Origin of the sequence: Staphylococcus sp. GDY8P72P (genome assembly GCF_016890655.1) — a bacterium.
GTDB classification, from domain to species: domain Bacteria; phylum Bacillota; class Bacilli; order Staphylococcales; family Staphylococcaceae; genus Staphylococcus; species Staphylococcus arlettae.
The window spans coordinates 1-48164 of sequence record NZ_JAFEQJ010000015.1 but is presented as its reverse complement, the minus strand read 5'-3'; the positions used below and the strand labels follow the sequence as shown (position 1 = coordinate 48164).

Here is a 48164-nt window from a genome sequence, read left to right as displayed (position 1 = left end):
ACGATAACTCAATGCATATCTTAGATAGTAGCCAACGGCTACAGTGATAACATCCTTGTTAAATTGTTTATATCTGAAATAGTTCATACAGAAGACTCCTTTTTGTTAAAATTATACTATACATTCAACTTTGCAACAGAACCCTACGCAAGCGTAATGACGAATAGGCGACTAGTCACACCAAAAAACCCCCTTACTACGGCCATAGTAAGGGGGTTTGGTGCATACATGCCTGATAATCTTTGTTGATTGCATTATAACACTATAATTGGTAGGAATGCAAAGTAGTTTTATCTGTTTAGGTTATGTGAATCCAATATATTTAAAAATAGGAGTGATTATGATCAATAAAGTTAATTTACATCACAGGATTAAAATCTTTTAAAACAAATTAATGGAGTAAATCAATAATAGAATCAGATAATGAAATTTCTATTATTTTATTGATTGTAATAGCTTCAGTACATTTTTATCAACTTTAGCTTTGTATTGTGCTTTTTTCGTTCTATTCAGTAGGATTGTGGATATGTTTACTAGTAACATAATTAGATATTAAACACTATATTATTGTGTCATTTCAATTAATAATGCTTAGTTATAATAAATTCTGAAATACAGTTTCTACTTTTTTAGGACTGTCTTTGGGAGCAAGTTTTTTTACTACATTACCATCTTTAGCAATAATAAATTTTGTGAAATTCCATTTGATTTTCTTTCCATATTTCAGCTATTTGGTCATCAGTACCAGGTTTTTGTTTAGAAAATTGATTACAAGGAAATCCAAGTATAATTAGCCCTTGCTCTTTATATTTTTGGTAATATTCTTCTAATTCTTCAAATTGACCACTTAAGCCACATTTTGTGGCAGTATTAACTAATATAATAACTTTACCTTTGTAGTCATTTAAATAATACTTAATACCTACTACCATCTTTGTTAACAACTTGTATATCATAAATATTACTAGTTATTTTATAGCACTCCTTTTATAACATTGCTAATTTTAATTGATCTATAACGCCACTTGATGATCCAGGAAAAGCAAAAATCATTTGATTTAAATCTTGAGCCGTTAATTTTTGGTTTACAATGAAAGTTAATAAATTAACTAAATCTGGTGCATCATCAGCATATATAGCAGCTCCCACTAATTGTTTATCATTATTTAATACAATTGTCATTTCAGCTTCAGTTTCATTTTTATATTCAAACACCATTTGTTTACCAAAAGGAATATCTTTCACTTTATAATCATTGCTATTGTTCGCTTCATCTATAGAAACCCCAATATTACTCAATCTTGGTAGTGTATATAAGACTGAAGGTATTGCGGGATAACTAATAGGATTGTCATTCATACCTAAAATATGTGCAGCGATATAGTTAGATTCAAATGTTGCAGTAGGTGTTAATTTAGGAATTGCTTTATCTAATACATCACCACTAGCATAAATATTAGGGATATTTGTACGTAAATATTCATCTACCTGTACGCCTCGATTAGTAAAATTAACGCCAGCCTCTTCAAGTCCAATACCGTGTACATTTGGTCTACGTCCAGTAGCGTCTAGCACATAGTCAGTGGTAATCTCTAATCCTGATTCTGTTGCTACTGTATAACGATCACCTTGCTCTTTAATCGCAGTAGTATTTTCATTCATATGGAATTGAACGCCTTCTGCAGCCAATTTATCCATTAATTTAGCAACATGTGCTGAATAAAAACCTTTGAGCGGCTCATCGTCAACATGAATCATATGCGTTTCTACGCCAGATTTAATAGTTATACTAGCAAATTCAATACTAATAATGCCTACGCCTATAAATGTGATACTATTTGGCATTTGATCTAATGATAAGAAATCTCTACTATCATGCGTATATTCAGATCCTTCAATATCTAACTTATTGCTGTGTTGGCCTGTCGCAATAACTATGTTTTCCCCGTAATATTGTTCACCGTTTACTACGAGATGATGCTCATCTACTAATCTTCCTGCCCCTTCAATAATATCTATACCTTGTTGTTCAAATAAACCTTTCAAAGTATTTGCCATAGGGTCAATGATTTTATGTTTATAAGACATAAGGTTTTCCCAATTCACTGATAATGCTTCAGTATTAATTATGTTGGGATAGTGTGAAGCTTGCTCTAACACTTCATACGGATTTTCTAATAAAATTTTGGCATTACAACCATAATTCGTACATGTACCTGCTATACGATCTTTTTCAACGATAGCTACTGATTTACCTGCTTGGTTTAAAGTTAATGCGCTATGCCAAGCAGCATGTCCACTACCTAAAAATACGACATCATATTGTTTCATTTGAATCATCCTTTGTAATAGTTTTCAACGTTTCTTCTAAATTATCCATAATACTTTTGGCTTTCATATATTCATCTACATCAAATTGTGAAGAAACACATTTAGCAATAGCTTCATGTACTGCTTCTTGCTCATTTAGACCTTTTATCGTTAAAGTTATGATAAGGTTACGTTTATCGCTTTCATCTCTATTTCTTCGAACCCAGCCAGCTTGCTCAAGTCTTTTTAGTAATGGGCTTAGGGTATTACTTGCTAGATTCAACTTTTTACCAATGGATAATAAAGTTTGAGGGTTTTCTTCCCATAAGGTTAATAGCACTAGATATTGAGAAAAAGTTAAACCGAATTGACTTAATTGCTTTTCATAAAATTTGTTGAATAATTTGTTAACATTATAAGCAGAAAAGCATAGCTGATGTGTCAATTTCATTTCATCATCAATCAATTTAATCACTCCTATTCTCATTAAAGAATAATCAATCGCAAACGATTAATCAATTAAAAAAACTTGCAGTGATCAACTACAAAACGCACCCTGATTGGGAAAAAGAAGTGCAAAAATTAACAAATGGTAAAGGTGTAGAACATATTGTAGAAGTGGTCGGTGGGTCAAGTATTGCTAAATCTATAGATGCTTTAGCTTCTCAGGGGCATATATATGTTATTGGATTTCTTGAAAATATGGAAGCAAATGTTAATTTATTCGCATTACTTGCTAAACAAGCAAGAATCCAAGGTATCAATCTAGGACACCATAGAGCATTTGAAGATTTCAATAAAGATTTAGATCAAATAAATATAGATCCTGTAATTGATACGGTTTATTCATTTGACCAAGCAAAAGAAGCATATGAACATCAAATGGAAGGCGCGTTTGGTAAAATTGTTATAGATTTTAATAAATAGCCCCTATTTTCTATATTAATAATTATTTTATGTAATACTACCTTTATATAAAAGAAGGATTTTTTAATATTAAAATTGTCTAATTTATCAGGTAATATAATTCTCATAGAGCAATTAAAATGAGATAATTAATTGAGAAATTGTGTTTATGTATTTTTAAGGTACACCCTAATCATACGTATATAGCTGTTGAATTTATAGCAACTTGCCATTGCTATATGAGAATGTTTTAACTTTATAAATAAGAAAGAGAAGTACAAAAATTAGTTGTACTTCTCTTTCTTATTTATAAAGCAATTTGAATAATTGCAATAATAATTAAAATACTGATGATCCACTTTTGTACAAAACTAGGGACCTTTTTACCTAATTTTAAACCTAACGGAGCGAAAATAATACTCCCTATTATTAAAAATAACGCATCTTCTAAAGGAATGTAACCTTGTATAAGTTTAATGATAAAGGCGCCAATTGAAGATATAAAAGCAATTACTATACTATTAGCAACTACCGTATTCATTGGTAATTTGAATAAAACTAGCAATATAGGAATAATAATAAAAGCGCCGCCTGCTCCAACTATACCTGAAATAATACCAACGAAAAGACCAACCATAACTAATAATGGTTTGTTAAAGGAAGACTGATTTAAATTCGGTTTTACGTTAATAAACATTAAAATTAATGCGATTAAAGCAATGATAATATATATTGCATTTACAAATTCAGCATTAAATAAATTTGCTAGGAGTGCGCCTAACATGCTCCCTGTAATCATACCTCCACTCATATAAATAACTAATGGTGGGGAGAATTCGGTTTTTTTTCGCGCTTTTAATGACCCAGTTAAAGTACTGAAAAAGACTTGACTGGAAGTAAGTCCTGAAGCGATGTATGCACTGTATGCAGGAACACCAAATAGTGGTGGTAATAATAAAATAGCTGGATAAATAATGATAGAACCACCGATACCTACTAGACCCGAAATAAATCCTCCGAATACCCCAATAAGTAACATCATAATAACAGTTGAAATATCCATTATTTACTTTTTACCAATAAGTTAACGGCTTCATTAATCAATTCTTCAGAATTTTCACCATTATCCTCTGCTGTCTTTACACATTCTATTAAATTTTCACTAATGATAATCCCCATCAAACGTTGGATTGAACTTTTTGATGCACTGATTTGAGTAATGACATCTTTACAATCTTTTTCTTCTTCCATCATTTTAATAACTCCATTGAGTTGACCTTGTATTCTATTAATACGATTAATCATTTTTTTATCATAATGCATAGTTATTTCCTCCACTTTTAATTGAATAAAGTCATAATAATAGATAGAACCAAAAATGTCAAATACCCCATTGGGTATTTGACACGCTATAAACAATCAGTTAATATACCCCTATAGGTATTTATTAGGAGGATATTATAAAACAATATAACGAAAAGCATATCAACAAATTCAGTAAACAAGAATTAGAAAAATTAGGTGCACAAGGTCAACTGATTGACGTAAGAACAGAAGAAGAATATGAGCTAGCACACATAAATGGTGCGACATTACATCCTGTAGATAAGATTGAATCGTTTAATAAAGATAAAAACACAACCTATTTTGTACACTGTAAAAGTGGTGCCAGAAGTACTAAAGCGAGCGAGTATTTAGCTGAACAAGGCTACGATATCGTTAATTTAGACGGTGGCTATAAAGCATATGAAGCAAAAAACGAAGATAATAATACATTAGAAGAAAATACAAATGTAGAAATTAAAGCAGAGCGTAAACAACTTAACTATAGTGGTCTTCAATGTCCAGGTCCAATTGTAAACATCAGTAAAGAAATGAAAAATATTGAAGTAGGCGAGCAAATTGAAGTTACAGTGACTGACCCTGGTTTCCTTAGCGACATTAAAAGCTGGGTGAAACAAACAGGACATACGTTAGTTGAATTGGATGAAAGTAACAATGGAATTAATGCTATCATTCAAAAAGAAAAACCAAAAGACTTACAAGTGAATCATACTGCTAAAGGTACGACAATTGTACTATTTAGTGGAGAGTTAGACAAAGCAGTGGCAGCAATGATTATTGCTAATGGCGCTAGAGCTGCAGGAAGAGATGTAACTATCTTCTTTACTTTTTGGGGACTTAACGCGTTGAAAAAAGAGCAAACAGTTAACGTTAAAAAGAAAGGCATTGCAAAAATGTTTGATTTGATGTTGCCGAAAACACCTTTACGCATGCCACTTTCTAAAATGAATATGTTTGGTTTAGGTAATATCATGATGCGCTATGTAATGAAGAAGAAAAATGTTGATTCATTACCATCGCTTATCAATCAAGCTATCGAACAAGATATCAAATTAATTGCTTGCACGATGAGCATGGATGTTATGGGCATTCAGAAAGAAGAGCTCAGAGACGAAGTTGAGTACGGGGGCGTAGGTACTTATATTGGTGATACAGAAAATGCGAATCATAATTTATTCATCTAATTAAATCTATTAAAAAAGGAGTTTCAACATGTTTTTTAAACAATTTTACGATAATCATTTATCTCAAGCATCTTATTTAGTTGGCTGTCAACGTACAGGAGAGGCGATAGTAATTGATCCTGTTCGTGATTTAACAAAATATATGGAAGTTTCAGATAACGAAGGGTTTAAAATTACACAAGCTGCAGAAACACATATTCACGCTGATTTTGCTTCTGGAATTCGGGACGTGCAAGAACGTTTAAACGCCAATATATATGTATCTGGCGAAGGTGATGATCAATTCAGTTATAAAAATATGCCGGAACATACAAATTTTGTTAAAAATCAAGATATTATTCAAGTAGGTAATATTAAATTAGAAGTCTTGCATACACCTGGTCATACCCCGGAGAGTATTAGTTTCTTACTCACGGATGAAGGTGGCGGCTCAAGTGTTCCAATGGGTTTATTTAGTGGTGACTTTATTTTTGTTGGTGATATCGGTAGACCTGATTTACTAGAAAAATCAGTACAAATGGAAGGTACTACAGAGATTGGTGCAAAACAGATGTACCAATCTATAGAAGGTGTTAAAAATTTACCAGATTATATTCAAATATGGCCTGGACACGGTGCTGGAAGTCCTTGTGGTAAAGCATTAGGTGCCATACCAATGTCTACGCTAGGTTACGAAAAAATTAATAACTGGGCATTTAATGTAACAGATGAATCTAAATTTGTTGAAACATTAACATCAAATCAACCAGCGCCACCCCATCACTTTGCACAGATGAAAAAAATTAATCAGTTTGGTATGAACATGTATCAACCATACGACGTTTTTCCTAGTTTAGATAATGCAAGAATAGCTTTTGATCTTCGTAGTAAAGAAGCCTTTCATGGTGGTCATACTGAAGGTACAATCAATATTCCTTACAACCAAAACTTCATTAACCAAATCGGTTGGTATTTAGACTATGAAAATAGTATAGATTTAATTGGTGATAAATCTACCGTTGAACAAGCAGCGCATACTTTACAATTAATTGGCTTTGATAATGTAGCAGGTTATCGTTTACCAAAATCAGAAACTTTAACCCAATCCATCCATAGCGTTGATATGACTGGTAAAGAAGAATATATACTTGACGTACGTAATGAAGAAGAGTGGAATAATGGGCACTTAGATCAAGCAGTCAATATTCCGCATGGTAAATTATTAAATGAAAATATTCCATTTAATAAAGAGGATAAAATATACGTACATTGTCAGTCAGGTGTTAGAAGTTCAATCGCCGTGGGTATCTTAGAAAACAAAGGATTTGAAAATGTCGTAAATATTAGAGAAGGCTATCAAGATTTTCCAGAATCATTAAAATAATTTAAGAGTGTACAGAAAACAACTGTTTTCTGTACACTCTTTCTTCATAATCCAAAATCTATGAATATCAGTATATAATATGTTCAAAAACTCAACGTTTTTAACTTTAAAGATTTTATCTACTTTTTATTCGTCTATATAATAAGAAATAAAATTATTGTTGTAAAAATGATAATTTTATTAAATATCATCAAATAATCCACCAATATCTATTTCTTTTTCGATTATTTTTCTAATTATATCCGGAAGGCTATATTTTTCAAAATCCTCATCATCTTCAAGTAAATAACTATTATATTCTTTACTTAAAATGCTTACAATAGGTTTTATATCACCAGTTTTCCTATCTTTTACAAAGAAAACAATCGAAAAATCTGATAATAATGTAGTGTCATTTTCATCTAACCAAGAATAGTACTCATATTGAATAAAAGCTATAAAAAGTTTAACATCCTTATTTGAATTTATTATAGTATCATAATAATTCAAAATACTAGTGGAATTAAGAGGCAAGATTTCTTTTGAATACTTAGAAGACCATTCATAATCTTCTATATTATCAACTATTTTTAAAACTTTTTTAAAATACCCATGTCTATCCATTCTCATCACTTCTTTCTTTGACTCTATCAATTTTTTTAATCAACATATTTAATTTTTTACTACATTCATTTTGTAATTGTTTATCAGCCTTCTCAAGATTCAGTTTACTTTTAGATAAATCAATATAAGATTCTATCTTAATTAATTCGTCATTGATTTCTTTAAAAAGGTCTGCATTGTTTGATAAGTAAATTTTGTCGTTTTTTCTTATTTCATCATAATAATCTGAAAAAATAGCAAATTGCTTTTTCCAAATTTTGTGAGTAAAATTTTTATCGCTAAGCATAAGACTATCAATAAAATTCAACGCACTGATTAATGAAGAAAGATTTTTATCACTATTCATTATTTTAGCTTCTTTTCTCTTATAGACTATTATGTAATCAAACAAAATCACAGTAATGACCAAACTATATACTCCAAAAGAATAATTAAAAATAAGATTAAAATCATTTTTTATAAACCAATATAAAATTAATGTAATTAAAAAAGGAAAAAGTATTATACCTATTAAAGCTATTAGAACACTTCGAAACCTGGAAAATATGAATATAATCAAATCTATATTTGTTTTAAAATACATATTCATTATCACCTCTAATTACTTTCTATATTTTCAGTCATAAAATTTGTCAAATCAATATATTTACTTCTACCTAAGGTTTTAATACTCCTCTTTAATGTCATTTTCAGTTATCACTTCCCCCTTTGATAAATAATCTGAAATTACTTGAAAAACTTAGTTAACATAATCGATGATTATAAGAAGATATATATAAATCTAATGTCTCTTTATAATGACTAATATGAAAGTGTTTTTTAATATCAAACTTTAATATTAAAAATTCAAAAAGAGAAATTTCACCAATTACCTAAAGCGTTTTTTATTAATCCTAAATACACTAACTCATCTAATGATGCAAAATAACTTGGTCATTACTAAGAGATTGCTTAGGCTTATCTATAAGAAATAATTAGATAGAAGAAAAATCCAAGACAATGATTTTGCCTTGAATTTATTGTTACATTATAACCATTTAATTCTTACTCTTTATTTAATATTTTCATTCCACTTTACTTACAGATAAAACTAGCAAATGTAGTTATCCTTTTGAAAATCTATGGTCTCATATTAAAATTATAAACGATTAATTACTTCAAACCTTACCAATTAGCAATCTAAAAGATGCTATTCTTACTTATAGGGCTATGTCTCTGCGTAAGACTTCTCGATATTTCGTTACGCACTGTTTTTGAAAGAAGGGGCATAATGAAGTCACACAACCCGACGGCTTATTTTAGTGGTATTTTTATATGTTTAGCAATGTCTTAAGAGTCACACCTTTAACTTTATCATGATTTTATATCGATCCAAAACCTACGAATACACTTGCCATTAGCTTCTTGATATGACGTTCCTTCTAGACCTCCAGCATTTTGAATCACTTTCGCAGAACCAATATTATCCTCATCACAAGTTACAAGAACCCTTTGAATACCCAGTTTCTGACAAATTTTTAAGGACTCTAATAAAATTTTTGTCGCATAGCCTTTTCTACGAAATGAAGGTGCAACACCATATCCAATATGTCCGCCTCTTTTCAAAAAATCTTCCGTTAACTCATGTCGTATATTTGCAGCACCAATAATCACATTATCTTCTATATAGAAATACGTTGAATTTTTCATCCAATCCTCGTTAGATTCTTGATATTGCCAATCACTCAACATCTCTTCAAAATTCAAATAGCGATTAAATCTAGTAGAGAATGGAACAATTTTATCGGTATGTTTCCAATCATCCCAATAATTTAAAAATGCTTGTTTATCTTCTATAGTTAATTTACGAAACGTCATCATCTCAACACTCCCTATTTGATGTTATTAATAAACCAGTCTAATATTGTATATCTAAATTTTTATTCTAACTCACTGTGATGATCAGACAAAAAAAGACTGCAACTCATAGTTTCAGCCTCTTTATATTTGTGTTTTTAATATCACAAGATATTTCTGTCATTCAACTCTATCATTCTTTTACCACATGGTTCTTAATGGCATCTATTATTTTCGGCCACTCTTTTGTATGAAATTCATGACCGCTTCCTTCTAATGCTAGCATTTCCGAATTTGGAATTTCATTTTTTAACGCGAGTCCATGTTCATAAGGTAGCACGAGATCGTCTGTTCCATGTACGATTAAAGTAGGCACTTGTATAGCTTTAATTTTATCGTTGTAATAATCATCGCCTGTTAAACTTGCATGGTTAAACATACTTATTAAATTATTCGCACGGTCAAATTCTTCTCGTGCTTGTTTTCGTATACGTTGCTCCTCGTATCCATACTTCGATCCAGAAAGTAATTTGCCACCTTCTACTAAATATTTCTCTACTTCCTCTTTATTTGACCAATCAACGTTTTGCCCTTGAGCATGATGTTCTAATATTCTTGAGTCCATTGGTGGTAAGTCTAAACTACTATTTTCTCCACCAAACAAAGAGGTAGAAAGCAACGTCAAACTTAAGACACGGTCGGGATAATGATGTGTCAGTACTTGAGCAATCATACCTCCTAAAGACATGCCCATAACATTTGCTTTATCAATATGATAACTATTCAAGACATTAATGCCATCATTAGCCATATCCTTGACTGAATAATTCGATTTGCCAAGTTCATACACCGTTGAACGCCCAACATCCCTATTATCATAACGAATGACAAACATGCCCTTGTCCGCCAGTTGTTCACAAAACGCTGTATCCCAATACACCATCGATTGCGTAGCACCATTGATTAATAATAGTGCTGGATTTGAAGGGCTACTGAAAGATTCTGTGCAAATCTGAACACCATTTGTTTCAATTATTTGCTCACCCATATGTCTTCCTCCTAAAAATTCGATTGTTATACTTTTATGCTCGTGAAATTATGATTGCCCCAAATATTTATTGTAATAATTGTATTACGATATCATCATCAGTATACCCAGATAAAAAAAGTTCAATCTGTACGCGTTTATCAGATACATCCTAAACTTATCAATTTAACCGCTAGTTATGATTCATCCCGTGAATTTTACTATCTAACACCTTTTTCCAATAATTTTCACGTTCCAAAATTGTATCTACTTTTGATTTGGTATCAAATATTTCTAAAATTGAGTATTGGAAGTGATTGATAATATGTTCTGAGCCCTTTTCTTCTAATATTGATAAAAATTCTTTATTGCCACCTGTCAAGTTTACTAAATTTGCATAATTAGACCATCTTTGCCATATACCATCTGTATTTCCAGAAGCCGAACCAATATAGAGCTGTCCATTATTTAAATCAGTAATAACATAGACGCCTTTCACATAACTTAAAGCTTCTTTCCAACTTGGTTCATTATGTTGAATGATTTGTTGTAAATCTTTATGTTTTAAACATACATTTTGGTACCCGTTAAAGTGACCTAACTTTACATTTGGTGCTATTTCATAAACCTCAGGATTCAATTGCTCCTGTATGCTATTATATTTTCTGTTATAAACATCTCTACCAATTGGTTTTTCAATTTTTATAATTAGTCGCTTAATGTACGCACTATAATCATCTAACAAAGTTAAGTTATAACCTACTTCATTGAATACTTCAGGCTGCTTTGTCTCTATTTTATAAATGCCACCAAATATAAAATACTGTGGACCATAAGGATAATATTGTGCGAATGCAATTAAATAATCTGCATGATTAAGATTATTATTCGGTTGCTTTGTCTTCCATGCATTCATATTTATCCATTCTTCACTATCTTCCAATAAAAAGTCCCATGCACGTTTATTAATATCTGATGCATTCATATTAAACTTTATCTTTGTTCTGCTATCATCTGGAACTGTTATAAAATCTGTTAATTTTATCATTTATATCACCTATTCTATTTTTTTAACACATTAAAAAAGCAAGGCTCATATTTGCCTTGCTTTAAGTATGGACAATTCAACTTAAGTGAATGCTGTTATACTTTTTAGTTTCTTACTTCACATCAACAACTTTAAATTCTTGGCATACTAAATCCATATCAATTGAAAATTTTAAATTATATGAACTTAACTCCTTACGGAAGAATCTTTCATGCTCATTATACCAATACTCATAGCTTAAATCACCTTCTCCTTCTAAAGCAGCAAATGCTTCCGTAACTTCATTCATCGGTGTGATACTAACTTTTGTGAATTGTATAATACATAATGGTTCACTTTTACCATTTAAAATAATCCCATACTGTCCTACTGCTGGTAAATCTTCTCCATCTATATCATGTAAACATTTTGCTGAACAAGTTGCTCTTTTCACACCTTGAACAACCAATTCTCCTAAGTCATTGCCCATTGCTTCTGAGCCATCTCCAAACATCCATGCTTCAGGCTGACTTTGCGATAACTTATGCTTCTTTTGAAATTGTTCCCAATACGTTTTTACACTTTCCATTATTATCCCCTTTCTATTTGAAACCTAGACAAAAATGATATTTCAAAAAATCAAATTCCTTTAACTTTCACGTATACATATTGATATATCTTTTCTAAAGCATACTTAATATTCTCTCTACTTTCAAATGTATATGAGAAGTAAAAAATACGGTTATAAACTGATGTCTATAACCGTACTTTTATTTTTATCATTTTGTATCCATTATCTTCCTTCTTTGCGTTCTCTTTCTTTTAGTACATAGCTTAGTAAGTCTAACATAAGACGTGCGGCAGTCTGACCTGTCATGCCCGTTGGATCATACATCGGCGCCACTTCAACTAAATCAAAGCCCACGACTTCATTATGTTTTGCTACGGCTTTTAATAATTCATTTACTTCATCATACAGTAAGCCACCTGGAGATGGTGTTCCTGTCCCTGGAGCAATCGAAGGATCTATGCCATCGATATCAATCGTGATATAGAGTTTTTCACCTTCTGGGATACGTGCAGCTAACGCTTCTGCGCCTTGTTCACGCATTTGTTTGGGTGACAATATAGTTGCACCATAATCACGTGCAGCATCAACATCTTCTTTTAAACTACTGCTGATGCCACGGATACCGTATTGATAGATATTTTTCACGTGATCCATTTCAGATAATCGTCTAATACAACTACCATGACCATATCGTTGTCCTGAACGATGATCCGCCCAATCTAAATGGGCATCAATTTGTAATACATGGAATGGTCCTAACTCTTCAAGACCTTTACCAGTAGCTGCTGTAATGGAATGGTCTCCACCGATAATGACTGGCATCACACCTTTATTCACAATGCGTCGTAATGTTGCTTCAGTATTATCATGACTTTGCATAAGGTCCCCATGGACGATATCGACGTCGCCTACATCAAAGACTTTCCACTTAGGCCCTAAATAAGTGATGTCATTTTCAATATCATACGCACCATCCAAGCCAAAGCTATATAATGTAGAATCTTCTCTGACACCTCTAGGACCCATGCGTGCACCTGATTTCCATTGTGTTCCCATATCATTCGGTACACCAATCACTGCTACATCTGCATTGAGTTCCTTCAATTTGTCAATATCGTCACATACGGGGTATTTACCAAACGTACAAATTCCGGTAAATGGTAAATTTAATGTTTGTTTTTCTTCTGGATTCATCATAATAAAATACCTCCATTTATTTAAAAGTTTAGATACAATTAGGCTTCAAAGACTTTTCATACATGGTTGCAATTAAGATAGCGATTGAAATGATGCCAAAAGCTAATGGGGTTAACATACCTAAGGCACCTGCTAAATGTTCATTGTGAAACAATTCCACAAATGAACTATATACCGCAGTAGAAATCGCAATACCAAAGGAATAACCTAACGAACTCGCCATTTTATAAATACCTGAGCCGATACCTACTTTATCGTCACTCACATTAACTAATAGTGTATCTAGTGACGGTGTTGCGTATAAACCAATACCAATACCTGCAATTAAAAATCCGATAAACACTACAATGATGTAGGGTAAATTAGGTAAAAATGTAAAAGCCCCAAAACTCATACCAACGCTGGCAATAATAATTGAAATAAACATTGGTTTATATGGTCCAATCTTTTGTAATAAGCGCTCACCTACACGAATCATTAATAACAAGGCTACAATATTACCTAATGTTAATAACCCTGTTTCAAATGCTGTAAAGCCTCTCCCAACTTGAATATAAGTATTCGCTACAACGATTGTACCTGCGATACCATTTTGTAAAAAATTCGTTAGTACCGCACCGGTAAATGGTTTGGACTGAAATAATTCAAAATCTATAAACTGATGTTTTCTCGTTCTTTCAAAAAAGATAAATGCAAACGTTAATACGATAGACGCTATAAACAAAGCAACTATAGGGAAGCTTAACCATCCTAAGTCTTGCCCTTGGGTAACAATAATATTAATCACTAATAGTGTTACAACGAAAATTGAAAAACCAATGATATCAAATTTCTCTTTATTCACTTTAGCTACTTTTGTTTCTTCAATATTTTTCAGTAAAAACATTGCAATAACTGCAATCACAATCGACAGTACAAATATCATTCGCCAGTCAAAGTAAGTTGCGATTAAACCACCAACAAATGTCGTTATACCACCACCACCCCAAGAACCAAAGGACCAATAACTCAAAGCCCGTTGACGTTCACTTTCTTGAAAGGTAGTTTTTATCAAGGCTAATGTGGCAGGCATAACAAGCGCTGCTGATAATCCTTGTAGTACTCTGGCAACAATGAGTAACACCGGTTCTGTTGCTACAATGACAAGCAATGAACCAACGATACTTATCACTAAGCCAACATACGTCATTTTCTTTCTCCCAAGCCTATCAGCAATACCGCCACCAACGACAATAAATAAGCCACAAAACAGCGAGGTTAAACTTGTGGAAATATTTAAGATACCTGATGACACTTTGAGATCTTTTTGCATTGTCGGTATGATATTAATCATTGATTGTGCAAACAGCCAAAACGTTAATATTGCTAAAACCATGCCTAAAATATACAAATCTATTTGTCTTTTAGCTTTCATGGCAATCCTCCTTTGATTTGAAGGTTCCTTCAAATTAATTGAAGTTTAGCACCATGATTATCATTCGGCAAACCGATTTCTGAATAGTCTGATATTTTTGGCTTTTATAATTCACTAACAAAACAGGATAACATCAAGGTTTAGTTACATTATTTTGCGATAATATGTCAGCAGTTATAAAATTTATTTATATGCTTATAAAAGTACTTAACTTACAACAGAAAAAAGCATTAAGTAGCTCAAGGTTACTTAATGCTTGGACTTATTCTACGTCAAAATAAGTTTTACAAAATGCGATAAAATGCTTGATATCCGTATTCATCGTTTCTTCTCTATAGAATAACCATGTGTTCCTCATAATATCCTCACCATTTTTAAATTTTAAATCTTTCATATAAAATTGGTCATCTTCTACAATGCAAGACTTAGGAACAATGGCATAGCCCATCCCTTTTTCAACAAATTTTTTACAGATTTCAATTTTATCAGTTTGGCAGATATTTCTTGGGTACGTATCGTAACGTTCATTCCACCAGTCGTTGCTTAATTTCGTAATAGAATTTTCTAATTCAATATAGGTATTAAAATTTTGATGTGATTTATAAACAATGCGGTATTCTTTTGGCAATTGCTTCAAATTGATTGGTTTATTACTAATTATAGTTAACGGATCTTGTTTCAACAACATTTTTTTGCCGTACCAATCGTAGTCTCCTGTTAAAATACCAACATCCAAATCATTGTTTTCCAACTGCTCTAAAATTTCTACACTCCAACCACTCGTCATAGCAATATAAATATCTGAATATGCTTCATAGTACTGTTTCATTAATTCTGGCATCGTATATATAGCAAAATTAGTATTCGCTCCTAATTTCATGTTCCCTTTGAGTCCTTCTCGCAGTTCGTTAATATGCGACTTTAAGTTTTGAATTTCAAATAGCACTTTGTTTGAAAATTGAACGAGATATTCACCCTCTGGCGTGAATTTAAATTGATTCCCTACTTTTTCTATAATTTTAATCCCAAAATCTTTCTCAATTTTCTTCAATCTATATGATAATAACGGTTGAGACATAAACAAACGTTTCGCAGCCTTAGTAAAACTTTGTTCCTGATTGAGCATCGCTAAAATTTTATAATCTTCTTCTTGCATCATAAATCCCCCTTATTTAAGCCACTCATATTCATTTTACACTAGAATATTTTATTGAAGAAGAATTTAAGAAAAAGTACCAACAGCAGGAGCAACGGATCTTTAATCTTTTTCATCTTAGGCGGTATGTGCTCAGTATTTGCATAAAATAAAACACTTCATTAAATTCATGTTATATGAATTCGACGAAGTGTTTTTTCTATTTATAATAAAATGCTAGCTAATATAGGAGCAACAACTACAACAATAACACCTACAATGACTAGTGAAATAGATGCCATGGATGCTTCAGTTTCACCAAATTCCTGTGCAGATGAAACACCTAATGAATGACCACTCGTGCCAAGTGCCAAACCACGTGCAATCGGGTTGGTTATATTAAATAGTTTAATTAATTTAGAGCCTAAAGCATATATAATAACACCATTTAAAATAACTGCTAGTGATGTTAATTCTTTGATACCACCGATATCTGCTGATACGGGTAATGCAATGGCAGTTGTTGCACCTTGAGGTAACATAGACGCTACAACACCATTAGAAAATTGGAATGCTTCTGCGATAAGAGAAATACAAACAAGTGCAGCAGTTGTACCGAAAGTGATACCACCTATGATTTGTTTCCAATATTTTTTTAAGACCTCACGACGTTTATATAAAGGTATAGCAAAACATATTGTTGCTGGTTCTAAGAAGAAATTGATGATATCTCCACCAATTTTATAATTTGCATAGTCAATACCTGTTAATTTTAAAAATACGATGCCGACCACCATAGTGAAAAATAATGGTGTGAATAAGAAAAAGCCTTTTGTTTTTTTAAATAAATAAGTTGCAATGATAAATGGTATTAGAGATAGAAGCATACCAAAATAAGGTGTGTTGATCGCTAAATGTTCAATCATAATTTATCCTCCACCAATTTTTTATGTTTTGATTTTTTCGGAATAAAGGATTTTGTAATAATCATCTGAGATAAAAATCCTGTACATAACAACAAGAGTAATGTTGAAATGATGATTAACAATATAATTAGGATTGGGCTAGTGCTTAAAACTCCTAATGAATTAATGACTGAGACACCTGCGGGTACGAATAAGAAACCAATATTATTCGTTAAGGTTGTACCTACCTTTTCAACCTCACCAAGTTTAACAATACCAGTACATAAAGCAATAAATAATAGGACGAGTCCAATCACTGAAGCTGGCATTGGTACCGGCATAAAACTTTCGATAATATTTGAAATAAACATAATAATAGCTATAACAAGTGCTTGATGGAAAAAGTTATATGTTTTAGAACTTTTATTTTCTGTGTTCTGTTGTTTATTTTCTACTTCCATTTTAAATTGCCTCCCAAATTGATCTTGAGTCAATTATAAAATGAAAGCGATTACTATAGTGTGGTTTTAATGTGACTTACGACACGTAGGAGCTGAAATGCATTAATTGAAATGTGACTATCAAGATAAGCCCATCATCTGTTTAAAGGCCTTCATATACGAACGGCTAACTTGGAATTTTAATTGGTTTGTCATTGTAAGTTGATATGTGTAATTGAACCAATGCTCAATCGTTTGTATATGCGCTTTATTAATTAGTGTCGAGCGATGAATGCGCATGAATTTTTGCGTTACAATTTTCTTTTCGTAATGGCTCAAAGGTTCTGACGTTTCAAAATCTCCAAGTGTTGTATTTATGGTTGTAATACCGTTATTAACTGAAATTGCGATAATATCATTTAAATTAATAATATGAATGCGTTCATCTACCTCTATAGGTAATACTTTACTGGGCTTTGCATCTTCTTGACTATTTTCATTACTTGTTGAAGGTGTTAAATCAAGATTATTCTGTTGTTCACTCGTTTGTCCAATGGCAAGTTCGACTTTGTGAATTGCTTGGGCAATACGTTGTTGTTCAAATGGCTTAAGAATATAATCAATGGCATCTAATTCAAAAGCCTTAACAGCAAATGTATCATGTGCTGTCGCAAAGACGATAAATGGAGCATGTTTCATTTTCTTTATTTTGTTCGCAAGGTCAAGGCCACTTTCATCCATTAAATTAATATCAAGAAAAATAACATTATAATCATCGCAAAGTAATAATTCTAACGTCTCAGAAACATTTTCAGCTTCATCAATTTTTTCAAAATGACGAATTTGATTTAGCAAATAAGATAGTTCATTCCGTGCTAAGGGTTCATCATCTACAATAATGGATTTCAAAATTATTCCTCCTCTATATTATGGTACGGGATTGTGGAACTCACAGTTGTACCGTGTTGATTAGATAGAATGTGAAGACTTGCATCATGACCAAACAGCCCTTCTAACCTGTGATTTAAGTTTTCTAGCGCACTTCCAGTACCAGATTCTGAATAAACACTGGTTTTGCCAATTTTATTAAGTTTTTCAGTAGGAATACCGTAGCCATTGTCAGTTACAGAAATCACAAGGCCAGTTTGAAATTTGTGTGCTTTGACAATAATTTCATTATTATTTTTTCTGTTTTTAAAAGCATGTTTGATAGCATTTTCAACAAGTATTTGTATCGCAAAGGGTGGAACCAGTGCACCATAACAACTTTCATCAATATCAAAAGATACATTAAATCGGTCTGGGTATCGTGCTTGCTCTAAAGATAAATAAGATTCAACTTGTTGCAATTCATTTTCTAAAGAAATGGTGTTGTTGCGCGCGCCTTGTAAATTTGATCGGAAAAATTGACTAAGTTGTAAGAGTAACTCACGTGCTTTTTCACTATCAATGCGTACTAACGCTGAAATAGTATTAATTGCGTTAAAGAAAAAATGCGGATTCACTTGTGCTTGTAATGATTTAATTTCAGCATCACGTATTAGTGCGCTTTGCGCTTCTGCTTGACCTAATTCAAGTTGGCTTGAAAAGATTTCTGCAAGTCCTGTTGCTAACTGTTTATCAGAAACGTTCACATCATATTTGTTAGTAAAATATAATTTCAATGTACCCACAACATCATTTTTCACTCGTAAAGGTACAACAATAGCTGCTTCTAAAGGACACCCTGGGTGATTACAACCTATGTCTTCACTCGAATATGCTTCTTTTAAAGTACCAGATTGAATAGCACGTTTAGATAAATTAGTAATAATGGCTTTTTGTGCAACATGATGGTCACTTGCTACACCAACGTGGGTCAAAATATCTTTACGATTAGTAATAGCAACTGCAGATACACGCATTAAATCAAGGATAATCTCAGCAGCTTTTTTCGCTGATTGCTCATTCAAACCAGAACGGAAATAAGGTAATGTTTGATTAGCAAGTTGTAAGACATCGTGTGTTTGTATCGCTCGAGTTTTTTCTTCTTGTTTAATGGTAGATAAAATAATAGATAAGAATATGGCAGTACCGATAGAATTTATAGAGATCATTGGAATTGCTATGAGTTTAACTAATATCCAAGCATGATCAGTGTTATTGGAAAAAGTGAGAATACACAGCATTTGAATAATTTCTGTAGTGCCTCCAATTAAAGCACCTTTGACAATGGTAGGATAACGTTTAGCTCGCATGGCCTTATAACCAAAGTAACCAGAAACGATTGCTATGACAATAGAAGAAATCAAATAGATATATGCATCTGCACCACCAATGTAAACACGATATATACCTGAAATTAAAGCAACTGCTAAAGCTACAAACGGTCCACCGATAAGCCCAGATACACCTATAGTCAAGACTCGTGTATTGGCTAAAGAGGCCTCGGGATCAAGATGGTTATAAATTGTGCCATTAATAATTTCATCACCACGTATTTGTATACCTGTGAAGTTTGAAATCATGGAAAAGCAACCAAAAATAATAATTAATTGCCATTGTGAACGTCGCTTTTCACGCTCGTTCATCATTGTTTTAAAATGATTGATGTTCATTAAAATATAGGCAATCAAAATGATTAAACCTACACGTTCAAGTAGAAGTATAAATAAATTTAACATAACGTATCCTTATAATTTTTATTAGCTAGAGCTATATATCAATAACTAAAATATATTGTGTAAATTCATTCTTAGACATATAAAAGCACAAATCATATTTATCATAATATCAAGAATTACCACATATAATTGTATCGAACATTGACTTATCCGAAAAGAAATATATGATGATGCCAGTATCACAACTTTACTAAATTAGGGTTTCAACTATGGATATATATAATTGTCATTAGTAAAAAGTTAACTCACAACATCATTGTATAGTCCTTCTACCATATTTGTTATTTTTTCACATAAATCATTAAAAAAATAAAGACCATATAAAATAGTCTTTATTTTGCAATACAATATTATTTTTCATCGTCCATTGAATTATGCAATACATTTAGTACTAGGCCACTCACTGGTACGAATGTTTTACGTTTTGTAGATTCTGTAATCACTGAAGTTAAATCTTTATAAATTGCATCTAATGTTCCGTTATTTTTATATTCAATGACTATGCCATTCCATAAAATACTCATATTCTTGAGTTTCTGCTTCAAATTCCTTAGATCTTATTTCAAAATGGTGTTTGGTATAAAAACGCATAGCTCCTTGATTTTTCTCATATACATGTAGGTTAAGTGCATTATAATCTTTTTTTAATCTTTCCAGAATTAACCTTCCTATACCTTTATTGCGGTAATTTTCTATAATAAAAATACCTGCAATGTATTGTTCATATAAGCCAGCAAATCCAACAATTTGGTTATCAGCATAGTACACATAAATTGTTGAATCTGGGAACATTGTTTTTACTTTAGTAAAGTTATCAACCCAATAGTCACGTTTTATAAAGTCATGCGCATCTAAATTGGAGTTCAACCATATATATGAAATCTTTTCTATTAACTCAGAATCCATATTTTCTAATTTTTTAATCATAACATCACCCCTAACACAATATAATTAAATTTCATCTATGATAGCAGACTTAATCCATTTATTAAATGCTAACTTTATAATAATTCCGAATTACTATGATTTATTTTGTATATCATGGTTTTTAATCCCTTAATATGACGCTGTTAATTTAAAAATGAGCTGATACTCATTATAAGTATCAGCTCAGGTAATGGGATATTCTACTACTTTAATATTGTTATACGAAGATCATGATTTTCTTTCTCTGAACATTAAAGTTAATGTTTTTACTTATTGTTATTGTTCTTCTCCAACTACTGTAAAACGTTCGTTTTTATGTTGTGCATTTTCAACTTCGTCTATAATTGCAATTGCAAAGTCAGCATAACTAATATAACTATTACCCTTTGAGTTAACTAATAGATTATCTTTACCTGCTTGATAACTACCTGTTCTGGCACCTTCTGCATTAAAGTCAGCAGATGGGCTCACGAATGTCCAAGTTATATCTTGTGCCGCTTCTAAATCTTGTAAATTTCTGCCTTGGCCTGTTGCTGTTGGTACAAATATTTCAGGAAATTCTGGTGTCTCAATCAATTTAGTTGTTTGTGCTTCATCTACATATAAGCTACCAGCGCCACCTACGATAATTGCTCTTGTATTTGTGCCTTTTAATGCTTCAATTAATGCACGACCTGCTGTTACATGTGCTTCTTCTTCACCAAGTGGTGCACCAAAAGCATTTACTACTACATCTAAATCTTTTAAGTCTTCTGAAGTAATATCATATATTTCTTTTTCTATGACGTTTACATTTTTATTTGATACTTTTGCAGCATTTCTAACAATTGCCGTTACATCATGACCTCTGCCAATCGCTTCTTCTAATACAAGACTACCTACTTTACCAGTTGCTCCAATAATTCCAATTTTCATAATAAATTCCTCCTAATTTTGTAATTATAAAATATTTAAAACTAATACTAATAGCGACAAGACACCTATAATAAATGGTAAGCGTACATCTTTAATGCTTTCACCTGATTTTATTCTTACTATAACAGCTCCAAGCATTAATATCGCAATCCATGTCCCACTAAAAATGCCAACAACAGTTCGAGTTATACCTATTAACATTGTTATACCACCAATAAGTTGAATAATGCCAGTTACATACATAAACCAAATGGGCATATTTAGTTTTCTGAATTTTTCTTTTGCATTTTGACTTCCACTCAGATTCGTTAATGCTAAAATTGTAAAAATTAACCCAAGTATGAATTGAATGACGGTTGTTATCATTGATTAACCCGCTTCCTAACAAGAAGTGCCATCAAGACCACATTGCAAACCTTCAGTAATATTGTCTCGAACTTTATTACGCTCTACTTCTATGACCTTTTTAAATGTTTCTTTATCAACAACACCATTAATTCTTTCTTCACCAATAATAAAAGTTGGGACACCTGTAATGTTCGCTTCTCTATTAGCATATTCTAGTGCTTGCATTCTCATAGGACTATATTTTCTTGAAACTAAAGCTTCTTTAAACTCAACTTCATCTAATCCAACCTCTTTAGCTAGTTGAGCCAAAACCTCTATTTCTCCAATATTTTGATCTTCTTGGAAAAATGCTTCATAAACACTATTATTGTAGTCATTCTCTTTACCATGCTCTTGTGCAAAATAAAAGCCTTCGTGTGCTAAATCGGTATACGGATGTGGAGAAACATTTGGTAATTTCATGTTTACATCCCACTCTTCTATTCGTGGGTTAATCACTTGTTGCCAGAGTGCTAATTTCGATGAATCATTGATAGGATCTAGTTGCTCTAATGGTTTTGGTCTTAACTCAAATGTTTTCCATTCTATTGATACATCTGCATTAGTTTCTTTTATTGCTTTTTCAAGTTGATCCTTACCAATAAAACAAAACGGGCACACATAATCAGAATAAATACTTACTTTCAATGACATAATCATATCTCCTTTCAATAAAGTTGAGTAAGGTGGTTACTGCATTTTTCATAAAATTTATCGAATACATTTAGTTGTAATTGTAATGGTTACAGTTACATGTTGGTTATACGGATAAAATTATCCGTTATTCACTAGAATTTTATTAACAATATTGTCTAGTGTTACACTTTTTAATACCGCTTCCATGGCATCCTGAGCATTTTCTAAAATAACTTCCAACACAATTTGAATATTTGCACCAACCGTACAATTGATATTAGTATCTTCATGTATTTGGAACAGATGTCCTTGTTCAACAACTTCCACAGCTTTATAAACATCAAACAATGTAATCTCATCTAGTGATTTCAATAACCTAACGCCTGAGTTACCACGTGACACTTCAATAAAACCAGCATCTTTAAGTTTCCCCATCAATCTTCGAATAACTACAGGATTCGTATTAACACTTTCTGCGATTTGACTTGATGTTAAAGTATATTCTTTTTCTATCTTTAATAAAGCTAATATATGAACAGCTACGGTAAAACGACTGCTTATTTTCATTATTAACCACCTCGTGTAACCATTATAGTTACAACTTTAGTTACAGTCAATAGAATTGTATTGAGTATTTTAAGTTACATATGATATGCTCCTCCCTATCAGTGATTTTACTAAACCTTTTATATTGCTTAAAAAAATAGGCAAGTTAGTATTTAAATAACTCACCTATATGTTTGTAAGGATATTCATTTGATTCAAAATTTGTATTATTTTAATTCTAAACTAATATTAAATGATAGCTTTCTATTTACAATGGATTTATCAGCGCCTTGTCTAGTTCCTCTATTTTTATGAGAGGCTTTATATTCCTGAGACGCTTGCCAATGCTTGTATGCTGCTTCGTCATGCCAAAACGTAATAATAACATAATGTTCATGTGTACGATGTGGCTTTAAAAACAATAGATTTTCAAATCCTTTAGTATTCCTTAAGTGCTTATCTCTATTTAAGAAAATACGTTCAAAGTCTTCCTCTAGACCAGGATTAACATATAGATGATTTAAAACTGCATAACCATATTGTGGCAAATCATTAATTTGTTCTAATATAGTATATTTATATGCGACATTAAATCTATTAATAGTTACCTCATTATTATTTGCGTCTAAATAAATACGATGCATTTCATTGTTCAACAAATAAATCACTCCTTTTTAATGACTGACATGTCACAATTGCTTAAATTTATCCATAACATAAGCTCTACTATCTTTATGATTAACAATAGCCTCTGGATAATCTTTTCCAATTTCAATATGATAAAGTTCTTGTAACTTACTCTTATATTTAGTTGGATCATGAATATACTTACTAATCACATCATTAAATATTTCTAGTTGTGTTTTAATAAAATAACCTTGCGCATCGAAACGCTCACTTTGACGTATAGGATTAAACATTCTGAAATAAGGCACTGCGTCCGTCCCAGTTGATGCTGACCATTGCCAACCATGTACATTAGATGCATTATCATAATCTATCAAATACTGTCTAAAGTAGTCCTCACCCCAAGTCCAATCAATAAATAAATTTTTCGTTAAAAATTGAGATACGACCATTCTCAAACGATTATGCATATATCCTGTACGATTTAGTTTCTTCATTGCGGCATCAACGATTGGAAAGCCAGTTTGGCCTTTTCTCCATACTTCAAAATGCGCTTTATTATAAGACCATTCCATACTTCGATACTTTTCAGAAAAGGATTTAGTTGCAGTTTCTGGATATTGTGTCATTAATACATAATAAAATTCACGGAATATAACTTCTCTTATAAAAGCTTCATAATTTGTTTCATCACTATCGTAACCTTCAAGTAAATCATTTATAATTTCACGAATATCGAGTAGTCCATAGGCTAAAGATCTACCTAATCCACTTACAAAATCTTGGGTTACATCGTCAGTCAATTTATCATAACGAACTATGTGACCATTTAAAAAATCATCCCAAGCTTTACGTGCTAACTTTTCTGCATCTTTACTGTTTGTGAATTTTAGATCACTTTGATTTAAACCCTTTTCCGCAATTTGAGCCAACTGCTTAACTTGATAACTTTTCTTAGGGGTACGTACTAAATCTTGACGATTTGCTTTATAAAAACTGGTAAACACTTTATAAGGCTGTTGTTGTTTATTAAAAGTCTTTGTTGGTTCAAAATAATGATTCACACGTTGTCCAATTACTGTAACTCGATGGTTTTCAAAAGCTTGTTTTACATGAGGATAGTCATATATTTCCTTGTGATAACTCATAATATCTTTTGCTACTAATACGTGAGATAACGCCAATGTTTCTGCTAATTCACCTAGCTTTTCATATGTGACAATATAAGGTTGTATATCATGCTTATCTAACGCATTTACAAATCCTTTTACAACTTTATGGTGATAGTCACGTTTTACTTCTGATGCGTCAGTTAAATCTTCTAAAGGTAAGATAAAATACAATTTATTTATCTCATTTTGATGCTTCACTATATATTGAAAAAGTGGATTATCTTTCGTTCTAAAAACTCTGTTAAGTATGACTCCTAAATGCATTTTATTGCCTCCCAGCTTGTTTCATACAAATTCACTTTATAATTGTCCTTTAACTTAAGATTGTGTTTTCAATCATATACCCGTTTTAACTTTTGTATAATTCACTAAAAAATAAAATAAATTTTAATACCTTACATATTATAGGCAACTTCAGGGTATATTATTATCAGAGGTGATTAAATTATGAATAACGAACAATTACAAAATGAAATTGAAAATATATTAAATACATCAAAAATAGGTGTCCTATCTACTGCACATAACAATACACCTAATAGTAGATACATGGTATTTTATAATGATGGACACACACTTTATACTAAGACAAGTATTGAGTCTAAAAAAATTGCTGAATTTAAAGATAATCCCAAAGCTCACGTACTCATAGGTTACGATGAAACGAATAATCGTAGCTTTCTAGAAATTGATGCGTATGTTGAAATACTAAAAGATCAAGAGACTATTGACTGGATTTGGGACAAACAAGATAAGTCCTTTTTTGACTCTAAAGCTGATCCAAACTTGTGTGTGATTAAAATATCTCCTAAATCCATAAAGATTATGAACGATAAAAAATTAGACACACCTCAAACCATCACGTTTGATTAGTTAAAAAGGCGAGCCTGGGACATAAATAGATGTCTCAGACTCGTTTTCAATTTGGCAGTAGGTGACTGAATTGAAAATGCGATTATATCAAGCTTTTTTCAATCCTAGTCACCCTTGCCGGGGTGGGACTACGAAATTTATATTAGAAAATTTGATTTCTGTCCCACTCCCGTTTTTTATATACCATCATTAATATCTGCTAACATAGCATCAACTGTAATCTTAGCACTCGTCAGTACAATTGGCACTCCTGCCCCTGGATGAACACTAGCTCCAGCAAAATACAAATTTTTGTAATCTCTGCTCACATTAGGTGGTCTGTAATAGTTACTTTGCGCTAAAGTAGGCATTAAACCAAAGGCTGCTCCAAATTTAGCATTATAATCTCCTTCAAAATCCTTAGGCGTATAAATAATTTCTGTCACAACTTGCTTTTTCAAATCTTTTAACGCTTTAATCGTAGAAAGCTTATTGTAAATAATATCTTTCACTTGTGTGATTGTTGACTCATCAGACCAATCCGTATCACCTGTTTTCAATTCTGAAACGGGCATCAGCACATAAATACCTGTTTGACCTTCTGGCGCTAACGACTGATCTTCCACACTAGGAGCGTATACATATATTGATGGATCTTGGGATATTTCCCCGGAAAATATTTCATTGATATTACTATCAAAATCCTTTGAAAATATAACATTATGTAACAAAATTTCTTCGGATAAATCTTTATCAACCCCTATATACATTAAAAAGGCAGAACAAGAATAGTCCATATTATCAATATTCTGTGTCGTATACTTCTTAGGATGATGTTCATTTTTAATTAAAGATGAAGTAGCATATGGAAAATCAGCAGTACAAATCATTTTGTCATACTTTTCTATATGTCCGTTTACTTTTAGTCCCTCCGCACGCTTATACCTACTATCAATGATAATTTCTTCAACGTTTGCGTTGGTATAAATTTGAGTACCTAATTCTTCATTTAGCGTTTGAAGCGCTCTGACAAAGCTATACATACCACCTTTTATAAAGTGAACGCCAAACATTAACTCTATCATGGGTATAATTGAATACAATGACGGGCTTCGTTTAGGGTCGATACCTATATATAATGTTTGAAACGCTAAAATCTTTTGGATTTTTTCATTATCAACATATTTTTCAATTAAATTATCTGCTTTATCAAATGTTTTGAGTTTCATACCTTGATATATAGTAAAAGGATTATAAAAATCCGTAGGTTTCCTAAACGTACGTTCTAGAAAATATTTTCGTGCTATTTCGTATCTTTCGTATATATCTGTTAAAAAGGACATAAAACCATGCGTAGAGTTAGGTTCAATACTTTCAAGCATATCTCTTAATTGAGCAAGATCTGTAGGAACGCGAATTTGATCTGTTTCACTAAAATAAACATCATATATATGTGATAATTGTTTAATTTCCAAGTAATCATTCATATTTTTTTGAGCGTAATTAAAAACGTCTCGATAAATCTCAGGCATCATTACGATGGTTGGTCCCATATCAAATGTAAATCCATCTTGCTTGATCTGATTCATCCTGCCACCTATTTGTTGGTTCTTTTCATATAAATCTACTTGGTGACCGTTTGCTGCTAATCTTGAAGCTGCAGCTAAACCTGAAACACCGCCGCCTATAACTGCAATCTTCATAATGTTTCACTCCTATTATATTTCGCACTAAGTTCACGATAAATTTTCATTTTTTTCAATTTGCTTACATATACTTTCTTATGCAACGTATAGTTTGCCTTCCTTACTTCCACAAGTATTTCATGATAAGCTATCGCAGCTAATTCGATAATGTAACGTACCTCTTCGTCAAAATAATTAATACCGTTTAATGCAATATCATATAACCTAACTGCCTCTGTAGCGTAACTTTCCCACAGTTCTATATAATTTGGCGTAACTCCTTCATAATATATAGAATGTAGATTAACTCGATATTGAGCTAATTTTTCTACACTTAGATAAATTCTTCCATTTTGAAAATCTTCGCCGACATCTCTTAAAATATTAGTTATTTGCAGTGCCTTACCTAAAGCAATCGCAGCTTCTTCAGCTTGCTCGAAATTATTTTCATTTGATGAAGTTAATATAGGAGTTAACAATTCACCGACAGTACCTGCCACACCATAGCAATACTCATATAAATCTGAATCAGTTTTCATTTCTTTTAAAACTAAATCTTCCTTCACATATTGAATTAAAGATTCAAAAGGTTTTTTAGGTATTGAATATGTATTCAATGTATTATTTAAAGCATTCATAATAGCTGCATCACTTTGATACGCTTGAATATAATCACAATCGCTATAAATCACATCTAAATCTCTAGCTATGCCGTTTAATTGCTCAAGGTCTTTGTATTTATCAATACTGTCATCTATAATTCTGCAAACTGCATAAATAGCCCAAATTGCTTTTTTCCTTTTTAAATCCAAAAAATCAAAGGCATATGAGAATGTTTTCGAATGTGTTTTCATTATATTGTGACAATGGTTATAATCTCTCTCTAATTGATTCATTTATTGGCCTCCTCAGTATGCCTAGAACTTCTTGACATTTGTATAAAAAACTAAGCTATAAATCTATTCTACGGCCTTTCCAATATATACGTTTGAATACATTGATATCTAACCATGATTTAAAAAATATTGCGACAAAGCATGTAAAAAGCAATGGATGACATAAACTCGCAATGAGATTAAAACTTCCTGTTCTTCGAATAAATATATGAAACTGTATCGCATATATAAAATATAGAGTAATAGCTAATAATATATATAACGAGCCTAAATTAATTGAAAAAATTATCGCTAAAACTGTTGTAAGTGAACCAAATAGCCATAAAAATACAAACGTAAGCGTAGACTTTTTAGTTACTTGAGAGCCAAGTGCAAAGTGTTTACTCCAACCCCCTAATAGCGCTTTATATCCTTGAGAATACATTCTAAAATTCACTACGCCTTGGCCTTCATGCAAACTAACTGGCAAACCTTGCTGATTATATGCTTTACTTATTGCAAAGCCTTCAATGATTTGATTTTTAGCTTTCAAATGTCCTTGTGTCAATTTATAATCTTGCTTATTTGTCACAAGGACTGGTCCAAACGCGCCTTGCTCATTATTTGCTGATTTCGTGATTGAAAATTGATTCATACCTACGATTGTCATTAAATTAAAAATCGCCGATATATTTTCATATAGCTTTTTTATCTTGTGATAAGGTTGTATTGATAACAAACCTTTACCACCTTGTAAATCATATTGATTGGCTATATTTTGAATACTATCATCACAAGCAAACTGAACATCAGCATCAACAAACATCAATAAATCATGCGTTGCATATTTGCTACCTTGCCAACAAGCATGTGACTTACCTTGCCATGTAGTATCATTTTCAACAGTATATACGCTCGCACCATAATATCTAGCAACAACTTGTGTCTCATCAGTTGAACCATCATCCATAACAATTACTTCTATTTCTTGCTCTTTACTTATACTGTTAAGTAATTTAGGTAAGTTCTCCGCTTCATTTCTAGCAGGTACAATAACACTGACGGCTGTCTGACCTCTTTCTTTTCCGAAGTTATTTATAATCGCTCGACGCGCATACATACACATTCCACTTATTAGTGATAGTATCGTCAATACTATTGCTATTATATAAAGTATCATTCAGCCTCAACTACTTTCTCCATTAATAATAGCTTCTGCTACTTGCATACCACTCAAAGTAACCATAGGCATACCAGCGCCAGGATTTACAGAACCACCTACAAAGTACAAATTTTTGAAGTACTGACTTTTTTTAGGAAATTTAAAACCTTTATTTTTCTTCTTATTGGAGACTACGCCATAGATAGCTCCTTTATTAGAATTGTATGTATTTTCTATATCATGTGGTGTCCATACGTCTTCATATACAATGTGCTTTCTCAAATCTTTCAAGCCCATGGACTCTAATTTATCCAATATACGTTCTTGGAATTGCAGATATTCTGCTTCACTAAATGGTTTATGCTGAATGTAAGGTATGTGTGGCAATATTTTTATATTCTCGTGTCCCTCTGGCGCCTGTGTCTTATCTGTTTTATTTGTATTCACTACATAAATAGTCGGATCTTCAGGCAAAACATACTGGTGAAAAACTTGATCATAATTAACTTTAGAATTACTTGAAAAGAAAAAGTTATGATGTTGAAGCTCTGGATAACTTTTGTCCACACCAAGATGCATGACATAACCTGAACTAGCTGGCTCAAATTTACGTTCCAATTTGTTTATTTGGTTTGCATCAAAATTCAATAAATACTTATAAACAGGGATTACTTCCATATTAGATATAATGTAATCTGCATATATTTCCTTATTACTTTCTATTGTTATCCCTGTCACCTTATTTTGACTATTATAATTGATACGTTTTACAGGGGTGTTAAAATGTATGCCCACACCTAATTTTCTCGCTAATTGTTCCATCGCTTCCGCTAACTTATGAATGCCACCATCTACGTACCACAAACCTTCCTCATGTTGCATTTGAGGTAATAAACTCAATACAGCCGGAGCATCATAAGATGAGGAGCCTACATATTTTATGAAATAACCTAGCATTTCTCTTAAATATGGGTTATCCACCCTTTTATTAATGGCTTGTTGCATTGTATGAAAATAATCGAATTGCTTTAAAGCTGAAAACGGACCATGATAACGAATAATTGCAAACATCGTATCTAATCCCTTATCAAAGTAGCTTTTTTCAGCAACTTGATGTATCTTTTGTGCGTAACTAAAAAACGAAGAAAGTTGCTCTATATCTTTATTTGTTAACGATTCATTACTTGTTAACATATCTTCCATAGATTCATATAAATCTAAAATTTGGCCATCTGGATAAACGTTTCTAATCTGTAAACTTAACTTACGAATGCTAACATAATCTTCTAGCCTTTCATCACATCGTTGAAATAAGCGTTGAAATACTTTAGGCATGGTTAAAATTGATGGACCGAGATCAAATCCATAGTCATCTATGTCTAACCTATTTACCTTTCCACCGATATGCTTATTTTGTTCATATAAATCCACTTGATAGCCTGCTTGAGCCATACAAATTGCGCTAGCAATCCCTCCCAAGCCACCTCCTATGACAACCACTTTCTTATTTCCCATTTAATCACCTTTTCTTTTTTGTAATTTATTATAAATACGTATTAACTTAGGGCGATTATAGCGCTGAACAATCATACAAGGCACATTAGCTATAATGACATATATATAATTAATTATTTTAACACTTTTTGACGCTTTAAAAAACGCAATAACAGGAAATATGGATAGCAGATGAACCACCTCTGCACGTCTAGTTTCTAATATAAATCGCTGTATATCATTCATATTTTTAGATAAATCGAAAGTCGCTTTACTACTGATATTAGGGTTAAGATTTTGACCGTCTGGCAAATAATCTTTCCAATATTGCACTTTAACTAATTGTTGCCATAATTGACCCTCTTGTTCAAAATTCCAACTTCGAAAATACTTATTATCTTTTTCTAAGAACTTATAACTAATACGAGTACCAAGTTGAGCAATAATCATTTGAACTATAAACCAATATAGCGCAATATATATAATCTTTTTCATCAATTTAATGCTCAGATTTCGCTGTATAGCTTGGGTTATCTTTATTTAAATACCAATTACCAGCTGTTAAATAAGTAGCAAAAGCGCTCCAAATCATATATGGAACTAGTAAAATGCCAGCAACTTTTTTTACATTGAAAAACTTTACAGTTGTTGTAACTACTGCGCCCAGTAATACAACACTCTCTATCAACGCACTAAAGCGTAATTTATATTTGAAGTATAATATCGACCATAGATAATTCAGGCTTAATTGTGAGTAATAAGCACCTTTTAAATCCTTACTAGTAGATTTATTAGTCACTAATGCATAAGCTACGCCCATCGTTGTATAAAGTATTGGCCACACAATTGGAAAGACATAGCCGGGTGGTGAAAAAGGTGGTTTAACATTATTTTTATAATCTTTTCTCGCGTTTTTCACTGCAAATTCCCCGATAAATTTACCGCCTGTAATTGGTGTTATAACTTTTATAATTGTTTTAATTATCTCGTTTGCTTTCATAGTTGATCCCCTCTTTTTTTGTAAAAGTAACTAGCCTTTATTTTAGCCGTTACAATTCGGCATTGGACATGTTATTGTTTCTAGCTAAATACTTTTTCAATCCATATACTTTCAAAACAATTGCACCTGTAATAACAATTGGCAAAATAAACTTCTTCATATTAAAGTATTCTCCTTTATTAGTTTTTTGGCTATTAATCTTGAATTTAAAAAGATTCATTACACTTTTATGCACTTTTGCTTGGGTATACTTATATACCCACCAAGGTAACGTCGGTTCATATTCTTGTAACGCTATAATACATGCGTCACTATTAGGTAATCTTCTAAACTCTAATCTCGCATTACCACCATCTGAATCTAAAGCGAAATCTCCACCAACAATTCGATATAAAATTCTCTCCTTATTAGAAGCTTTAAAATCTTTACTTAATAATAGTAAGTCCTTATTTAAACACGGCACACTAATCGTAAAGTTATCTTCGTTAAAATCACTATTAACGACATTTAATGTAATTCTATTTAAAAAATTTGCATATGATTCTGCCAATTGAATCATATTTACATCTTTAGGTAAGACTACCCTTGATATTGCTCTAACATCTTTAATATCGCCCTTACGTGATGACTTCCCTTTCTTTTGTGTCTTAGTTTCTTCTTCCAAGGCATTACGCACACTTTCCTTATAATCAATCTTGCCTATAGAAATGTCTTTCACAATATTTTCATCATTTCTAATCATATCATGAATTAAACTATCCATTAACGGATAAACCATTTCTTTTGGTACCCCAGAAATAAGTTTCACCCAATATTTACTTAGCCAAATGGGAATAATAGGCAAATCTACCGTAGGTAATCGTTTATCTAGTACCTCTGCAGTTTGCTTGAACAGATCTTTATAAGTCATATGACTAGGTCCACCAATATCTATCGATTCATTCTTATTCGGCTGTCGCTCTACAATTTTATATAAACCGTCAATCACGTCGTCTATTGCGACTGGCAATGTTGTATTATAAGCCCATTTTGGCAGTAACAGGCCAGGTAATCTATCTACTAATTTTTTTAATATAGGGTAAGAACTTCCTTTAGATCCTATAATCAAACCAGCTCTTAAAGTACTTACTGGTACACCATATGATCCTAAAATCTGTTCGCACTCTAAACGGCTTCTTAAATGTGGTGATAATTCACTTGTATTAGGTATCAAACCACTCATAAATACAATATGCTGAACTTTGTTATAACTTGCAGCTTTAGCAAAATTATCAGCTAATAATGCATCCATATCTTCAAAGCTCGCCTGCGTCAACTTAGCTGAAGGCATCATAGAATGGACAAGATATATAGCGATATCAATGTCCTCCATTACCTCAGTGATTTCATTTAAATCAAACAAGTCAGCTGCCTTCCAAGTAACATTGTGCTCATTTGATTTATTTTCTATATTTCTAGAAATAGCTATAATTTCATAGTTATCTTTTAATTTATTCATTAAGTGACTACCGATATATCCCGAAGCGCCTGTTAATAATATTTTTTTCATATATTTAGCCTCCAAATAGAAAAAGATGAGCAGGTAAACTTTACCTCAGCTCATCTTTTACGTAACGAGCTCACTTGCTCATTATCTTAATTGACAAGAGCTCCAAGTCTCTTACTTAATGTTGTACCCTTTTTAAAACTTTTCAATCTTTATTAGTAATTATTGAGCAATCAATTTATCAAATCACAAAAATTTGTCTGAAAAGTGGTGATTTTACTCGCTTTATCAATATTACTGGTAAAAACCCTTTTCCTGTATAAGCTGGAATTAGCATCATATTTCCTTTGGCATTATATAATCTCACTATATTTAATATATCTTGATATTCTTGAAAAGTATTTTCTCAATTTTAAAATCACGAAAAATTCAACTGCTGATCCTTTTGAACCAGGTGACTTATACTAAATTTCATCAACTATATCTTGATTATAGTAGAACATCGTGTATGTATAATTTCGAATTAGAAGATTCATGCGATTAAATAATATATTTTGCCAATACTCGATTTCATGATTTTTTTCAAATCAAAAAATGAATCAGTTTTCTAATATAGAGTAATTAAATGGGAGCTGATCATGTAAAGCATTCATGTATGCAAATTCAATTGTATGATACTATTATTTATAAACTAATTTACACACCAAAATATTAAAAATATAAATCCTAATAAACTCATATATTCAAGCTTTTGCCATAAAAAATATCACAAAAGTAACAACAGACTTCACCTTTTATATAATGATCCTTATTTTTTTCATCGCTTTTTTATAATAGTGCAAGTAAATAAAGCAAACAAGACCAGACAATAAGAATGCGAAGCTATATCGAAAAAGTAAACCTAATTGTCCAATTCCAATATGAAATAGCTCAAAAAAATCTTCACTATAGTCAGTGAAATTTGCTACTTGAACATGTATAAAAACAACAAATATAACTGCCGAAAGCCATGGCTTTGAAAATTGAACTATCTCTTTAGGTTTAATCAATTTAATTAACCCTTCTAAGATTTTCCGGAAAATGTATAATAAATATTATTATTCATCATCTCTTCTTTAACTTTATTTATGATACGCTTCCCCTTATCAATGATATTACTAAAAAGCATTCAATGATTTATTCGTTAAGTGCTTTCGAGCATTTCAAATGGTATTGTTATTAATACTCTTCATTTTTTTCATTGTTAGTTATATATTCAGGGCATTACACCCATATTCAGCGATAATTGCGTCAAATCATATACTAATATTATGAATATAAAACACCCGGATTTTATTCCTCTAAATATACAAAATTCTAAAAGTTATTTTTCAAATTTTCATTATTAGTATATCATTTATTGTCGCGATGAGACTAATTGAAGATGATAATCTAATATAGAATACTTCATCAGTTCGTTCTTTTCAAAGTATATAAAATTTATTTCCATCACATCTTATACTTATAACTAAAATACTCTCTCTACTATAATAAACTAATTAAAATCTAACTTTTAATTCACGCCAATTTACTATGACACATTAAATTAGAAATAAGTGTTACATATTCAACAATATCCGAAAAATTACGACTGTACTTTATTTTTTATGATATATTTAAACTATACATAAGTAATCTAACAATACATACAGAATTACTTAATTATATTCATCAATATTTATACATATAAAGTCACACATATAGTATATAGTAGGAGTACAAATGACAAAAAAATAGATTGGCTCTACTGCTTTGAAATTTTTGAAAACTACATCATTAAAACTGTATGATATTGAACAATTGCATTTTGATTAGTTAATGTCATATATAACTCCTTTCCAATAAATTTTTCAAATAAAAAAATAATAAAAACATGTACCTTTTAATCCTATTATAGATTAAAAGATACACTTATATAAGTTTAAATATTCATATTATTAATAAATATACATTTTAGGCGATATCCACTTTTTTGTTATGCTTTAATATTGAGGTGATACATGGTTTTATTGTATACTGCGCTAATAAGAAAAATGGATTTCTAACATTTCCGGTAAGAATGCACTTTGTCAAGAAAAATATTCACATGGATATTAGTGTTACAGTTAAACATCGTGTCGTCATATTCAGTGAAAATAACAGAACTAAAAATTTTAATGTTCAAAATGTATAATATTTAAAATAACCCTATCCTAATATTGAAATATATGTATTGTCAAGTGGACAACGCCTTAACAAGTCTAATAAAAATTGGAACGGTATCAATATATATTATAATAGTTTTAAACAACTGATAAATAATTTATAGATTACTGAGTTTTGCACTTTGTGATCAAACCTCGTATAAAATGATTTAAATTACCCTTAGCAATAATTTTGAAAAATATAACAAATAAGCAAAAAAGAGCATTCTTCACTTTATAGTGAAGAATGCTCTAAATGTTATCTTTATACCAAATTTCAATACGCTATTCTATTAAGCTTATTCTATATTTTTAACAAACTTTTATAAAATAAGTAGTCAAATATCTCAGTAAATAATTTGTTACAACTTATTTAATATTCGTAATTTTGTTTGATCAGATGCAAATTTCAATGAATTTTTTACTGGCGCATTTTCTAAGGCACGGTTTAACTGCTCTAAAATTTTTTCCTCATATTTTTCTTCGAAATCAACAGGATGAAAAATTCCAGTTTTATCTTTTATATCCTGAAAATTATATCGAACACGTAAATTAAAATATTTCATTTCCTCTGGATATTTACTTTTTAATGCCAAAGTAGACATATTTTTCCAGTTTGTAACTGTGCCTATCACACTTTCATCATTTGGTAATTTTAGATTTTTTTGTATAATGGTTTGTTTTATTTCTTGTCGCACTTTTAATGAACTGACAACTAAATCACGGCTTAATCTAGTAAACGGGAAAAAGACCCAAAAAACTTTATTAAATTTCGTAGATTGTCTTAATCGCTTACTCCAAGCCCACTTGTTATCCCTTTCTCCATACCAGGCACCAATTAAATCTACTTCATTTTCATCAATTTTTCTCACAAGTTCATATAAATCCGGACTAATATAGACATCAGGTTCAATTAACCACATATAATCCCAACTATATTTCATCAAAAGATAATACGAATAATCTCCAGCTATCCAACCAATTTTAGGATCAGAATGATATAAATTCAATTCGTCTAATTTATCAGTTGTCATATATTCAACATTTAAATTATTAGGAAAATCATTCACTTGGTTTTTAGTGCTATCAACAATAAAATATATGGGATAGTTTGGAAAAATTGTTTTAATAATTTCGTATGTGTATTTAACTTGATCGTCATAATTTGTACATCTTATTCCAATTATTTTTTTCATAACTTAAATATCCTTTACTATATTAATAATATGTTAATCTACTTAAACAGTTTTCTATCAACTACCATTTTGAAAAGGCTCATCACGGATATCACTCTTTGTTTAAAACCGACCTTATGAAATTTTCTTTTCTAGATTTAAATTGATAATATGATGACTTAAAAAAACGTTTCAGATTTACATTTTAACTATTAACAATTTAATAAATTTGCCCATACAATAGCCATTAACTAATATTTCATGTATACAATAAGTTATCGTACTTTATTTGATATATAAAAGCATAATATACATACATATCATTCGACAATTCATCATGGGAAAAATATGTCTTTTATTGCTTTGCAATAGAACTACTATTCACATACTTTATGGTAGAACATAGATAACGCAAATTTATTATATTCATTTATATTAAATTGATGATTTGGTTGTACTTCACCATTTATAAATTGTTCTATCCCTATTCTTAAACCTTCAATTGAATTATCAACTAACAAACCATTAGTATTGTGTAATACGCTTCTATTTCCTGTTATGTCAGTTGCTATAATAGGCATGTGAAGTGCAAGAGCTTCCAATAATACCATAGGTTGACCTTCATGATTTGATGATAAAATGAAACAATCCGCTTCTTTCAGGTATTTATAAGGATTAGACACTTGACCAAGCATATCAATATAATTATCTAAACCTAACTGACTAATTTGTTTTTTTAGTTCATCTTCCATTACCCCTGAACCAATAACTTTCAAATTTATTTGTATATCCGGATAGTTCTCAATTACTTTTTTTAACGATAAGAATAATTTATGATGATCTTTTTCAGGTGACAACCTACCTATAGTCACCAAACTTATATCTTTTTTATTAACCATCACAGGCTCTACTAAAGAAACATTGTTTAGTTGTTTAATAACAGCAAAATTATTATTTTTATAATCTTTAATCTCTCTATTTTCAATTTCTTGAATTTTTGTTTGTATATCATTAAAATCAATCATATTATTAACATAATCGAACTTGTTATATGAAGCATACTTTTTAAGGTTTACTGAATTCAATTCCTTAGTTTGTAACGACACTGAAACAATTTTATCGAAAAATTTATAAAGTGAAAATACTCTTGGTAAAATATATTTATGCTTAAAGAGTCCATTTATTTGTTTCTCTGTCTCTGACTTCAAATCATTATGTTGATAAATGACCTTTTTCTTAGAATCAGAGAACGCAAAAAATGCTGTCCAAAATGGTACGTAGCCACTAAAATCAATCGCTATATCCATCTTTATGTCATTTACTAATCTTTTTTTTTCGCGATTATAAAATGACTTTAAATCTTTTCGTCCTAAAAATTTACGATAGCCTCTTCTTTGTATAACAACTTGGTTCTTTCTGTATTCATTTAACGTTGTGTTACTTTGCCCTATTCTATGAATTAAGTTGACGTTAGGGTGCAGTCTTTTCAAATTATTTTTTTCAACCTCACCTACGTTACCTTTTTCTAAAATAATTAAATTATATTTATTATAATCTATTGCATGCGACAAATTTATAGCCGAAGATGTAATACCATTATTTAAAAAACCGCCACAATACATAAAAATATTCTTCTTATTGTTACAAACTTGAATAAAATTTTCTTCATTTCCCTCTATAATTTTTTCAATAATATTTTGTCCTGAAGAAAAATTTTGTTTATCATAAGCATTCATTTCTATTTTAAAATTACAAGATTGTAAAAGATAATTGTTTTCTCCGATTAAGTCACTTATATTATCACTTATAATTTTACTAAAAGGCAGATTTAAATCCTCTTTAGTTATCTTAGGATCTATTAAAAGGTACTCTAATTCTTCAAAAGCGTTATAATATTCTTGTAAATCTTGGGGGACAAATACAAAGAAATTTGAAAGAATAAGAGAAGCTTTATCTAATATTTCAACTAACTCTTTTTTAGTATATTTTTTAGAAATTATTACAATTTCATTATCAAATAAATTTTCAAATTTATTTGTAGAGTTGTAAATATTCACTTCTTCATAAATTTTCCCCTTATATATACCTCTCAAATTAAATAAATCTATATATGTTTTAGCTTCTTCTTTATTTTTAAATAAAATATGTGAAGTTTGGAAGAGTGTTCTTTGGACTGAAATTTTATAAGCATCATATCGGTTTTGATTCGAAAATTTACCAGAGATATAATCAGTTAACTGTATAACAAGTTGGTTTGCTTTTTTTATAAAGTAATTAGGTAATAGACTATCATTAATTATAATATGTGCTTTGGCCAAAATTTTTATAAATTCATCACTATTTTTATTTATAACAGTTATATTAGAATCAAAGTATTGATTTTTAGTACTTGAAGTTAAAACAATTTTTTTTTCACTAAATCCTTTTCTTATTGCTGAAATTAAGGATTGAATATTGCCTGAAAACTCATCTGACGTAATTATTAAAACGATATTTTGGTTAACTTTTTCATTATCATAATAATTTGTATATTTTACAACGTTTTTAAAACCTTTATTTTCTTTATATAACACTATAGGTTTTTCATATTCCACTTTTTGTTTATTTATTAAATCTTTCACAGATTTAAGTTTATTCAAAATTCAGCACCCCATCTTTCATTTCATCAAATATTATAGAATTAATATTAATTTTTTCTAAGATTGATATAAACGTCGCCCATTCATGTATACTAAGGTAATCCTCAAACATTAATCCTAAAAGATTCCTTTTATCAGTGACAAATAAATTCACTTTATTTTGATTTAAGTAATATACCTTGTCAATAGAATATTTAAAGTCCTCTAATATAAATACATATTTTGCAAATTTCATTAAATACAACAAATCGGCATGATTTTTAAGAAGTGGCATTATATAAACATTATTTGGTACCATTTCCATTAATTCACTCGCATAATATTCAATTGTATTAATATTTACTCCATGAATGATCACAGCATAATCTGATAAAAAATTATATGTATTTAATAAATTATAAAAATCAATAATATCTTCAAAGTGTATATTAGAGCCATCTATTAACAAATATTCTTTATCCATATTAAAATTTTCTAATAGAACAAAGCGTTCTAAATCGTTATCATCTTTGACAGGTATTAATACGGTATCATTTCTTAGTTTCTTTAATTCTCTAGTTTCTTGCCAATCAATAGTGTTTATATGCAAAAATTGAATATTTAGTTCATTCATTATATTTGTATTTTTTTGCGATTCTATATCAAAAGAAATATAGCTATCGAACTTTTGAATAAAAGAACATCGTAAGAAAGAGGGGGTAGAGGCAATTTGGTTTATTTTTTTTTCGTTTATTAACTGCACCTTATCCTCTATTACATCCGGATAGTAACCAAGTATTAATTCCCAAAATGTATTATTACTTAAATTATATATTTGATGTATATCTATAGGACCTAAAAGTCTTCTTATTTCTTTTTCAGACACTGACTCCAGCAAACTCTCATTATTTTTTATTTTACCAATCTCCATTGCTATCATATATTCTATCCACTTTGCTTTGTCTACATTTAAAGAACCAAATCTAAAAAATAGTTTAATATCTTTCAGTTTTCTTAATTGTCTTTCATCATAAAAATCGAGATTACTTTTAACAAGAACAATTACGTTAAATTTTTCTCTATTAAAAAATTCATTAATGAATGTTATTTTTTTTTCGCTGTCATCACTTTTTAAGTCATCTATAAAGAATAGAATATTTTTTTTCTTATTTCTAAATTTTATAACATCATTAGATATCGTATCGTTAATAATTATATTTGTTACGTATTTACTTACATTACCATTTTGCAAATTTATAAATGAATCGACCTGACAGCCTTTTAATAATTTAACATTACTTATCAGATCATTTAGAGAGCTTTCATCTTCTGCAATATAGCAATTAAGATCTTCAAAGTCTAAATAAGTACCTCGATCAGAAAGATATTCTTCTTTATCATAAATGTATAAAATTATTGGCTTGTTTTTTACATAGTAATCAAAAAGCACACTGGAATAATCAGTAATTAATAAGTCCACAATAGATAGCGTCTCACACATATCTATAGAGTCAGGAATAAACATGTCTAAAATATCTTTATCATTTTTAAAATATTTATATAAAAGCGGATGAACTTTTAATAAAAGTTGGTAATCATCATCTAAATTTTTCTGCATATTAACAATTATATTTTTTATTTCATCTTTAATATCCGTTTCTTTCCCAACATTACCTCTCCATGTTGGCGCATACAATGCAATTTTTTTATTTTCATTTAGATTTACATGTTTTTTAAGCTTATCTAATATTTCAAAAGAGCTAGTTTTTTCTACCAAGTCTATTCGTGGGTACCCTGATTCTATAACTTTTCCTGGATATATCCCGTTTAAATTATGAGAATTAATTAATTTTTTAGTTGTAAATTTATTTGGCGATAATATAAAATCAGCCTGAATAAAGTTTCTTTGAAGATTTTTTAGTTGTTCAATTGGTCCATTCATATCTTTACCTAATGTTTTTAAAGGAGTCCCATGCCATGTATTAGTATAAATTTGTTCTTCTCTTTTACAAAAATATGGAGGAAATGATGTGTTATTTATTAAATATTTCGCTTTCGCAAGGTAATATAAATAATCATCGGAATGTACTCTAACAAAAAGTATGTTTTTATATTTTTTGTATTTTCCTATCTCAAACGTCTCTGTGTTGATAGCCCAGACATGTAAAAAATCTTTATATTCAGGATCCTCTAACATATATTTAAAAAGTGCATAAGGATTATCTGACATATTCTTCCCATGAAAACTTTCATATAGTATTACTTTATCTTCAATCGGTTCTTTACTATATTTGTTGTAATTTTCTATTATTTGCTGATTTTTATTTTTCTCTAAAATTCTTTCATATTTTTCGTTATAATAGATTTCTTTATTTTGTTTTTTCTTATTAAATACTATAGATCTATCCATATGTACCTCCACATAAAACATAAATTCAATTTTTTATTATCCTTCTATAGATTTTTTAAGGATTGATTGATTTAATAAAATTTTTAATATCTTCTGACATCTCTTTGTCATCCAAAGCAAATTGTATTGTAGTCTTAACAAACCCTATTTTCTCTCCAACATCATATCGCTCACCTTTAAAATCATATGCATAGACACAATCGTCAGAATTTAAATGTTCAATTGCATCTGTTAATTGTATTTCTCCACCTGCGCCAATTTCTTGTCGATTTAAATAATCAAAAATCTGTGGTGTTAAAACATATCGCCCCATTATTGCTAAATTTGAAGGTGCTGTTCCTGGTTTTGGTTTCTCAACAAAGCTATTGACACTAAACAGTCTTTCACTAGAATCTAGTGGATCAACAATACCGTATCTATGTGTTTCATTTTCACTTACTTGTTGCACTCCTATAATTGATTTACCTGTCGTTTCATACTGATTCATCAATTGTTTTATAGCTGGAGTATCTGCTTGTACAATGTCATCTCCTAATAAAACAGCGAATGGTTCATTCCCTATAAATTGTCTAGCGGTCCATATAGCATGACCTAAACCTTTTTGTTCTTTTTGTCTTACATAAAACATATTTGCTAGGTTGCTTGAGTATTTTACTGATTGAAGTAAATCAGACTTATCTTTTTCTTCCAGTGTCATTTCCAATTCTTTTTGATTGTCAAAATGATCTTCGATTGCTCTTTTATGCTTACCTGTAACTATAATAATATCTTCAATTCCCGCTGCTACTGCTTCTTCTACTATATATTGGATAGTAGGCTTATCTAAAATAGGTAACATTTCTTTAGGCATCGCCTTAGTTGCTGGTAAAAACCTGGTCCCTAAACCTGCTGCTGGTATTATAGCCTTCTTAATTTTCATAAATTACATCCTCCCTCTAATATTTCAAATCATTGATAAAGCTCCCATACTTTTATCAATAGAATTTTAGAATACTACTAAATAAAGCACACTTTAAAATGTGCTAGTATAAAATCACATTTGTTCTAGTATAGCAAAATTTAATAGTAAAAATATAGAGTGTTTTAATATATTTTAAATACTTTTTAATAGCAAAATAATATAACGGAGCATGCTATATGCGTCACTCTTTTATATTATCCAATGAATCTCATTTTTAGTTATAATGCTTTCTTTATATTTTTTACAGCTGCTTTAGTTTAATGTAATTTTTTGTTCTTCAATTTTTTTATTCATCAAACCGTCCCAAATTTGAACTGTTCCATCTTGCTCTATAATAAAGATATATGACCTGTGTCCACTTTTATTATTTGCTGCTATTCTCCATAAGCCATCATCTTGTGCTGAAAATTCTGGTTGTCGAAATTTTATAAGAGAAACGTCTCCGCCATCAGTTTGATTAACAGCTGCTATAACGTAATCAAACACATTCTCTCTATTCACTGTCAAATCAGAAAATTCATCTTTATCCGCAGTTCTTTCACTACTTCCTTCGTGAACTTTTACTGTTTGACTAACATCATTCTCTTGCTCTTGACTATTATTTTGACTTTCATTCGATTGACTCTCATTATTAACTGTTTCACTAGAACTTTGAGAATTACTTGCATCGTTTTATTTTTGTTTAGCCTGTGATATATTTTTCTCTAACTCTACTTCTTGATACTTGTTGTATCCAAAAAATCCAACTGCTGCTAATGTGCCAACAATAGCAATTATTGTTATTAGACAGAACTGACTTTTTTCTATACATTGTTTTCTGAATTCATTCTTTATTTTTGAAACAATTACAATAGTATAGCGGTTACAATTAATTGAACAACTTTTCTTCTACATACGTTTTAGAAATATTTAAATCATTTGATTTATTCTCTTTAATTATTGCTGATTCTCCAATGGAAACAAAAACTAGGTGGTACCTTTAGAATGATTATTAATTTTTTCACATAATTTTTAAATATTTGCAACTTTACGCTATAATAAATATCTCGACACCTACTTTTTGTAACATCTTACATCCTCTTTTCCAGATTTTTTATAGAATTCTACTATTTTTTTATCTAAAAAATTATTTTTTCGCGCCTAGATTAAATAATCAATATGCTATAATTACTATGTAATTTCAATCTTTTTTGGAGGAAACGTTTTGAAGTATAAAAAGGTTAAATCTTATAAATGATATAGGAGTAAAAAATGAAAATTATAAAAAATGACAAAAAGAATACTAAAATTAAAGTTAGCGTACTAATAAGTACTTATAACAAAGAAAAGTTTATTAAAAAAACACTAGATAGTATATTAAATCAAACAATGGATAAAAGTGATTTTGAAATAATAGTTGTAGATGATTGTTCCACGGATAGTACACCTGATATTGTATCTAAACAAGTCGAAAACTTTGTTAATTATCAATTTGTACAATTAGATGAAAATTCAGGCACGCCGGCAGAACCTCGTAACCTATCAATTGATTTAAGTAAAGGGAAATATATAATGTTTATAGATGGCGATGATTGGTTACCTTCAGATGCAATTGAAAAATTATATACACTTTTAAAATCAAATAAAACAGACTATGCTACAGGTCTTACAAAGTATGTATATACTGATCATATTGCACGTAGTGGTGTTGCTTTATCTAAAATTGCACATAAAAAAGTTGATTTAAAAAATTTCAGAAAGTCATTTTATCATTTAGCACCTGCTGGTAGAATGATTAAGTCTTCGGTGATCAAAAAGAATAAAATCCGTTTTCCAGAAATGATTTATGGAGAAGATTTACAATTTTTTGCTGAAGTATTTTTTAACACTAAAAATATCAGTACCACGCAAGATGTTGTCTATTGTGCTAATCGTTATGATGAAAATATTTCTTTAGTAAAATCAGAAGAATCTACTGTAGTCAATCGTATGAAGTGGCAAAATGAAGCCTATCGTTATTTAATAAATAAATATAAAAACAATAGAATTTTTACTAGTTTGTTATATCGAATCATAAACAAAGATATTTTAGAAGGTAAATTTTATAAGAAACAATTTATTAAAGAAATTGATATGCTACTGCCTGTTTTCCAAGATATTTTAAACATCATAGATAAAGATTTCAATTCACTAGACTACGTCGATGATGAATTAAATCAACAGGCTATAAAACTTATAAAAAATGGAAATAAACAAGAGATTATAGATTTTGTTAACTTTTATTTGAAGAAAGACGATAAACAACTACATGTTTTAAACGATAAATATTATTACTCATATAATGGAAATAGCTATAAAAAGAGAATGCATGTTACGTTACAAAAAATATTCCAAAAAGATGAAAATATTTTTTTAAAACTACATTCTAAAAACTCAGAATTAAAATATCTTGAAATAAAAAGCAGAAAGGACCCAACAAACTATACAGTTTTAAAAATCAAAAAAAATCTTTTCAAATCTGGTGAATACACAGTTCAATTTCAAACAAATGAACTGCCAAAAGGAAAATTAGCTCTGACAGTTCTTGATGAAAATTTAAATGGGTCTGTTATTAAATCAGGAATGCAATTCAATTTTTATGAAACTGTTAATGGTAATCTGGGCTATGTAAAAAAAGAGTAACTTTTTGCTAATATTACTAACTATATAACAAGAAGAGAGTTTAGCAACAATTTAAGAAACTATAAATAAGAAGTATTTCGAATCAAATTTTGTATAATTTTTAATAGTTTTGAGGAGTTATTTGAATACAAACAATATTTACATTGACCAACCAAGTAGGAAAATTGAAATTTATTTAAATAAAAAATAAGCATACTTATTCATCAAAATACCCACCTAACATTATAGATGGGTATTTTTAAATTTTGCTATATAATTGATTTAAAGCTGTAAGTAATTCATTTTCAAATTCGCTATTTAGCTTCTCAACTTTTGTATATAGCTCTTTATTAGTCGTACTTAAGTCAATAGTCACAGATTCACTTTCATTCTTATACATGCTTTCGTAACTGTAATTTAATTCAATTGAAGAATCATAGTCTGCTGATAAAACGATACAAGTAGCAGATTGATTGGGCATATATGTCTTCTCTTTTTGAGCTTCAAAAAACTTCTTTAGATAATTTGGTAAATCTTTTTCTTTTATATTTATTTCATCAATTTTTGCCGGGGAATTACCATAATTTTTAATTACAATTTTTTTGACAAAATTCCCTATATGATATCCTTCATAGTATATACCTATATATCCTTTATTTTGAGTTATATATGACTTTTTTGTATAACTAGCAGTTACAATTGTAGCTATACAAGCAAAAATAGCAATGATTACTGAACATATTGAAACTATTAAACTAGCCGCCTCAATCTCCAATTTCAAATCCTCCTTCTACATATAATTATTTTTCATTAAAAGTATACACAACTTATTTTTTAGTTTTATTTGTGATACGCTTCTGCGTATCGGCTAATGATGCGGTTTATTTTTAGTCTTTTATATCCAAATGATTTTTTAACAGATGACTCTCATAGTCTCTTCTAAACGCTCCACGTTCTTGAAGAATTGGTATCACTAAATGAATAAATTTTTCAAATGATTCTGGATACGTCGGCGCCATCAACATAAAACCATCGCATGCTTCTTTTTCAAACCATTCAATCATTTCATCCGCCACTTGTTCTGGCGTTCCAACTATTGTCTTATGCCCTACCCAAGTACCAAAACGATCTAATAAATCTCTTAATGTAAGATGTTCATTCTTAACGGCACGTTGTACGGCTTCATATACTGATTTTACGACCTTTTTCGATAATGTTTCATAAGGTGGTAAGGGTGGCACAACCTCATCTAATTTCCATTCACTTATATCTAGACCAATGGCTTTAGATAATTGTTTCTTGCGTTTTTCAAGTGGAATCATATCATCTAATTGTTGCTTAAGTTTATAAGCATCCTCTTCATTCTCATCAACATAAATAGTGAGACCTGGTAATACAAGAGGGGGTTGACGATTTGCTTCCATGGCACGTTGATGAATGTCTTGTCTGAACTGTTGGCCATCTTGTAAATTCCATGCAATTGAAAAAATAGCATCCACGTGTCGTACTGCTAAGTCACGACCTGGAATGGAAGTTCCTGCTTGAAATAAACGTGGTCGACCATATTTTGGTGTTGGAATGTTAATAGCTCCGGCAACTTGAAAATACTTTCCATGATAATGAAGTGGATGAATATACTGATGATTTAAGCCAATCCCTGAGTCTTTGTGATTAACGATAGCCTCTACAGTAAATGACTCCCATAATTTTTTCATTACATTAATAAATTCATCTGCTCGTTCATATCGTTTTTCAAGATGCGGTAAAGCTTGCATCGAATAGTTTTGTGCTTCTAAATCAAATTGAGATGTTACAATATTTGCCCCAATACGCCCATGAGATATTTGATGTAAACTTGAAAGCATACGTGCTGCAAGATAAGGTTCATAAAAAGAAGAAGAAATGGTACCTATCAAACCAATTGAATGTGTTTCACGTGAAATTGCGGCAAGTGCCGTTAGTGGTTCAAAGTAGTATGAAATATGACCGGTTTCTTCTCCAGAAATATATTGACCGTCTCCTAGAAAGAAAGCATCAAGTTTACCTTTTTCTGCTAATTTCGCTAACTTAATTTGAAAATCAATATCTCCAACTTCTTCAACGTATGAATGTGGGAGTCTCCAAGACGCAGGATGTAAACCTGTACTATAAGCTAAAACGGATAAATGCATATGTTTCATTATTATTAATCCCTTCATTACAAAATAAAAAATAACATTTTAATTTGTATTTATCATAAATAACTTAATGAAATTTTACAATATTTATTGCATATTTTATACTCTCATTTTCCGAAATGCTCCTTCTAATAAATAAAGGCAAGATGCTTATAGCAGCTTGCCTCAAAATAATTTTCAAGTTATTAATATTAATTATATTTTCTTATCTATAAACTAATCCACCATCAGTTAAAATAGATTGTCCAGTGATATAGTCAGAATCACTTGAT

Annotated in this window: 45 protein-coding genes and 2 pseudogenes; 6 read left to right on the top strand and 41 right to left on the bottom strand. The window is 30.5% G+C overall.

From position 1 onward, the window contains the following. From JVU85_RS07485 to JVU85_RS07470, 4 genes and pseudogenes are all read right to left on the bottom strand, one after another. Positions 1-87, bottom strand: a pseudogene (locus tag JVU85_RS07485) (IS6 family transposase); the annotation flags it as partial. Between the two features lie 587 nt (positions 88-674). Further along, the gene (locus JVU85_RS07480) at positions 675-932 is read right to left on the bottom strand and encodes a hypothetical protein (RefSeq protein ID WP_411769064.1); all 258 of its coding nucleotides are present in this window, start codon (positions 930-932) and stop codon (positions 675-677) included. A 55-nt stretch (positions 933-987) separates the two neighbouring features. Beyond that, on the bottom strand, positions 988-2331 hold the full coding sequence (locus JVU85_RS07475) for a dihydrolipoyl dehydrogenase family protein (RefSeq protein WP_167868205.1): 1344 nt from the start codon (positions 2329-2331) through the stop codon (positions 988-990). After that, on the bottom strand, positions 2318-2776 hold the full coding sequence (locus JVU85_RS07470) for a MarR family winged helix-turn-helix transcriptional regulator (RefSeq protein WP_115353122.1): 459 nt from the start codon (positions 2774-2776) through the stop codon (positions 2318-2320). The genes JVU85_RS07475 and JVU85_RS07470 overlap by 14 nt, the downstream gene beginning before the upstream one ends. A gap of 68 nt (positions 2777-2844) precedes the next feature. Here JVU85_RS07470 and JVU85_RS07465 point away from each other — a divergent pair, with 68 nt between their 5' ends. Beyond that, positions 2845-3237 carry a zinc-binding dehydrogenase gene (locus tag JVU85_RS07465; protein WP_232191133.1) on the top strand — a complete coding sequence of 131 codons (393 nt, stop codon included), beginning with the start codon at positions 2845-2847 and terminating at the stop codon, positions 3235-3237. 286 nt (positions 3238-3523) lie between these two features. Here the strand turns inward: JVU85_RS07465 and JVU85_RS07460 are convergent, their stop codons facing one another. Both JVU85_RS07460 and cstR read right to left on the bottom strand, forming a co-directional pair. Then, positions 3524-4279, bottom strand: a complete 756-nt coding sequence (locus tag JVU85_RS07460) for a sulfite exporter TauE/SafE family protein (RefSeq protein ID WP_204172253.1) — start codon at positions 4277-4279, stop codon at positions 3524-3526. Beyond that, positions 4279-4539 carry a persulfide-sensing transcriptional repressor CstR gene (gene cstR / locus JVU85_RS07455; protein WP_012816717.1) on the bottom strand — a complete coding sequence of 87 codons (261 nt, stop codon included), beginning with the start codon at positions 4537-4539 and terminating at the stop codon, positions 4279-4281. The genes JVU85_RS07460 and cstR overlap by 1 nt, the downstream gene beginning before the upstream one ends. 137 nt (positions 4540-4676) lie before the next feature. Between cstR and cstA the strand changes: the two genes are divergently transcribed. After that, positions 4677-5744, top strand: a complete 1068-nt coding sequence (gene cstA, locus JVU85_RS07450) for a persulfide response sulfurtransferase CstA (protein ID WP_204172254.1) — start codon at positions 4677-4679, stop codon at positions 5742-5744. 28 nt (positions 5745-5772) lie between these two features. Further along, positions 5773-7107: a persulfide dioxygenase-sulfurtransferase CstB gene (gene cstB, locus JVU85_RS07445; protein ID WP_204172252.1), complete on the top strand. Its 1335-nt coding sequence runs from the start codon at positions 5773-5775 to the stop codon at positions 7105-7107. Between the two features lie 180 nt (positions 7108-7287). On the opposite strand, the gene JVU85_RS07440 is transcribed toward cstB, so the two are convergent. Both JVU85_RS07440 and JVU85_RS07435 read right to left on the bottom strand, forming a co-directional pair. Continuing rightward, positions 7288-7710, bottom strand: coding sequence for a hypothetical protein (locus JVU85_RS07440; RefSeq protein ID WP_204172251.1), 423 nt, complete (start codon positions 7708-7710; stop codon positions 7288-7290). Continuing rightward, a complete protein-coding gene (locus JVU85_RS07435; RefSeq protein WP_204172250.1) occupies positions 7703-8293 on the bottom strand; it encodes a hypothetical protein in 591 nt (196 codons plus the stop codon). The genes JVU85_RS07440 and JVU85_RS07435 overlap by 8 nt, the downstream gene beginning before the upstream one ends. Before the next feature lie 239 nt (positions 8294-8532). Between JVU85_RS07435 and JVU85_RS14100 the strand changes: the two are divergent. Next, a pseudogene (locus JVU85_RS14100) lies at positions 8533-8685 on the top strand (replication initiator protein A); the annotation flags it as partial. Positions 8686-9063: 378 nt separating this feature from the next. On the opposite strand, the gene JVU85_RS07430 reads toward JVU85_RS14100, so the two are convergent. The 19 genes from JVU85_RS07430 to JVU85_RS07340 all read right to left on the bottom strand — a co-directional run bounded on the left by JVU85_RS07430 (position 9064) and on the right by JVU85_RS07340 (position 25399). Next, on the bottom strand, positions 9064-9567 hold the full coding sequence (locus JVU85_RS07430; RefSeq protein WP_204172248.1) for a GNAT family N-acetyltransferase: 504 nt from the start codon (positions 9565-9567) through the stop codon (positions 9064-9066). A gap of 172 nt (positions 9568-9739) precedes the next feature. After that, positions 9740-10594 (bottom strand): alpha/beta fold macrolide esterase, encoded by an 855-nt coding sequence (gene mle / locus JVU85_RS07425; RefSeq protein WP_204172247.1) that lies wholly within the window; start codon positions 10592-10594, stop codon positions 9740-9742. A 172-nt stretch (positions 10595-10766) separates the two neighbouring features. Beyond that, positions 10767-11621: a GIY-YIG nuclease family protein gene (locus tag JVU85_RS07420; RefSeq protein ID WP_204172246.1), complete on the bottom strand. Its 855-nt coding sequence runs from the start codon at positions 11619-11621 to the stop codon at positions 10767-10769. A 112-nt stretch (positions 11622-11733) separates the two neighbouring features. Next, positions 11734-12189, bottom strand: a complete 456-nt coding sequence (locus JVU85_RS07415) for an ASCH domain-containing protein (RefSeq protein ID WP_204172245.1) — start codon at positions 12187-12189, stop codon at positions 11734-11736. Between the two features lie 204 nt (positions 12190-12393). Then, positions 12394-13368, bottom strand: coding sequence for an agmatinase (gene speB / locus JVU85_RS07410; RefSeq protein ID WP_204172244.1), 975 nt, complete (start codon positions 13366-13368; stop codon positions 12394-12396). Positions 13369-13396: 28 nt separating this feature from the next. Continuing rightward, complete coding sequence (locus JVU85_RS07405) at positions 13397-14788, bottom strand: MFS transporter (RefSeq protein ID WP_394371093.1); 1392 nt, start codon at positions 14786-14788, stop codon at positions 13397-13399. Positions 14789-15044: 256 nt separating this feature from the next. Next, positions 15045-15938: a LysR family transcriptional regulator gene (locus JVU85_RS07400; protein ID WP_193325230.1), complete on the bottom strand. Its 894-nt coding sequence runs from the start codon at positions 15936-15938 to the stop codon at positions 15045-15047. A gap of 203 nt (positions 15939-16141) precedes the next feature. Continuing rightward, positions 16142-16843, bottom strand: a complete 702-nt coding sequence (gene lrgB, locus JVU85_RS07395) for an antiholin-like protein LrgB (RefSeq protein ID WP_103388335.1) — start codon at positions 16841-16843, stop codon at positions 16142-16144. Further along, positions 16840-17283, bottom strand: a complete 444-nt coding sequence (gene lrgA / locus JVU85_RS07390; protein ID WP_103388336.1) for an antiholin-like murein hydrolase modulator LrgA — start codon at positions 17281-17283, stop codon at positions 16840-16842. The genes lrgB and lrgA overlap by 4 nt, the downstream gene beginning before the upstream one ends. A gap of 120 nt (positions 17284-17403) precedes the next feature. Then, entirely contained in the window at positions 17404-18171 is a 768-nt protein-coding gene (locus tag JVU85_RS07385) for a response regulator transcription factor LytR (protein ID WP_204172242.1), read from the bottom strand. Positions 18172-18173: 2 nt separating this feature from the next. Then, positions 18174-19925: a sensor histidine kinase gene (locus tag JVU85_RS07380; protein WP_103388338.1), complete on the bottom strand. Its 1752-nt coding sequence runs from the start codon at positions 19923-19925 to the stop codon at positions 18174-18176. Between the two features lie 350 nt (positions 19926-20275). Continuing rightward, positions 20276-20449, bottom strand: coding sequence for a hypothetical protein (locus tag JVU85_RS07375; protein ID WP_021459566.1), 174 nt, complete (start codon positions 20447-20449; stop codon positions 20276-20278). Then, positions 20418-20852, bottom strand: coding sequence for a GNAT family N-acetyltransferase (locus tag JVU85_RS07370; RefSeq protein ID WP_103388339.1), 435 nt, complete (start codon positions 20850-20852; stop codon positions 20418-20420). The genes JVU85_RS07375 and JVU85_RS07370 overlap by 32 nt, the downstream gene beginning before the upstream one ends. A 276-nt stretch (positions 20853-21128) precedes the next feature. Further along, positions 21129-21767: an NAD(P)-dependent oxidoreductase gene (locus tag JVU85_RS07365; protein WP_002510653.1), complete on the bottom strand. Its 639-nt coding sequence runs from the start codon at positions 21765-21767 to the stop codon at positions 21129-21131. Positions 21768-21791: 24 nt separating this feature from the next. Continuing rightward, positions 21792-22133 (bottom strand): DoxX family protein, encoded by a 342-nt coding sequence (locus tag JVU85_RS07360; protein WP_204172241.1) that lies wholly within the window; start codon positions 22131-22133, stop codon positions 21792-21794. 15 nt (positions 22134-22148) lie between these two features. After that, on the bottom strand, positions 22149-22808 hold the full coding sequence (locus JVU85_RS07355) for a DsbA family oxidoreductase (RefSeq protein WP_204172239.1): 660 nt from the start codon (positions 22806-22808) through the stop codon (positions 22149-22151). A 120-nt stretch (positions 22809-22928) separates the two neighbouring features. Next, positions 22929-23357: an Rrf2 family transcriptional regulator gene (locus tag JVU85_RS07350; RefSeq protein WP_103388341.1), complete on the bottom strand. Its 429-nt coding sequence runs from the start codon at positions 23355-23357 to the stop codon at positions 22929-22931. A 206-nt stretch (positions 23358-23563) separates the two neighbouring features. Further along, positions 23564-23995 carry an antibiotic biosynthesis monooxygenase family protein gene (locus JVU85_RS07345; protein WP_204172238.1) on the bottom strand — a complete coding sequence of 144 codons (432 nt, stop codon included), beginning with the start codon at positions 23993-23995 and terminating at the stop codon, positions 23564-23566. Positions 23996-24025: 30 nt separating this feature from the next. Next, positions 24026-25399, bottom strand: coding sequence for a cryptochrome/photolyase family protein (locus JVU85_RS07340; RefSeq protein ID WP_204172237.1), 1374 nt, complete (start codon positions 25397-25399; stop codon positions 24026-24028). A gap of 183 nt (positions 25400-25582) precedes the next feature. Between JVU85_RS07340 and JVU85_RS07335 the strand changes: the two genes are divergently transcribed. Continuing rightward, positions 25583-26008 (top strand): pyridoxamine 5'-phosphate oxidase family protein, encoded by a 426-nt coding sequence (locus JVU85_RS07335; RefSeq protein WP_204172236.1) that lies wholly within the window; start codon positions 25583-25585, stop codon positions 26006-26008. A 176-nt stretch (positions 26009-26184) separates the two neighbouring features. On the opposite strand, the gene JVU85_RS07330 is transcribed toward JVU85_RS07335, so the two are convergent. From JVU85_RS07330 to JVU85_RS07275, 12 genes are all read right to left on the bottom strand, one after another. Next, the gene (locus tag JVU85_RS07330) at positions 26185-27690 is read right to left on the bottom strand and encodes a phytoene desaturase family protein (RefSeq protein WP_204172235.1); all 1506 of its coding nucleotides are present in this window, start codon (positions 27688-27690) and stop codon (positions 26185-26187) included. Continuing rightward, positions 27687-28568, bottom strand: a complete 882-nt coding sequence (locus JVU85_RS07325) for a phytoene/squalene synthase family protein (RefSeq protein WP_204172234.1) — start codon at positions 28566-28568, stop codon at positions 27687-27689. Before JVU85_RS07325 ends, JVU85_RS07330 begins: the two co-directional genes overlap by 4 nt. Before the next feature lie 55 nt (positions 28569-28623). Then, a complete protein-coding gene (locus JVU85_RS07320) occupies positions 28624-29667 on the bottom strand; it encodes a glycosyltransferase family 2 protein (protein ID WP_239441182.1) in 1044 nt (347 codons plus the stop codon). Between the two features lie 66 nt (positions 29668-29733). Then, complete coding sequence (locus JVU85_RS07315; RefSeq protein WP_204172232.1) at positions 29734-31224, bottom strand: phytoene desaturase family protein; 1491 nt, start codon at positions 31222-31224, stop codon at positions 29734-29736. Beyond that, on the bottom strand, positions 31225-31698 hold the full coding sequence (locus JVU85_RS07310; protein ID WP_204172222.1) for a glycosyl-4,4'-diaponeurosporenoate acyltransferase CrtO family protein: 474 nt from the start codon (positions 31696-31698) through the stop codon (positions 31225-31227). It lies immediately after the preceding gene. Between the two features lie 4 nt (positions 31699-31702). After that, entirely contained in the window at positions 31703-32203 is a 501-nt protein-coding gene (locus JVU85_RS07305) for a TspO/MBR family protein (protein WP_002510643.1), read from the bottom strand. A 49-nt stretch (positions 32204-32252) separates the two neighbouring features. Then, complete coding sequence (locus tag JVU85_RS07300) at positions 32253-33752, bottom strand: NAD-dependent epimerase/dehydratase family protein (protein ID WP_107382404.1); 1500 nt, start codon at positions 33750-33752, stop codon at positions 32253-32255. A 2521-nt stretch (positions 33753-36273) separates the two neighbouring features. Further along, on the bottom strand, positions 36274-37107 hold the full coding sequence (locus JVU85_RS07295; RefSeq protein WP_204172221.1) for a hypothetical protein: 834 nt from the start codon (positions 37105-37107) through the stop codon (positions 36274-36276). Positions 37108-37463: 356 nt separating this feature from the next. After that, the gene (locus JVU85_RS07290) at positions 37464-39725 is read right to left on the bottom strand and encodes a glycosyltransferase (protein WP_204172220.1); all 2262 of its coding nucleotides are present in this window, start codon (positions 39723-39725) and stop codon (positions 37464-37466) included. After that, positions 39718-42114 carry a CDP-glycerol glycerophosphotransferase family protein gene (locus tag JVU85_RS07285; RefSeq protein WP_204172219.1) on the bottom strand — a complete coding sequence of 799 codons (2397 nt, stop codon included), beginning with the start codon at positions 42112-42114 and terminating at the stop codon, positions 39718-39720. The genes JVU85_RS07290 and JVU85_RS07285 overlap by 8 nt, the downstream gene beginning before the upstream one ends. 55 nt (positions 42115-42169) lie before the next feature. Further along, positions 42170-43033 (bottom strand): UTP--glucose-1-phosphate uridylyltransferase GalU, encoded by an 864-nt coding sequence (gene galU / locus JVU85_RS07280; protein WP_204172218.1) that lies wholly within the window; start codon positions 43031-43033, stop codon positions 42170-42172. 294 nt (positions 43034-43327) lie between these two features. Continuing rightward, positions 43328-43576, bottom strand: a complete 249-nt coding sequence (locus tag JVU85_RS07275; protein WP_343283682.1) for a hypothetical protein — start codon at positions 43574-43576, stop codon at positions 43328-43330. A 750-nt stretch (positions 43577-44326) separates the two neighbouring features. Here JVU85_RS07275 and JVU85_RS07270 point away from each other — a divergent pair. Next, positions 44327-45736, top strand: a complete 1410-nt coding sequence (locus JVU85_RS07270; protein ID WP_204172216.1) for a glycosyltransferase family 2 protein — start codon at positions 44327-44329, stop codon at positions 45734-45736. Positions 45737-45974: 238 nt separating this feature from the next. Here the strand turns inward: JVU85_RS07270 and JVU85_RS07265 are convergent, their stop codons facing one another. Both JVU85_RS07265 and JVU85_RS07260 read right to left on the bottom strand, forming a co-directional pair. After that, complete coding sequence (locus tag JVU85_RS07265; RefSeq protein WP_204170277.1) at positions 45975-46490, bottom strand: hypothetical protein; 516 nt, start codon at positions 46488-46490, stop codon at positions 45975-45977. 112 nt (positions 46491-46602) lie between these two features. Next, positions 46603-47895: an NtaA/DmoA family FMN-dependent monooxygenase gene (locus tag JVU85_RS07260; protein ID WP_204172215.1), complete on the bottom strand. Its 1293-nt coding sequence runs from the start codon at positions 47893-47895 to the stop codon at positions 46603-46605. Between the last annotated feature and the right edge of the window lie 269 nt (positions 47896-48164).

Coding starts and splice junctions, on each gene's coding strand:
- JVU85_RS07480 (WP_411769064.1), bottom strand. CDS start 932: ATGGTAGTAGGTATTAAGTATTATTTAAATGACTACAAAGGTAAAGTT.
- JVU85_RS07475 (WP_167868205.1), bottom strand. CDS start 2,331: ATGAAACAATATGATGTCGTATTTTTAGGTAGTGGACATGCTGCTTGG.
- JVU85_RS07460 (WP_204172253.1), bottom strand. CDS start 4,279: ATGGATATTTCAACTGTTATTATGATGTTACTTATTGGGGTATTCGGA.
- cstR (WP_012816717.1), bottom strand. CDS start 4,539: ATGCATTATGATAAAAAAATGATTAATCGTATTAATAGAATACAAGGT.
- cstB (WP_204172252.1), top strand. CDS start 5,773: ATGTTTTTTAAACAATTTTACGATAATCATTTATCTCAAGCATCTTAT.
- JVU85_RS07440 (WP_204172251.1), bottom strand. CDS start 7,710: ATGGATAGACATGGGTATTTTAAAAAAGTTTTAAAAATAGTTGATAAT.
- JVU85_RS07435 (WP_204172250.1), bottom strand. CDS start 8,293: ATGTATTTTAAAACAAATATAGATTTGATTATATTCATATTTTCCAGG.
- JVU85_RS07430 (WP_204172248.1), bottom strand. CDS start 9,567: ATGACGTTTCGTAAATTAACTATAGAAGATAAACAAGCATTTTTAAAT.
- mle (WP_204172247.1), bottom strand. CDS start 10,594: ATGGGTGAGCAAATAATTGAAACAAATGGTGTTCAGATTTGCACAGAA.
- JVU85_RS07420 (WP_204172246.1), bottom strand. CDS start 11,621: ATGATAAAATTAACAGATTTTATAACAGTTCCAGATGATAGCAGAACA.
- JVU85_RS07415 (WP_204172245.1), bottom strand. CDS start 12,189: ATGGAAAGTGTAAAAACGTATTGGGAACAATTTCAAAAGAAGCATAAG.
- speB (WP_204172244.1), bottom strand. CDS start 13,368: ATGATGAATCCAGAAGAAAAACAAACATTAAATTTACCATTTACCGGA.
- JVU85_RS07400 (WP_193325230.1), bottom strand. CDS start 15,938: ATGCAAGAAGAAGATTATAAAATTTTAGCGATGCTCAATCAGGAACAA.
- lrgB (WP_103388335.1), bottom strand. CDS start 16,843: ATGATTGAACATTTAGCGATCAACACACCTTATTTTGGTATGCTTCTA.
- lrgA (WP_103388336.1), bottom strand. CDS start 17,283: ATGGAAGTAGAAAATAAACAACAGAACACAGAAAATAAAAGTTCTAAA.
- JVU85_RS07380 (WP_103388338.1), bottom strand. CDS start 19,925: ATGTTAAATTTATTTATACTTCTACTTGAACGTGTAGGTTTAATCATT.
- JVU85_RS07375 (WP_021459566.1), bottom strand. CDS start 20,449: ATGAGTATTTTATGGAATGGCATAGTCATTGAATATAAAAATAACGGA.
- JVU85_RS07370 (WP_103388339.1), bottom strand. CDS start 20,852: ATGATTAAAAAATTAGAAAATATGGATTCTGAGTTAATAGAAAAGATT.
- JVU85_RS07365 (WP_002510653.1), bottom strand. CDS start 21,767: ATGAAAATTGGAATTATTGGAGCAACTGGTAAAGTAGGTAGTCTTGTA.
- JVU85_RS07360 (WP_204172241.1), bottom strand. CDS start 22,133: ATGATAACAACCGTCATTCAATTCATACTTGGGTTAATTTTTACAATT.
- JVU85_RS07355 (WP_204172239.1), bottom strand. CDS start 22,808: ATGTCATTGAAAGTAAGTATTTATTCTGATTATGTGTGCCCGTTTTGT.
- JVU85_RS07350 (WP_103388341.1), bottom strand. CDS start 23,357: ATGAAAATAAGCAGTCGTTTTACCGTAGCTGTTCATATATTAGCTTTA.
- JVU85_RS07340 (WP_204172237.1), bottom strand. CDS start 25,399: ATGCATTTAGGAGTCATACTTAACAGAGTTTTTAGAACGAAAGATAAT.
- JVU85_RS07335 (WP_204172236.1), top strand. CDS start 25,583: ATGAATAACGAACAATTACAAAATGAAATTGAAAATATATTAAATACA.
- JVU85_RS07330 (WP_204172235.1), bottom strand. CDS start 27,690: ATGAAGATTGCAGTTATAGGCGGCGGTGTTTCAGGTTTAGCTGCAGCT.
- JVU85_RS07325 (WP_204172234.1), bottom strand. CDS start 28,568: ATGAATCAATTAGAGAGAGATTATAACCATTGTCACAATATAATGAAA.
- JVU85_RS07320 (WP_239441182.1), bottom strand. CDS start 29,667: ATGTATGCGCGTCGAGCGATTATAAATAACTTCGGAAAAGAAAGAGGT.
- JVU85_RS07315 (WP_204172232.1), bottom strand. CDS start 31,224: ATGGGAAATAAGAAAGTGGTTGTCATAGGAGGTGGCTTGGGAGGGATT.
- JVU85_RS07310 (WP_204172222.1), bottom strand. CDS start 31,698: ATGAAAAAGATTATATATATTGCGCTATATTGGTTTATAGTTCAAATG.
- JVU85_RS07305 (WP_002510643.1), bottom strand. CDS start 32,203: ATGAAAGCAAACGAGATAATTAAAACAATTATAAAAGTTATAACACCA.
- JVU85_RS07300 (WP_107382404.1), bottom strand. CDS start 33,752: ATGAAAAAAATATTATTAACAGGCGCTTCGGGATATATCGGTAGTCAC.
- JVU85_RS07295 (WP_204172221.1), bottom strand. CDS start 37,107: ATGAAAAAAATAATTGGAATAAGATGTACAAATTATGACGATCAAGTT.
- JVU85_RS07285 (WP_204172219.1), bottom strand. CDS start 42,114: ATGGATAGATCTATAGTATTTAATAAGAAAAAACAAAATAAAGAAATC.
- galU (WP_204172218.1), bottom strand. CDS start 43,033: ATGAAAATTAAGAAGGCTATAATACCAGCAGCAGGTTTAGGGACCAGG.
- JVU85_RS07270 (WP_204172216.1), top strand. CDS start 44,327: ATGAAAATTATAAAAAATGACAAAAAGAATACTAAAATTAAAGTTAGC.
- JVU85_RS07260 (WP_204172215.1), bottom strand. CDS start 47,895: ATGAAACATATGCATTTATCCGTTTTAGCTTATAGTACAGGTTTACAT.